Annotated in this window: 42 protein-coding genes, 1 tRNA gene and 3 pseudogenes (2 of these 46 only partly in view); 26 read left to right on the forward strand and 20 right to left on the reverse strand. The window is 41.4% G+C overall.

The window, feature by feature from the left end:
- Positions 1 to 254: the 3' portion of a PAS domain S-box protein gene (locus WA1_RS09610; RefSeq protein WP_017743782.1), read on the forward strand. The gene continues 2,644 nt to the left of window position 1, outside the view; the window shows 254 of its 2,898 coding nt (coding positions 2,645–2,898); its start codon lies off the left edge, out of view; its stop codon occupies positions 252 to 254.
- Positions 255 to 342: 88 nt separating this feature from the next.
- A complete protein-coding gene (locus WA1_RS09615) occupies positions 343 to 1,473 on the forward strand; it encodes a hybrid sensor histidine kinase/response regulator (protein ID WP_017743783.1) in 1,131 nt (376 codons plus the stop codon).
- 267 nt (positions 1,474 to 1,740) lie between these two features.
- Here the strand turns inward: WA1_RS09615 and WA1_RS09620 are convergent, their stop codons facing one another.
- A complete protein-coding gene (locus WA1_RS09620) occupies positions 1,741 to 2,187 on the reverse strand; it encodes a hypothetical protein (protein ID WP_017743784.1) in 447 nt (148 codons plus the stop codon).
- Between the two features lie 132 nt (positions 2,188 to 2,319).
- On the opposite strand from WA1_RS09620, the gene WA1_RS09625 reads away from it, so the two are divergent.
- From WA1_RS09625 to WA1_RS09645, 4 genes and pseudogenes are all read left to right on the forward strand, one after another.
- A complete protein-coding gene (locus tag WA1_RS09625) occupies positions 2,320 to 3,270 on the forward strand; it encodes a cyclase family protein (protein WP_017743785.1) in 951 nt (316 codons plus the stop codon).
- Positions 3,271 to 3,535: 265 nt separating this feature from the next.
- On the forward strand, positions 3,536 to 3,670 hold the full coding sequence (locus WA1_RS59570; RefSeq protein ID WP_272819108.1) for a hypothetical protein: 135 nt from the start codon (positions 3,536 to 3,538) through the stop codon (positions 3,668 to 3,670).
- A gap of 262 nt (positions 3,671 to 3,932) precedes the next feature.
- Positions 3,933 to 5,033 (forward strand): annotated as a pseudogene (locus WA1_RS52530) (IS4 family transposase); the annotation flags it as partial.
- A 378-nt stretch (positions 5,034 to 5,411) separates the two neighbouring features.
- Complete coding sequence (locus WA1_RS09645) at positions 5,412 to 5,930, forward strand: hypothetical protein (RefSeq protein ID WP_017743788.1); 519 nt, start codon at positions 5,412 to 5,414, stop codon at positions 5,928 to 5,930.
- A gap of 192 nt (positions 5,931 to 6,122) precedes the next feature.
- On the opposite strand, the gene WA1_RS09650 is transcribed toward WA1_RS09645, so the two are convergent.
- From WA1_RS09650 to yidD, 5 genes and pseudogenes are all read right to left on the reverse strand, one after another.
- Positions 6,123 to 6,194, reverse strand: a tRNA-Cys gene (locus WA1_RS09650).
- Positions 6,195 to 6,520: 326 nt separating this feature from the next.
- A complete protein-coding gene (locus WA1_RS09655; RefSeq protein WP_017743789.1) occupies positions 6,521 to 6,934 on the reverse strand; it encodes a hypothetical protein in 414 nt (137 codons plus the stop codon).
- Positions 6,935 to 6,985: 51 nt separating this feature from the next.
- Positions 6,986 to 8,002, reverse strand: a complete 1,017-nt coding sequence (locus WA1_RS09660) for a sulfate/molybdate ABC transporter ATP-binding protein (protein WP_017743790.1) — start codon at positions 8,000 to 8,002, stop codon at positions 6,986 to 6,988.
- A gap of 219 nt (positions 8,003 to 8,221) precedes the next feature.
- Positions 8,222 to 8,506 (reverse strand): annotated as a pseudogene (locus tag WA1_RS61630) (hypothetical protein); the annotation flags it as partial.
- Positions 8,421 to 8,594 (reverse strand): annotated as a pseudogene (yidD, locus tag WA1_RS61635) (membrane protein insertion efficiency factor YidD); the annotation flags it as partial. The pseudogenes WA1_RS61630 and yidD, both read right to left, overlap by 86 nt.
- Positions 8,595 to 8,800: 206 nt before the next feature.
- On the opposite strand from yidD, the gene chlP reads away from it, so the two are divergent.
- Together chlP and WA1_RS09675 are read left to right on the forward strand one after the other, a co-directional pair.
- Positions 8,801 to 10,021 carry a geranylgeranyl reductase gene (chlP, locus tag WA1_RS09670; RefSeq protein ID WP_026134693.1) on the forward strand — a complete coding sequence of 407 codons (1,221 nt, stop codon included), beginning with the start codon at positions 8,801 to 8,803 and terminating at the stop codon, positions 10,019 to 10,021.
- Positions 10,022 to 10,481: 460 nt separating this feature from the next.
- Positions 10,482 to 11,237 (forward strand): choice-of-anchor K domain-containing protein, encoded by a 756-nt coding sequence (locus WA1_RS09675; protein ID WP_017743793.1) that lies wholly within the window; start codon positions 10,482 to 10,484, stop codon positions 11,235 to 11,237.
- Positions 11,238 to 11,627: 390 nt separating this feature from the next.
- Here WA1_RS09675 and WA1_RS09680 read toward each other — a convergent pair whose 3' ends face one another.
- Positions 11,628 to 12,374 (reverse strand): response regulator transcription factor, encoded by a 747-nt coding sequence (locus WA1_RS09680; RefSeq protein ID WP_017743794.1) that lies wholly within the window; start codon positions 12,372 to 12,374, stop codon positions 11,628 to 11,630.
- Between the two features lie 157 nt (positions 12,375 to 12,531).
- Here WA1_RS09680 and WA1_RS09685 point away from each other — a divergent pair, with 157 nt between their 5' ends.
- The gene (locus WA1_RS09685; RefSeq protein WP_017743795.1) at positions 12,532 to 13,587 is read left to right on the forward strand and encodes a YheT family hydrolase; all 1,056 of its coding nucleotides are present in this window, start codon (positions 12,532 to 12,534) and stop codon (positions 13,585 to 13,587) included.
- Between the two features lie 438 nt (positions 13,588 to 14,025).
- On the opposite strand, the gene WA1_RS09690 is transcribed toward WA1_RS09685, so the two are convergent.
- Both WA1_RS09690 and WA1_RS09695 read right to left on the reverse strand, forming a co-directional pair.
- Entirely contained in the window at positions 14,026 to 17,235 is a 3,210-nt protein-coding gene (locus WA1_RS09690; RefSeq protein ID WP_066612808.1) for a DUF4347 domain-containing protein, read from the reverse strand.
- 219 nt (positions 17,236 to 17,454) lie between these two features.
- A complete protein-coding gene (locus WA1_RS09695; RefSeq protein WP_017743797.1) occupies positions 17,455 to 18,945 on the reverse strand; it encodes a multicopper oxidase family protein in 1,491 nt (496 codons plus the stop codon).
- Positions 18,946 to 20,103: 1,158 nt separating this feature from the next.
- On the opposite strand from WA1_RS09695, the gene WA1_RS09700 reads away from it, so the two are divergent.
- The 11 genes from WA1_RS09700 to WA1_RS61640 all read left to right on the forward strand — a co-directional run bounded on the left by WA1_RS09700 (position 20,104) and on the right by WA1_RS61640 (position 35,240).
- Positions 20,104 to 22,401, forward strand: coding sequence for an iron-containing redox enzyme family protein (locus tag WA1_RS09700; RefSeq protein WP_017743798.1), 2,298 nt, complete (start codon positions 20,104 to 20,106; stop codon positions 22,399 to 22,401).
- Between the two features lie 11 nt (positions 22,402 to 22,412).
- Positions 22,413 to 24,254, forward strand: coding sequence for a carbamoyltransferase family protein (locus tag WA1_RS09705; RefSeq protein ID WP_017743799.1), 1,842 nt, complete (start codon positions 22,413 to 22,415; stop codon positions 24,252 to 24,254).
- Positions 24,255 to 24,865: 611 nt separating this feature from the next.
- Complete coding sequence (locus tag WA1_RS09710; RefSeq protein WP_017743801.1) at positions 24,866 to 25,993, forward strand: SGNH/GDSL hydrolase family protein; 1,128 nt, start codon at positions 24,866 to 24,868, stop codon at positions 25,991 to 25,993.
- Between the two features lie 9 nt (positions 25,994 to 26,002).
- Positions 26,003 to 26,140 (forward strand): hypothetical protein, encoded by a 138-nt coding sequence (locus WA1_RS56800; RefSeq protein WP_017743802.1) that lies wholly within the window; start codon positions 26,003 to 26,005, stop codon positions 26,138 to 26,140.
- A gap of 170 nt (positions 26,141 to 26,310) precedes the next feature.
- The gene (locus tag WA1_RS09715; protein WP_017743803.1) at positions 26,311 to 27,879 is read left to right on the forward strand and encodes a carbamoyltransferase C-terminal domain-containing protein; all 1,569 of its coding nucleotides are present in this window, start codon (positions 26,311 to 26,313) and stop codon (positions 27,877 to 27,879) included.
- A gap of 140 nt (positions 27,880 to 28,019) precedes the next feature.
- Entirely contained in the window at positions 28,020 to 29,396 is a 1,377-nt protein-coding gene (locus WA1_RS09720) for an ATP-grasp domain-containing protein (RefSeq protein ID WP_017743804.1), read from the forward strand.
- A 9-nt stretch (positions 29,397 to 29,405) separates the two neighbouring features.
- Positions 29,406 to 30,131 carry a CTP synthase C-terminal region-related (seleno)protein gene (locus tag WA1_RS09725; RefSeq protein WP_017743805.1) on the forward strand — a complete coding sequence of 242 codons (726 nt, stop codon included), beginning with the start codon at positions 29,406 to 29,408 and terminating at the stop codon, positions 30,129 to 30,131.
- A gap of 234 nt (positions 30,132 to 30,365) precedes the next feature.
- The gene (locus WA1_RS09730) at positions 30,366 to 31,553 is read left to right on the forward strand and encodes an MFS transporter (RefSeq protein ID WP_017743806.1); all 1,188 of its coding nucleotides are present in this window, start codon (positions 30,366 to 30,368) and stop codon (positions 31,551 to 31,553) included.
- 185 nt (positions 31,554 to 31,738) lie between these two features.
- On the forward strand, positions 31,739 to 32,956 hold the full coding sequence (locus WA1_RS09735; RefSeq protein ID WP_081402871.1) for an ATP-grasp domain-containing protein: 1,218 nt from the start codon (positions 31,739 to 31,741) through the stop codon (positions 32,954 to 32,956).
- A 380-nt stretch (positions 32,957 to 33,336) separates the two neighbouring features.
- On the forward strand, positions 33,337 to 34,977 hold the full coding sequence (locus tag WA1_RS09740; RefSeq protein ID WP_026134695.1) for a GUN4 domain-containing protein: 1,641 nt from the start codon (positions 33,337 to 33,339) through the stop codon (positions 34,975 to 34,977).
- Positions 34,978 to 35,138: 161 nt separating this feature from the next.
- The gene (locus WA1_RS61640) at positions 35,139 to 35,240 is read left to right on the forward strand and encodes an element excision factor XisI family protein (protein ID WP_419183613.1); all 102 of its coding nucleotides are present in this window, start codon (positions 35,139 to 35,141) and stop codon (positions 35,238 to 35,240) included.
- Positions 35,241 to 35,529: 289 nt separating this feature from the next.
- Here WA1_RS61640 and WA1_RS09750 read toward each other — a convergent pair whose 3' ends face one another.
- The gene (locus WA1_RS09750) at positions 35,530 to 36,477 is read right to left on the reverse strand and encodes an NAD-dependent epimerase/dehydratase family protein (RefSeq protein WP_017743811.1); all 948 of its coding nucleotides are present in this window, start codon (positions 36,475 to 36,477) and stop codon (positions 35,530 to 35,532) included.
- A 589-nt stretch (positions 36,478 to 37,066) separates the two neighbouring features.
- On the opposite strand from WA1_RS09750, the gene purD reads away from it, so the two are divergent.
- Positions 37,067 to 38,341, forward strand: coding sequence for a phosphoribosylamine--glycine ligase (purD, locus tag WA1_RS09755; protein ID WP_017743812.1), 1,275 nt, complete (start codon positions 37,067 to 37,069; stop codon positions 38,339 to 38,341).
- Between the two features lie 324 nt (positions 38,342 to 38,665).
- Entirely contained in the window at positions 38,666 to 40,594 is a 1,929-nt protein-coding gene (nblS, locus tag WA1_RS09760; RefSeq protein ID WP_017743813.1) for a two-component system sensor histidine kinase NblS, read from the forward strand.
- 64 nt (positions 40,595 to 40,658) lie between these two features.
- Here nblS and WA1_RS09765 read toward each other — a convergent pair whose 3' ends face one another.
- Positions 40,659 to 42,809 carry a peptidase domain-containing ABC transporter gene (locus WA1_RS09765; RefSeq protein WP_017743814.1) on the reverse strand — a complete coding sequence of 717 codons (2,151 nt, stop codon included), beginning with the start codon at positions 42,807 to 42,809 and terminating at the stop codon, positions 40,659 to 40,661.
- A gap of 267 nt (positions 42,810 to 43,076) precedes the next feature.
- Here WA1_RS09765 and WA1_RS09770 point away from each other — a divergent pair, with 267 nt between their 5' ends.
- The gene (locus WA1_RS09770) at positions 43,077 to 44,447 is read left to right on the forward strand and encodes a beta-barrel domain-containing protein (protein ID WP_017743815.1); all 1,371 of its coding nucleotides are present in this window, start codon (positions 43,077 to 43,079) and stop codon (positions 44,445 to 44,447) included.
- Positions 44,448 to 44,459: 12 nt separating this feature from the next.
- Positions 44,460 to 46,352: a GMC oxidoreductase gene (locus WA1_RS09775; protein WP_158516623.1), complete on the forward strand. Its 1,893-nt coding sequence runs from the start codon at positions 44,460 to 44,462 to the stop codon at positions 46,350 to 46,352.
- Between the two features lie 318 nt (positions 46,353 to 46,670).
- Here the strand turns inward: WA1_RS09775 and WA1_RS09780 are convergent, their stop codons facing one another.
- From WA1_RS09780 to modA, 4 genes are all read right to left on the reverse strand, one after another.
- The gene (locus WA1_RS09780; protein ID WP_419183614.1) at positions 46,671 to 46,946 is read right to left on the reverse strand and encodes a XisI protein; all 276 of its coding nucleotides are present in this window, start codon (positions 46,944 to 46,946) and stop codon (positions 46,671 to 46,673) included.
- A gap of 56 nt (positions 46,947 to 47,002) precedes the next feature.
- Complete coding sequence (locus WA1_RS09785; RefSeq protein ID WP_017743818.1) at positions 47,003 to 47,413, reverse strand: XisH family protein; 411 nt, start codon at positions 47,411 to 47,413, stop codon at positions 47,003 to 47,005.
- A 59-nt stretch (positions 47,414 to 47,472) separates the two neighbouring features.
- Positions 47,473 to 49,284, reverse strand: coding sequence for a molybdate ABC transporter permease subunit (gene modB / locus WA1_RS09790; protein WP_017743819.1), 1,812 nt, complete (start codon positions 49,282 to 49,284; stop codon positions 47,473 to 47,475).
- A gap of 77 nt (positions 49,285 to 49,361) precedes the next feature.
- Positions 49,362 to 50,156, reverse strand: a complete 795-nt coding sequence (gene modA, locus WA1_RS09795) for a molybdate ABC transporter substrate-binding protein (protein WP_017743820.1) — start codon at positions 50,154 to 50,156, stop codon at positions 49,362 to 49,364.
- A gap of 1,067 nt (positions 50,157 to 51,223) precedes the next feature.
- On the opposite strand from modA, the gene ltrA reads away from it, so the two are divergent.
- A complete protein-coding gene (gene ltrA, locus WA1_RS09805) occupies positions 51,224 to 52,981 on the forward strand; it encodes a group II intron reverse transcriptase/maturase (RefSeq protein WP_026134697.1) in 1,758 nt (585 codons plus the stop codon).
- A gap of 345 nt (positions 52,982 to 53,326) precedes the next feature.
- On the opposite strand, the gene WA1_RS09810 is transcribed toward ltrA, so the two are convergent.
- Positions 53,327 to 53,575: a hypothetical protein gene (locus tag WA1_RS09810; protein WP_017743823.1), complete on the reverse strand. Its 249-nt coding sequence runs from the start codon at positions 53,573 to 53,575 to the stop codon at positions 53,327 to 53,329.
- Between the two features lie 17 nt (positions 53,576 to 53,592).
- A complete protein-coding gene (locus tag WA1_RS09815) occupies positions 53,593 to 54,093 on the reverse strand; it encodes a NifB/NifX family molybdenum-iron cluster-binding protein (RefSeq protein ID WP_017743824.1) in 501 nt (166 codons plus the stop codon).
- 484 nt (positions 54,094 to 54,577) lie between these two features.
- Here WA1_RS09815 and WA1_RS09820 point away from each other — a divergent pair, with 484 nt between their 5' ends.
- On the forward strand, positions 54,578 to 54,757 hold the full coding sequence (locus WA1_RS09820) for a hypothetical protein (protein ID WP_017743825.1): 180 nt from the start codon (positions 54,578 to 54,580) through the stop codon (positions 54,755 to 54,757).
- A gap of 69 nt (positions 54,758 to 54,826) precedes the next feature.
- On the opposite strand, the gene WA1_RS09825 is transcribed toward WA1_RS09820, so the two are convergent.
- The 3 genes from WA1_RS09825 to WA1_RS58600 form a co-directional block, all read right to left on the reverse strand.
- Positions 54,827 to 56,614, reverse strand: a complete 1,788-nt coding sequence (locus WA1_RS09825; RefSeq protein ID WP_017743826.1) for a PAS domain-containing sensor histidine kinase — start codon at positions 56,612 to 56,614, stop codon at positions 54,827 to 54,829.
- A gap of 387 nt (positions 56,615 to 57,001) precedes the next feature.
- Positions 57,002 to 57,331: a hypothetical protein gene (locus WA1_RS09830; RefSeq protein WP_017743827.1), complete on the reverse strand. Its 330-nt coding sequence runs from the start codon at positions 57,329 to 57,331 to the stop codon at positions 57,002 to 57,004.
- A 112-nt stretch (positions 57,332 to 57,443) separates the two neighbouring features.
- On the reverse strand, positions 57,444 to 57,671 hold the 3' end of the coding sequence (locus WA1_RS58600) for a hypothetical protein (RefSeq protein WP_201789081.1). The gene runs 738 nt beyond the window's last position; 228 of the gene's 966 nt are visible here — the last part of the coding sequence; the start codon falls outside the window, past its right edge — the gene reads right to left on this strand; the stop codon is at positions 57,444 to 57,446.

Raw genomic sequence — 57,671 nt, forward strand, 5'->3', positions numbered from 1 at the left:
TTTCCAACTCTCTCAAATATGCTTTCCCCAAAGGAAGACGTGGTGAGATTGCGATTTGTCTGGTATCAAGCACAGACAATACCATTACATTAACAGTCAGTGATACTGGTATTGGTATTCCAGAGTCCTTAGATTGGAGCAATACTAATTCTTTAGGCTTAAGGATTGTGCATAACTTAACCAGGCAACTCAAGGGTACTCTAACTCTAGATCGCAATCATGGTACTGCTTTTTCTATCACTTTTTCTCGTTAGTGGTTAGTGATTAGTGGCTGCTAATAACAACCAACAACCAACAACTAACAACTAACAACTAACAACTAACAACCAACAATTAACAACTATGAACCCAATCAAAATCCTAATTGTTGAAGATGAACAACTTGTTGCTGACGATCTTAGAGAAACACTAGAATATCTAGGATATATTGTGCCGACTATGGTTGCAACAGGAGAAGAAGCTATTGTAATGGTCGAATCGCTGCAACCCGATTTAGTATTAATGGATATTCGACTTGCAGGGGAAATGGACGGAGTTGAAGCTTCCGAACAAATTCAATCTCGTTTTAACATACCTGTTGTCTATCTAACTGCCAATGCAGATCGAGCCACTTTAGAAAGAGTAAAAGCCACGCAACCTTTTGGATATATTTTAAAACCATTTGACGAAAAAATCTTATCTACTACTATTGAGATTGCTGTCTCCCGCCATCAAGCAGAATTTGAGGTACAAAAAGCATTGTTCAACGCTCAAGCAGATAAACAGGTTGCCCAATCCCAATCCCAACAGAAATCTCAATATCTTTATATGGCAGCCCATGAGTTTCGCAATCCCTTAACAACAATTAGGCTTGGTGCGGAAATACTCAAACACTATGGCGACCAAATGCCGGAAGAAAAAAAACAAAGCCAACTCAGTCGCATTCAATCTGCTACAGAGGACTTAATGTATTTGTTAGAGGATATATTAACATTGGGGCAAGCTGAAACTGGAAAAATTCACTACGAACCAGTTTCTATGGATGTAGTTTCCTTTTGTAGGGAACAGGTTGAAGCTTTGCAAATGACAGTAGGAGAGGAGTACACCATAAACTTTTTGGTTAAAGGCGATCAACGGACTGCTTATCTTGATGAAAAACTCCTCTGGCACTTACTGAACAATCTGCTTTCCAATGCTATTAAATACTCCATACAAGGTGGTGAAGTATTACTCACCTTGTACTGGGAAGACAACAACATTTGTTTTGAGGTACGAGATCGAGGAATTGGAATTCCACCAGAAGCCCAAGCAAACCTATTTGAACCATTTCAACGAGCAGAGAACGTAGGTAAGATTCCCGGTACGGGATTAGGATTGGCAATTGTGAAGCAGTGTGTTGATATGCACGAGGGTTCAATTAATTTTGAAAGTTTTGTCGGTCAGGGTACGACTTTTGTTATTAAGCTACCAGTTAAGGGGAAAGATCGGGAATAAGCTGAACTATGTCAACCCATATTTAAAAATTTTTATATTTCTTCACATAATTGCTTTTATTTGCATAACGTGGGCGGGCAGGATGCCCACCCCACAAGAGCTACATCTTAAAGAAATATTTACAGCAGTTTCCAAAGTCTAGAACCACACTATGTTCTTGTGGTACGGGCGTCCCCGCCCGTACATAGATGAGAGGGTTAGGGAGAACCAAGGTAAAACGCGAGGGAGCATCCCAATTTGGAACAAACACCCAAGCGGCTATACAAACTAAGCGATTGAAATCGCGGCTATACAAACGCTCGTCCGCCTCAATTTATTGATGGAAAAGTAAGATTTTGTTCTTGCCATTTCAAATCCCCTCAATTTATTGATGGGGATACTTCTTCCCTCTTCCCTCTTCCTTCTTCCTTCGTTAATGTTAAAAATGCTAATTTCAACTGCTTCAGTAGTAGGCTGAAAAGATATAGTTTGCGATGGTGTTGGCGGTTTCCATTGAGATTGAGTTTCACGTGGTAAATCAACTTCACCATTTCCCAATTCTTCAAAAGTGGCAACATCAATTTCAATACCAAACTGTACATTTGGTTCTGCAAAATAGCCTTGTGGAAGGCGCTGGTTTAAATCTGAGGAGATATAGGTTGCCCAAGCATTGTGAAAGGCGTGCCAATGGCGACGCATACTCAGAGGAGGATGAAAGTGATCCAATAGAACCATGTCGTCACGCACTCCTCTTATCGCTATGTTTCCCCTTTAGTATAGAGAATTTTTGCGAACAATTCTCGTCTTATTCCATTTCATCAAATGAATGTTACATAATGTTTGTTATGTGAAAACAATAAAAAGACAATGAAAAAAACATTTTTAACCATTTTCGCTATCGTTGCTGTACTTATGTTTTTAATATCTGTTCCAATTCATCAAGCTACATCTCAAACACCAACGCTTTGGAACATCTATAAAAATACCCTAAAGACTGCGAAATACGTCGATCTCACTCATGCATTTAATCCAACTATCCCTGTATGGTCTGGCTTTCAAAAAGCTCAGTTCAAACCAACTGTAGCTGGAACAGACATACCAAACTACATCCAAACAGGACAGGAGTATACTTACAAAAGGCATGGTTTTATTGCTACTGCATACGAATTTCCTACTGACCAATATGGAACGCAACTCGACCCCCCTGCTCACTGGAATGAGTACGGTGCAACTATCAGCGATCTCCCTCCTACCTATGCTGTTAGACCGTTGGTTGTCGTTGATATTCATAAAAAAGTGGAAGTAGAACCGGGCTATCATGCAACTGTTGAGGATATTCTTACTTGGGAAAAAAAACACGGCATCATCCCGGAGGGTTCAGTGGTGATGATTCGTTCCGACTGGTATAAAAAATGGTCTGATGTTGCACGATTTAATCAAAAGCCGTTTCCTGGAATCACTCTGGATGCTCTCAAGTTTTTGCACTTAAAGCGCAACATTTTATTTCACGGTCACGAACCTCTAGACACGGACACAACACCAACTTTGGAAGGGGAAGCGTGGCTGCTACGCAATCACTATACTCAAGCAGAAGGGGTTGCCAATCTTGATCGAGTTCCGGAAACTGGCGCTCTGGTTGCTATCGGTTTTGCCAAACCAGAGGGAGGTACAGGGGGATTTGCTCGTTATATTGCTATTTGTCCATCTAATTGGTCTTATGGTTTATCGATCGCAGAAGCTCCTGGTGCTCCTTTGCCAAAACAACCCTATCGACTTCAGCGCGATGCTAATGGAGTTCTTAAACCAACTCGGTCATAAGTAAGTCTCAGTAATTGTCGTGATGCCGTATCAGTTTTTCCTGCTTCGACAATTTCGTCCCAAACACCTGATGGAATGATAATTTCAGTATTGATTATATAAGTTATTTCAGAAAGGATAACCACATTGAAAACTAGTGTAGATAATTACTTTACCGTCTTTTTCGTGAAGCGATCGCCCTAACGCCACCCATACAACTGAGAGACGTTGTTTGCTGGAATTCAGCCTGAACTACGAACGATTCACTATTAAGTAGAAAGTTGTTGTGCGTCTACTACTTTTAGCCCTTTACCTTGAAAAACCTCTGATTCATAAAGTAGTGCGATCGCTTGAACGTAATGGAGTGCGTCTGCTACCTCTAGCCTTTTATCTTGTCTACGTTACTTTCCCCCCTATATAGCAATACGGTTCAGTTAAGGCTGAAAATCATGTAAATTAGGTATTGTTCCCAAGAATGGAAATTAAGTGTGGTGCATCTCAAGGATTTCTCGTTGATGTCTCCTGATATACAAAGTGGTGACCTGCTTAAAGCAATCGAGACGGCGATTCCAGCATCAGCAATAGAACAGGCGATAGCGTAAGCGCTAACGGCTAAAGCCGTATCGCGAAAACCCAAACCAAAGAGGAACGCAAGCGAGCCTCCTGACGGAGGAGCTTCGCTAACGCTACCCGCGCAATTAGTGATAAGCCTAGTAATAGCAATGAGTTTTTGGTCTAGAGACTCAATGCGGGATGTACTCAAAAATTTAATAGATGGGATGTCAGAGGCATGGGTAAAAGTTGGTAAATACTGGCGAGTTCCCTGTAAATCAGCTATCACACAAGCTCGGCAACGATTAGGAGCAAGAGTGATGAGCAATTTATTTCATCAGTTGGTTCGACCAATGTCTACAACCGAAACTTTAGGGGCGTTTTTAAATGGGCTACGAATTGTAGTGATTGATGGTAGTTGTTTTGATGTCCGGTGACAGTGATGAAAATGCCAGGGTTTTTGGTCGTCCGAGCAGTCGTCCAGGGACAGTTGCCGCGTTTCCCAAAGTGAGATTAGTTATACTCGTGGAAGCTGGGACGCATATAATATTTGATGCATTGTTGTGTCCATATCGAATCGGAGAGCGAGTACGAGCATTAAGATTATTACGTTCGGTAACATCAGGAATGTTGTTAATGTGGGATCGAGGATTACATTCTTATGCAATGGTACAAGCAACAGTATCCAAAGGATGCGATTATTTAGGCAGAATACCAGCTAATGTCAAATTCCTTGCTGAAAACCCCTTAGGAGACGGCTCTTATCTGTCATGGATTTATCCATCAGGAAAGCTGCGAAAAAAAGGTTGTCAACCAATACTTGTACGAATTATTGAGTAGACAATTGAGCATCCTGACAATCCAGAAGAACAACTGACATATCGTTTAATTACTAGCTTATTAGACATTGAGAGATTTCCTGCCGAGTTGTTAGCCAGAGAATACCATAACTCGTTGGGAAGTTGAAAATACGATTGATGAGTTGAAAGTACATCTTCTGGGGCGCAAAACCCATGTCCGTTCCCAAAAACCACGCTCTTGTTGTGCAGGAGGTATATGCTTGGTTATTAGGACATTGGGCAGTACGAGTATTAATGTTTCAAGCTGCAACCAGTGCTAGAGTTGCTCCGTTACGCTTGAGTTTTACCGGAACTTTACGAGTTATCCGTCGTGCTGTGCCTAAGTTTCAACGTCTTAGCGAGCAAGATTTGCCCCTTTTTTCCATTGGTTGACTGTAGAGATTCTGGATACATTGTTACCTGAACGAGTTCATCGGTGTAATCCGAGAGTTATAAAAAAACCTGTATCTAAGTTTCGTTCCAAAAAACCAAAACACCGAGGTTGCGGTAAACAAGCCCAACCTCCTTCTTTTCGTATCATCAATAATGCTTCCAGCCTTAACTGAACCGTATTGAGGTATAAGGCGGGAATTACCTTCATTCTCAGGCATACAAACATACTATGAAAAATGGCAACAAGCTATCAATGAATCATTAAATACATCTTCACGATTAGAAGCAGAGGAACCAAGCAATAACTTCCCCCTCGATCTCCAAAAGTGTGCAAAAGATTTAAAAGACGAAATTAATCGTTGTCTAAATCATGAGAATTTGAAAAAGGTTAGAGAAAACCTCATTGATTTTTTAGAATCATCGCCGAGACATACTAGTCGCTTAATTATCAGAACCGATGATTCATTTTTACAAAGAATTCCTTGGTATTGTTGGGAGTTATTATCAGGTTACCCCAACACAGAAATTACTTTAAGTTCTCAAACAGGCAGAATTAGAAATGATAATTACCTTCCTCCCGATAAATCTCAATTAAAATTACTAATAATTTTAGGCGATCGCACAAATCTTTTGCTAGAACGCGATCGAAAGATTCTTGAAGACTTAAAAAGAAAAACTAACATAAACATTGATGTTTTCCCTACTGTCAACCATAACATCAATGAATTATGCAATATAGAGCAATTAACAAAATCTTTATCAAATATCCTCTGCAATGGATACGATATTCTCTTTTTTGCAGGACATGGAGTAGGAGAAAGTGGAAATCAAACTGATAGAATTAGATTTAATATTAATAACACTCTCTTAGATATTTCTTTTTACATCATCAGGTGAACGACTGCAACAGCAAGCTTTTATTATCAAAGTTGTTGAGGATAGCCATTCTAATACTGGTACTGGTTATGACTTTACCTTAGTAGAGCCAATAGCAAAAAACAATACTGGATAAAGTTGCAACAACCAATAGATATGTCAGGAATATTATCGGATGGCTTGCTATTGATTAAAAACATGGTTTTTTTGAAAAGGCGGCACCCAGATTTGAACTGGGGAATGGAGGTTTTGCAGACCTCTGCCTTACCACTTGGCTATGCCGCCATAATCTACTTCTACTCTTGTAGCTCTGGCTTACCTGTCATATTTAAATTAAGCTTAGATACTAACTTTGGTAAACTAGAGTTAACTACTTTTCTAGTCTAGCACATACTTTTCCGGTAGCCAACCTCAAAAAATTCCAAACTTGACAGCTTAATACCCGCTCTAAATACGGTAGAAACTACCCTGGTTTTTATTGCTACTTATCTATGCTTCTAAATAAGTAGTACAGGATGACGTAAATAAACTAACCATGAAAAATCATGTCAAAGCTGGTTTATTGGCTTTTGCATCCTTAATCTTCTACCTTCTGCCATCTGCCTTCTTTCCTAACTTAACCTCTTGTTTGCCTGCTTATTTACCCATTCTGTCACTCTTTTATAAAACGTATCCTCCAGAAACAGTGCTTCCTTGAGGTTAGCCACAGACCTTTCTTGGCTAAATAGAAGTGCGGGTGGGTGTGGCAATGGATGTGGGTGATAACCGTTATGTTCTTCTTTTCCAAAATATGCGTCAAAGCAAAGTACTGCTTTTTCCTCGCTTAAGGTTAGAGTAGCGCAGGTGTGTAAGGTTTCCCCCAGCCACTCTGTCATACCCCACTCTCTTTCCCATTGATATGAGATTCCTGGTTCTGTTGACTCAACGACCGCGATCGTGGCTTCTCGACTTCTAGCATACTCAATTAGCAAAATAAGTGACTGTGCTGATATCATTTTTAACTTTGTCTTAAGTGCAATCAGCATAGTATCATTAGCTAGTCAAGAGTCAAGAGTCAACTCTTAGCAGCGAAAAATTTAAATTGAATAATAAAGTGGGAAGGATTTTGCATCCTTTGGCTTGACATAAACTTTTTGTTGTGGTTCTAACTTTAACTCGTCATAGCGTTCTCGTGTCAAATGGGCTGTTACTACCTGCCCGTCATCCAAAGTCAACTCTGCTTGCACTTCCCAACCCAAATGTATCAAGCGAGTAACCCTAGCTGGTACTGTAGTGCCATTGGGGCTTGTTTCCACAATGACGTCTTGCGGACGTAAAAATACTTCTGGATGGGCAGACTCAAATCCGTTACTCTGGAAAATCTTAGCTGTGCTGGGTAACACGTTAACAGGTCCGATAAAACTCATCACAAATGCTGTGGCTGGATGGTCATATATTTCTGCTGGTGTCCCTATCTGTTCTACTCGCCCCTGATTCATCACCACGACTTCATCCGAGACTTCCATCGCTTCTTCTTGGTCGTGGGTTACAAAAACAGTAGTTACATGCACTTCATCGTGCAAGCGGCGTAACCAAGCTCGCAAGTCTTTCCGAACTTTGGCATCAAGTGCGCCAAAGGGTTCATCTAAAAGTAAAACTTCTGGTTCTACTGCTAGCGCCCGTGCTAGAGCTACCCTTTGGCGTTGACCCCCAGAAAGCTGCGAGGGGTAACGGTTACCTAGCCCACTCAGTTGCACTAAATCTAGTAATTCTTCAACCCGTTCTTTGATTTTTACTTTTGTTGCTTTACGAATTTCTAAACCAAAAGCAATGTTTTGCCTTACAGTCATGTGCTTAAATAAAGCGTAGTGCTGAAATACAAACCCTATCTTCCGTTGCTGTACGCTTTGGTATGTAGCATCACTACCTGTCAGCAAAATTTTCCCGCTATCTGGCAATTCCAAACCCGCAATTAAACGCAGCAGTGTAGACTTCCCTGAACCAGATGGTCCGAGCAGTGCTACCAATGAGCCACTCTTAACTTCCAGACTGACTCGATCTACTGCTTTAAAATTGCCAAACTCTTTAGATACGTTCTCAACAACTATGCCCACTGTGACTGCACCTCAGAAACTAATCTACGGATTTTTGATTAAGATTAGTGTATATCACAGTGTACCACAATTAAGCAGTGACCAGTGAACAGTGACCAGTGACCAATATTTAACTTCCACAGTTACCACAACTGCCACAATCTAAGGAGCTACAGTCAGCAGCACCGCAATCCAACGTACTGCAATCCAACATACTGCAATCACACGTCGCTAAATCGGCTAATCCTTCGATACAGTCACAGCCTCCATCGCAATTGCTTCTGTTACAGTCCGATTGACGAACTTTGTCTTCGATACAATTGTGTCCCCGACGCTTTTTATCTGGTGTTTCTTCTGTTGAGTCCTCAATCTGCGATCGCAAAATTTCATTGGCTTGCGAACAGGCTTGAAATCGGATTCGAGATTTGACGATCGCACCCCGCAAACCTTCTTGGGCAATGACTCTCTTGATGTACTGCGAACAAGATTCTCCACCATAAAGAATTCGATGAGCACAACTAAATCCTTTGTGAGGAGAAATATGTTTTTGATACTGAGTAATCGCTGCAACACTAATTTGTCTGCCAACTGAGCCAAACACTGAGAGATGCATAAATTGGGTTATGAACCATAGATGTTTCCTAATTAACTATTCCCAATCCCCACTCCCCACTCCCTACTCCCCACTCCCCAATGAGTGATTTGGAGAAACATTAAGGAATGTTGCATTTGTTTCAGAGATTTAGAGGAAAGCGCAAAATTAGCCAAGAGACCGTGATACCATGCTTTCGGCAAATGATAAAGATTGGGAGAAGACCTTTGACACTACGGGTTGCTGTTGTTGGGTCAGGTCCAGCAGGTTCATCAGCTGCAGAAACATTAGCTCTAGCTGGAATTGAAACCTACTTATTTGAACGCAAGCTGGATAATGCCAAGCCTTGTGGCGGTGCAATTCCCTTATGCATGGTCAGTGAATTTGACTTGCCCCAAAATATTATTGACCGTCGCGTGCGGAAAATGAAGATGATATCGCCTTCCAATCGTGAGGTGGATATCAATCTGGAAAAAGAAGAAGAATATATTGGAATGTGCCGTCGCGAAGTGCTAGATGGTTATCTACGCGATCGCGCAGCAAAACTGGGCACAAATTTAATTAATGCCACTGTTCATAAACTCGATATTCCCACAAACAATACTGACCCCTATACCATCCATTACATAGAACATACAGAAGGTAGTGCTCAAGGAGTTGCCAAAACCCTGAAAGTTGATTTAATTATTGGGGCTGATGGCGCTAACTCCCGCATTGCTAAAGAAATGGATGCAGGCGATTACAATTACGCGATCGCTTTCCAAGAGCGAATTCGTCTCCCTCAAGATCGCATGATCTACTACGAGGATCTCGCCGAGATGTACGTTGGCGATGATGTGTCTCCAGACTTCTACGCTTGGGTATTCCCCAAATACGACCACGTTGCTGTAGGCACTGGTACAATGCACGTTAATAAAGCGAGCATCAAGCAACTGCAAGCTGGTATTCGCGCCCGTGCTGCCAGAAAACTCGCAGGCGGTAAAATTATCAAGGTAGAAGCACACCCCATTCCCGAACATCCTCGCCCTCGCCGGGTTGTAGGAAGGATTGCGTTGGTAGGGGATGCTGCAGGCTATGTGACCAAATCTTCTGGAGAAGGCATTTACTTTGCTGCCAAATCCGGACGGATGTGTGCTGAAACAATTGTCGAAATGTCCAACAGCGGTAGCCGCATTCCTACAGAAGCCGATCTTAAGATCTATCTGAGACGTTGGGATAGGAAGTACGGGCTAACTTACAAGGTCTTAGATCTCCTCCAGACCGTATTTTACCGTTCTGACGCCACACGTGAAGCTTTTGTGGAAATGTGTGATGATATCAATGTCCAAAGGCTAACTTTTGACAGCTATCTGTACAAGACAGTTGTACCAGCTAATCCTTTTACTCAGCTAAAAATTACTGCTAAGACCATTGGTAGTTTGCTTCGCGGTAATGCTCTAGCTCCCTAAAGCACCGATACGTTCATCTCACGCAACCCGGTTTCTTGAAAAAGAAACCGGGTTTTTTGCCTCCTTTTTGAATGCTGTACTGGCGCATTAGGGATACCTACTGCCTTCCTAAAAAGCAAAAGGTAATAGGGAGAGCTTTGTCTCTTGCTTTATTAAGGTTATATAAAGCACATTTTACTACTCACAGAATATATCGTTTTATTTTTTCTAAGAGCAAAAAATATACTAATTCCACATAGTGAGCTAAGAATAGATAAAACAGCTTAAAAGTCTCTTAAAAAGCTTATAAAACAAGCATTATCAACCTGAGGAGAGAAAATAGTTTTGCTAAGAATTGGCGAAGTCAATATGAAGATTTTGTGAAAAATAGATAAATTTATTGTCATTTTCTCCGTAAATTTACTAACGTAGACGGGATGCTTACTTAAAACCAGCTCCTGGGTAGGAGTAAGGCTTAACCATGAAACTCAGTTCAGTACTTACTACTGCTGTGTCTACTTTGACTGTGAGTGTTGTCACAGTCCTTGGTTTCTCCAGCCAAGCGCTAGGTCTCACTTTTTCCGGTGACTCAATAGGTACTTGGGGAGAACCCAGTAATTATCCAGGGAGCGCAAATACCGACCCATACTACACAGGTGTGGGAACCAGCACTTTTAAATGGGGGGATGCTCATCCAGAACAACCAATCTATGGGACAAGTGCAAATGAAATTGCCTTCAAAGGTATTTCATTTACTACAGAGGAAAGCTCAGTGTTTAAGATAGGTTATTTAAAGTACTTTAATGGAACAGTGCCTCAAGGAACCAACGTAGACACTGTACCGTTAAGTCTTGACCTATCATTCTCGGAGCCATTTAACTTCTCTGAGGATTTCAAATATGATTTGGAGTTAGAAAACACAACTAATGTGGGCATTCCAGAGCTAGACGCGGATTCTGTCATTGTTAAAAACACTTTTAGCGATCGCAGTTTCAGTTTTGGAGGAGATGACTACCTTCTGAAACTTATTGGCTTCAGCCAAGATAACGGTAAAACTACCGTTACAAAGTTCCGTGTCCGCGAAAATCAAGAAATTACAGCAGGTATTTACGCTCAAATTACTCGGATTACACCACCGAAAAAAATCCCCGAACCTGCGAGCCTTGCTGGTTTATCAGCGCTAAGCATCTACCTCTTATCCCGTAAGAATAAAATCTTAAAGGATAAAAATAAATAATTTCAGGGAATTCTTAGTAATGTGGTAGCAAGACTACTACATTACTAGATCGCAGGAACATTAATCTCAAAAACCAGGCTTCTTTGTAAAGACTAGCCATGCTTAGTCTCTACACCATATAATATCGAGCTTTGCACTCCTAGAGCGTTGGTACAGAAATCACAAAAACCCGGTTTATTCGAGTTGAGCATACGAGATATCAAGCTTGACCACAGAGAGAAAGCGGGTTTTTTACCTCCTTTTTGACTACTGTAACGACGTTCTAGAGAGACTGAGTTTTTTAAGCAGCTTTGGAATGGATCTCTCATACAGAAAACGCGCCCTCGCTTGTTACGTTGAAACGCAATAGGTGAAGACGCTGGTCACTGGTCACTGGTCACTGGTCACTGGTCACTGGTCACTGGTCACAGTGGAAGCACCTTCAGTGGATTGGGGGGCGCTGGGTAGTTCTAAGCAATAACCCGCACCATACACGGTTTTGATATAACGGGGATGACGGGGATCTGGTTCTAACTTGGTTCTGAGGTGACGGATGTGTACGCGAATAGTTTCAATATCGTCATCCGGATCGTAACCCCAAACTTCTCTAAGAATTTCGCTAGGGGAAACCGTTTGACCGTGGCGTTGAAGGAGACAGTGCAGTAGCTCAAATTCTAGATGAGTTAATTTCACCGTTTGACCAAACCATATCGCCTCAAAACGTTCTGGAACTAAGGTCAGAGGTCCATAATTCAAAATTTCACTGTGCTTGGCGGCTTGAGGAATCCGGTCAGTACGCCGCAATAACGCTCGCACCCGTGCTAGCATTTCTTCGACTTCAAAGGGCTTGGTAAGGTAATCATCTGCGCCAGCATTAAAGCCTTCTACCTTATCCTGCGTTTGGCTAAGAGCCGTCAGCATCAGCACGGGGATTTCAGCAGTGCGCTCATCCCGACGGAGGCGCTGGCAAACAGTGAATCCATCAACTCTAGGCAACATGAGATCCAGCATGATCAAGTCTGGTTGTAGCTGGAGAGCTAGTGCTTGACCTTTGATACCGTCCTCGGCTTGGCTAACGTCGTAACCAGCCATCTCTAGGTTGACGGCTACGAGTTCTGAAATTGCAGGGTCGTCGTCTATGACAAGAATCCTCGGCATTATTAAAAAATTATTACTACTTATTAAGGATAAATAAGAACCTTTGGTAGATACAAAGATTGCTTTCCTGATTATAAAAAATAATTTAAATCTAACATAAAGATTAAAATTAAAGATTGTAAAACAAAAACTCAACTATACTAGATCTACCATTATTATGTATTATCCCTCTTACAGTCCCTCATGGTTTTTGCAAAACGATGTGGTGATGACTGTTTATACTGCTTTGCGGGGCAAGAGTTATTCGGAACGTACAATCCAAGACCCAGAGCCGTTTTATCAGGAAATGATTTTTACGGGGGCGCAAGGAGTACCAATTTTTGGCAAGGTTGCCATTCCCAAAAATCCTCGTGGCACGATTGTTGGTACTTATGGCATTACAGGAGATTTGGAGAATCAATGGTATCTCAAGCTTTTAGGTCGTAAAGCATATGCCCAAGGGTACTCTGTGGTATTGTTTGATTGGCGTGCTCATGGCAAAACAGCAGAGTTGTCTCCAACACTAACAAGTGATGGATTGTACGAGGGAGAAGATTTTGCCCGCATTGCCGCCACTGCTAAACAGATGGGATGCCCAGGAAAATTTTGGTTTACCGGGTACTCTTTAGGCGGACAGTTGGCACTGTGGGCGGTGAAAGCTGCTGTTGAACTCACCAAAGAAAATCGGGATTTAGGGCTAGAAGAGAGCGATATCGGTGGTGCAGCAGTCATTTGTCCAAGTTTAGACTCTCGGCGATCACTCGCTTATCTAGTCAAGCATCCTTTGGGGAGATACATGGAGCAAGCGATCGCGAGGGGGTTAGAAAAACTTGCATGGAAAATTCATGAAGCTCATCCTGGAACTCTTGACCCTGAGGCGATTAAGCGGGCTAACAGCATATGGGGCTTTGATGAGGAACTAGTCATTCAGCGACTGGGCTTTCCCACTGTGGAAGCTTACTATGATGCTAGCAGCGCTTTACCAATACTACCACATCTTACCAAACCCACGCTAATCATCTACGCCGAAAACGATCCCTTTTTTGATCCTAAAATCATACCTGAACTGCAAGCAATTTGCAAGAGAAACGCGGCACTAGATTTGTTACTAACCCGTCATGGAGGTCATGTTGGTTACATCAGTAGCAAAAATTGCCAACGTCAGGCACAAGATCCAGATCCTTGGTGGGCATGGAATCGAACTTTACAGTGGATAAGAGGGGATAGGGGGTAGGGAAGAGTGATTGTCATTCCCCAATTCTCTTAGAGGATGTTTGTAAAGTCCTAATTTATACTAGTAGAGCATAATCATTAAAACCGTATGTTATTTAGGCACGTCATTGCGAGAAGCGAAGCAACGCGGCAATCCAAAATTATCCGGTAATTATCGATTATGCTCTACTGGTCTAGCGATTCGAAATCGCGACTATACAAGCGAAACCCACCTACGTGGGTTTCAAATCCTTAATTTCTCGTTAGGGATTTCCAAGAAATAAATTATCCATCTTGTGGAACGGGCGTCCTCGCCCGTTCTATACTAGTGGCGGGCGGGACGCCCGCACCACAAGAGAAAGTTGTATATTTTTTTATTTAGAAGTCCCTTAGTCCGCGCAGGCGGACTTTGTTTGTATAGTTGCGATTTCTAATCGCCCAAAACTTTTAAAACATCCTCTTAGACATTTAGATTGATTCGGACCGTAATATCGTTATAATCCTTGTCACCACCATTAACGAGATCCTCAAAACCAAAAATGTTATCTCCCAATAAACGAACATGATCTGCTTTGTCAGAGTTAGCACCTAAGAATGGAAAGTAAACTTGCGGGTCATTACTGGAATTACTCTCTAAGAGTGCATCAGGGTTACTATTGACAATCATAAATGGAGCAAACAGCGAACCGCCGTTGAAAGTTCCAGTGAAATTTGCTGTTGCTTGGTTGTTTACCGTCAAGTCAATACCAGCAACACGTCCGGCGACAGCCGCTTGCACATAACCAGCATCTCCCGGACGGTAGTCAATAATATCATCACCATTAGTATCAATACCACCCTTATCATCTGCTATTTCATAAAAACCAATGAAGTTATTGAAAGCAGCTTCTCTGTTAAGAGTAAAGTCAGCTTTGACAGATGTGTTAACTTGTCGCAAATCAATGAGTTCGTTTTGCCGCTTACCTTGCAAACTGGTACCTAAGGGAATTTCTTCATCTGTTGCTTTCACTTTGACTTTCAAATCATTGAAGTCACCATTTTGAGCAGATGGATCTTTCCAAGCCAGAGAAAACTCTCCATCGTCCACGCTTTCGACTTTGAAATTTGTAGTAGATGGAAACACTACATTTGATAAAGAGGTTTTATCAGATAAAACAGTATCGGTAGTGCTGTTGCTGACCAAGTAGAATCGCAAGTTAGCATTTGACTCGAATGCTAACTTGCGTGACAAGTCGGTATCAAATCCATTCGGGACTTTCGCAAGAGCAGAGAAAATTACCTGAGATCGATTCAATGCGGCTTCGCTATAACCCACAGAGTCAGGAGCAATACCATTGATTCGACCTTGTGCATCGTCAACAGTAAAGACTCCTAGTTCATTAACGAGTTGAGAACGGTGCTCTGTCAATTCAACTGAAATTTTGGCTTGACTGCTGCTATTTTGACCTTTGAGAGCGAAGACATCAAAAGCAATTTTGTTTAACTCAGAAGTTGTTACCGAGTTTGTCAGAGCTTTATTACTGTTGTTGCTAATAGTAACCGTGGCGTTGATGTTCGATAAACCCAGATTGTAATTGGGTGCATCTACCAGAGTCAGGGTCAGACTTTCATCGCCCTCGTCAAAGAGATTATCGTCAACTGGAGTGATAGCAATGTCTACAAAGGATTGATTGGTGTCAAGAGTTGCTGTACCCGTAAGGTTGGGGCTGTAATCAATTCCGTTGGTAGCAGTACCAGAAATGCCGTAAGTTACTTGGAGTGGTAAACTAATGTCACCAGCACGGCTGATACGAAAGATACCGACATCCCCAGATTCGGCAGCAGAAGCATCGATGGCAGCAATGCTTACAGTAGGGATAGTGTCGTCTCTGTAGACGAAGATGTCACGACTGTTGTTAGTGTCTCCTGCTACCAAATTATTTGCGTATGTCTCAAATGCTATGTATTGACCATCTGTGGATACGACAGGGTTGTAGGAGAAGTCATTCCCCTGATTTTGCTGTGAATCTACAGAAACGCGTTTGATGGTGCCTGTCTGAATATTGTAGACGAAAATATCACCAGTATTATTGGTGCCCCCCGCCACTAGGTTGCTGGCAGATGAACCAAACGTCACATAGCGTCCATCTGCTGAGAGGGCGGGGGAAAAGGAATCGTTATTTCCTTGATTGCTTTGCGAATCTACGGAAATGCGACGGGTGGTACCTGTTTGAGTATCGTAGATGAAGATGTCACTGAAGTTATTCGTGTCATCCGCCACTAAGTTGCTGGCATATGACTCAAACGCCACATAGCGTCCATCTGCTGAGATGACAGGGTTGTAGGAGAAGTCATTCCCCTGATTGGCTTGCGAACTGACAGAAATGCGACGGGTAGTATCTGTTTGAGTATCGTAGACAAAGACATCACGGGTGTTATTAGTATCATCTGCTACCAGATTGCTGGCAAATGAATCAAACACCACATAGCGTCCATCTGCTGAGAGGGCGGGAGAGAAGGAAGCGCCATTCCCCTGATTGGCTTGCGAACTGACAGAAACGCGACGGGTGGTATCTGTTTGAGTATCGTAGACAAAGATGTCATTGAAGTTGTTTGTATCATCCGCCACTAAGTTGTTGGCATATGACTCAAATGCTACATAGCGTCCATCTGTAGAAATGATGGGAGATGAAGATCCCCTATTCCCCTGATTAGCTTGCGAACTGACAGAAACGCGTTCGGTGCTTCCTGTTAAAGTATCGTAGACGAAAATGTCGCTGAAGTTGTTTGTGTCATTTTGTACCAGGTTGCTGGCATATGACTCAAATGCCACATAGCGTCCTGAAGCTGAGATACTGGGACTCCCATTGGCAGGGTTATTCCCCTCAATGCCATTTAGACCTACGGAAACGCCTCTAGTGGTGCCTGTCTGAGTATCGTAGACAAAAATGTCACTGAAGTTGTTCGTGTCACTTGCTACTAAATTGCTAGCATCAGACCGAAAAGCTATATAACGCCCGTCTGCTGAGATATCTGGGCTGAAGGAGTTGTTATTCCCCTGGTTACCTCCCAGACCTACGGAGACGCGGTTGGCATTTAATAATCCAGTATATGCCTCTTGAGTTGCAACTGAAAATACCAAGGATGTTGTCATCCTCCCCGTTGTAACTTCCAGTTTCCAATGACCGCCTAAAGCCGGGTTACCTGTGGGGGTTTTGGAAGCCGCTATCTGTGCTCCTGTTTTCTGGCGCAATTTGGTGATGAATTCGGCTCCGATGTCTGTTGCTGCAACATTGCAGCCGTAAAGCAACAACGAGGGAGTAGAATCATGCGACTGCTCTTCCTTTGGAAACCATCGTGCTAGTAGGCTGGCATAGAATTCTAGGGTTTCCAAGTTCAAGCAGCTGTTGCCCAAATACAGACATCCTGGTGAACCGTGGGAAACTATGTGTACAGTGGTAAGGTCTGCTCGTTCTAGTACAGTGGTAATTTGCTCGACACCATCCCATTCTGGGTGTAGGAGTATCACTTGCGCGTCACTTTCTACTCCAGACATGAGTGTTTGATAGTCTGCGACTGATGTATCAATGAATACTAAAGTTTTAGAAGTGACACTGCTGGGCTGATTCTGCTGTGTTGTGATGCCAAAACGATTGTGTACATCAAGCTTTTGTATTTCAGTTGGCTGCATGCGTGTTTGTTACAAATGGAGTGTAGAGCAAAGTCAATCCTCGGTCAATCGAATGCACCCCTGAATAACTGTCAAATGGTCTTGGAATAAAAGAAACAGGTCAGAAGCCCCTAAATTTATTTATAGAAAAGACAAAAAAGATTTTTGCTCAATATTGTAAATATCAAGTTAAAAATCAAAAGTAAAAACAGAATCTTGTTTCTTTTGCCTTTTAACTTGTTAAAGCGGTGGTGCTGGAAGAGGTCTTGCTGGAGCTGACACTGGATCTATCCCACCTAGTCCCACTTCAAACTGACCCATCATGTCGAAGTCTTCGTGAACCATGTTGTGGCAATGGTACATATACTTACCCGCATCGGCTCTAAATCTCCCAATGACCCGTACTGTCTCGTTTTCACCAACGTAGAAGACATCTTTCCAGCCACGCTCATAAGGCAAAGGTGGTTGACCATTGCGATCGAGTATTTGAGCCTTAACGGCGTGAAGGTGCATGGGATGAACTCCCGCACCTACAGGGTGGAGAAACCTCCAAATTTCTATTTCTTCTAATTGTGGATTGGCGTCAATTCGATTTGAGTCCCACCCGTTACCGTTGATCACCCACATTCCATTAATCTGATCCAGAAGGAAGTCGCGGGTTCGCACAGCAGCAGATTCAGGAAGCAATTCAATAGTGCGTAGTGTGCTAGGAACAACGCTATTATCTACTTCAGATCGCACTACATCAAAACGCATGATTCTTTCTATATTGGGAAAATAATCATTATCTGGTAGTGGAAGATTTTGTAGTTCTACCTGAGTCCCTATAGGATATCTGGAAAAATCGATAATAAAGTCATACCGTTCTCCTGCTGCAAGACGGAGGTCTAGAGTATTGACTGGTGCAGATATTAATCCACCATCAGTACCAATCACAATCAAGTTATCACCCGTACTGAGAGCAAGTCTATAAGAGCGGGAAACTGATGCGTTTAAGACTCGGAAACGGTACTTGCGATTAGCCACTTCCATGCGAGGCCAAGGTACGCCATTAACGAGTATTAAGTCGCCCATCACATGAGTCCGATTTTGATCGTCCAAAATGAGTGAACCATCAGGCGCGAGTTGCCTATCCTGAATAATGAGAGGTACATCATAATCCCCATTAGGAAGTGACAGCGCTCGTTCGTCATCATTTTCGACTATATACATTCCAGCTAAGCCCATATACACATTTCGAGTAGTCTGAGCAAGCGTGTGATCGTGGTACCACAAAACAGCAGCAGAGGGGTTGGCATAGATGTAATCCTTGTAATGTCTTGGAGGAATGGGATCTGTAGCGTAGCCGTCGTGTTGAGGTGAAGATTGCATTCCATGCAGATGCACAGATGTATTTACATCAAGATTATTGATAAACCGTACAACTGATATCCGATTTTGCTGCTGTTTAATGGTGGGTCCGGGAAATTGACCGTTATAGCCCCAAATCTCCGTAGTTGGCCCTGGTAAAATCTGTACTGGAGCCGTCCGCATTGTGATTTGGTAGTAATCAGTTGTTGCATCGCTACGCACTGGATTCAATACTGGTGGTGTACGAAAGGGAAGTGTAAATGGCACGCGTCCATTGACTACTTGAGTGTATCCTCGATATTGAAATCCTATGGGAAGCAAAACAGTACCCACTGCAAGCGATGCAATTCTCAGTGCTTCACGTCTGCTGATTCTTGTCATGTTCAAGTTTTCCAGTTAATAACTTGTATAAAATCAAACTTCTTGAGAATGTAAATACCCTGGTTTTTCATGGGGATTCTCTGTTCCCCATTCCCTGTTAAAATGTGTTTTTCCAGAATAAATATAGCAGTAGTTTTTAAATAAATTTTAAGTAATAATAAGAACTTAGTGAAATTTTCACAAAAAAAAAGTTTTAATAAACATTATCTTTTCATCTTTTTTATAATTTGTAGATATGCTTCTTAGTGACTAAATACTTCCAGTTCACTCATTATTTTAAGATGAAGAAGACAGAAGTTTGATCGTCCGCTATACTGAAAGTTTACCCTAGCTTAACAGCGGGGAATTTATTGAACGAAGGAAGAAGAAAAAAGAAAGAAGGAAGAAGTTTTGTTTTTATATGTGGATTCTGACCCCAACTCAAAACGAGCAACCCAATGTGTATGGGGTTTTAAACCGAATGGCACTAAGTTAAGGGTTCAGACTGACGCGGAGAGGGGAGAAACGGGGACGCGGAGATGGAATTTTCCCCGCGTCACCGCGTCACCGCGTCACCGTGTCAGCCCCTTTTTAGGTTTTCTTCGCGCCATTCGGTTTAACGAAACTCCTCCTGCGTCAAGATGGAACACCTGTTTTTGTCCCGCCTTGCGGACATATGATGGGGATTTGGTGTCAAAGGGATGAAACACGCGTAATAAATCTTCTCAATTTCCTCACTTACCTGCAGAATGTAGAACTCTAACATAATCTTAAAAATTTGATATTACCCCTACGTGTACTACTAAGCTTTGATTGAGTTTAATATAATCAACACAGAAGCATTTAAATAGCCACCATGAAGTGCGTATACCAAAACACGTGAAAAATTCTTCCCTAACTTCCCTAATCCCCAACTTTTTCAAGTCAGATAAGGTGGGCGTAAAAATTTATTTTTGGAGTAAAGCAGAGGGAAGGGGTTATAGTCTCATTCACCTTACGTTACATACTTGGATTTATTTGTGTCTATCTAAGTTCAGCAGGAAAAAAATTGATCTTTTCTTAATCTTATCTACTATTAAGCAATATAATTCATAATATGTTATTGATTGCTATTTTTAAAATTTTATTTTAGATAAATCTCAGCTTTGAATATAGTTTTTACGGAGTCTTCAAGAATCTATGAATAAAGAGATTTGCTATAACCTTAATCAACAGCATGATTTGCGTCTTGCCTCTTTAAATTCTGACTCACCTGTAATAGAAACCGAAGCAAGTCAGCTTTGCAATCAAATACTAAATATAGATAATATAGAGCATAATTTTTACAGTGTAGCTGAAAAAGCTGGAAGATTTTGCAACAGATATTTGAGCGTTTCCAGCGACGTTCCAACTTCTATAGTAGATACTACTGAATACGATCTTGATACATTAAGTGCTAGAGAGGTTTCTCTTTTATTTGTAGAGAAGACTTCTGCATTAAAAGAGGATGCATTGATTATTGACGTGAATTTAAGTGTAATTGATTTCATTTTAACACAATTTGCCCCTCAAGGTCTTTTGAGCGGATGCCAGCTTCAGAATTCGTCAAATGCATCTAACTGCCATGAAGTGGTAGCGAGTGCTCTACACTTCATTCATGGAGTACAAGTTGGCAATGGGAATATCAACAGAAATCAAAATGTCTTATTTAGACAAATGCTTGAAAGTATTGGTGTGCGGCTGCCAACAATCTTATCAACGAGTTTCTCAGCGTTCACAGATATTCTTCCTGAGTCGTGGAAGTTGCCAGCCTATCGTCTGAGTCTTTCCCTATTTACCGAGGAGATGTGCCCAGAAATTCTTGGTGCTACACTCTTTGACGCTATATTTCCCATACCAGGGCTTGTTCAGAAACTGGAGCCCTATATCGCACATCATGGTGGATTGACTACATATTACAAGGTAAGAGCATCCCAATGTAGCAGCAATAACCTTGTCGAAAAAGCACGTCAGGCAATTGAAATCTATCTTTCAACATTTGATAGCCTTGAGCAATCAAAGAGAAAGCAAACTCTGGAACAAATCTGTTGTCGAATTTATGACGGTATTTACACATCTTATCGACTTTTAACTGAATGGTCTTCAAGTTTAATACACCACCTTCAAGAAGGCTACCTTAGTCCCCGCGAAAAAATGATTCGCCTGGTAAAACAGAAGGCAAAATATGCTGTTGGTTATCATAGCCGAATCAAGCTAAATGGAGTTAACTTCGACGCCGCGATCGCTGATAATGCCGAAATATTCGTTGACACGCTAGGTAAATCACAATGGGTATCCCCTGGAAACCCTGAAAAGAGCGCCCTGTTAACCAGCTTGGTTAAATTTGGTGGGCCGATGTTTCGTGTGTTTTCGCCTATAGAAATTGAAATTATTAATGAATGGGTAAAGTCATTGCCACAAGAAGCCCCGGCTAAATGTAGTAATAAACAAGAAATAAAGAAAGATGAAATTATCGTAAATTCCAAACGGACTTACTCAGGTTTCACAGCACTAAAGGCTTTGGGGAGAAGACTAGTGCATAATACCAAACCCTTGTCTGATAGAGATATGTACTATCAATTAATTAACATAGAACATTATCCAGACATTCGTTTCCGTGCGCTGGAATTGGTTACTAATTGGCTCACACAAAGCTCAGTTAATATGTTTCGAGGAACAAGAGCTATTCCGTTCCAAAACTATACTCATCAAAAGCTGCGCGACTGGTTTAATGCAAAGGCACAGTCACAAGTTGAATCTTATTCTCAGTCGTTCAAGGAAATTGAAAAGCCACGGGAGCAAGTTATCAAAGAGGCAGTGCAGTTATGCCCTATGATTCTGATTGATGGAGCATGGTTGCAAAACTGGTGTAGCCCAGGACTTGTAGATACAAAAATCGGTACTATTCTATACACTATCTATTCAGATGAAGTAGGTAATGGAGATCCTCTTCTAAATCATCCGAATATTTATCGAGCATTAATCCAACAGATGGGTATTAACTTACCGGATTTTAAAAGCCTGGATTTTGCTTACTGGCATGGCTTTGATGATAATGCATTTAAGGTGCCCGTTTTTTGGCTTGCTATCTCACTATTCCCACGGCGCTTTTTAGCGGAAACGTTAGGGCTGAATCTTGCTATGGAATTGTCGGGTGTGGGTGGAGCGTATCGTACAGCGAGAGATGAACTTCGTTACTACGGCTATAACACGCTTTTTGTCGATCTCCATAACACTATAGACAACGTATCTACTGGTCACTCTGCAATGGCGTTAAATGCGATTGAGTATTACATGGACGATATTCTTCAGTCAAATGACGAGGTAGTAATCCGCGAACATTGGGAACGCATCTGGATCGGATATCGCGCCTTAAATCCACCACCTCAAACATGGAATATATTCGCTCGTCGGAAAAATTACTCGTATCAACTTACTAAATTGCCTATTTTAAGTTAAGGGAGTTTCAGATGGCTTGTTACACATTAGGTTTATCTGCCTACTATCATGATAGTGCAGCAGCATTATTGTTAGATGGTGAGTTAATTGCTGCTGCCCAAGAAGAGCGCTTCAGCAGAGTAAAACAGGACAGTCGATTTCCAGTTAACGCCATAAAGTTTTGCCTACGTGAAGCAGGTATAGACTTAGACAGCATCGATACCATTTTTTACTACGAAAATCCATACAAGAAGTTAAGCCGAATTACTTCAACTTATTTCAATTTTGGCTTAAAGGGTTATAGATCGTTCGTATCAGAAATGCCTGCATGGTTAATGAAGAAGGCTCACGTAAAGCGCACTCTCAACCTTGAATTGGCATCTCATTTCCCAGGAATACAGAAGTTACCGAAGATTGAATATATAGATCATCACAAATCTCACGCATCCTCAGCGTTTTTCGCCAGCCCTTACGAAGAAGCAGCTGTACTTTGTCTTGACGGAGTAGGCGAATGGGCAACTACATCAGCATGGTTTGGTAACGGAAATAAACTTTCTTTAGTATGGGAAATTCATTTTCCACACTCTCTCGGTTTGCTTTATTCGGCGTTTACCTATTTTTGTGGCTTTAAAGTTGACTCTGGAGAGTACAAGCTTATGGGGCTAGCACCCTATGGCAAACCTTCTTACTACCAGCAAATCGTGGATAATCTCATAGACGTAAAACCCGATGGTAGCTTCTGGTTGAATATGGATTACTTTGACTATGCAACAGGAAACTGCATGATCGGCGATCAATTTGACGAGTTATTCGGTGGGCCTAGGCGCGAGCCGGAAAGCACGATTACCCAGAGGGAGTTCGATCTTGCAGCTTCTGTTCAGTGTGTTCTTGAGGATGTGGTTATTCTATTAGCAAAATCCTTACGGCGGCAGATTGGCGTTAATAATCTCTGCCTTGCAGGTGGCGTGGCGTTAAACTGCGTTGCTAATGGGAAGCTATTAAAAGCTAACATCTTCGATTCAATATGGGTTCAACCAGCGTCTGGGGATAGTGGTGGCGCATTGGGCGCAGCCTTTGCGGGCTGGCAAAGCAGAACGAAGACAAACAGAGTTCAGCTTGGTGAAGATCGCATGAAAGGCTCTTTATTAGGTTCTTCATATGATGATGCCGAAATTGAAACGCAACTTCGTCAACATGGCGCTGTATATACCAAGTTGAAAGATGAAGAACTGTGCGGTATTGTAGCAGATCTCCTGGTTCAAGGGAGCGTAATAGGATGGTTTCAGGGCAGGATGGAATTTGGACCTCGCGCACTAGGCGCACGCTCAATCATTGGTGATTCAAGGAGCCCAAGGATGCAGAGTGTGATGAACCTTAAGATAAAAAATCGAGAATCTTTTCGTCCATTTGCGCCAGCTGTATTAGAAGAATATGCCCATGAGTGGTTTGATTTGGATCGACCAAGCCCATATATGTTATTTGTTGTTAACGTTCACGACAATCATAGAATTGTGCCACCCGAGAACGAAAAACAACTCTCAGGTATAGACAAACTCAAATGCGTGAGGTCTACAATACCAGCTGTCACACATGTTGATTATTCTGCACGCGTGCAGACTGTAAACCGGACTTCTAATCCACGTTTCTACAATCTGATACACGAATTCTATTTACGCACAAACTGTCCTGTCCTCGTAAATACTTCGTTCAACGTAAGGGGTGAGCCTATTGTTGAAAGCCCCAGCAATGCATATGCTTGCTTCATGCGAACTCAAATGGACTATTTGGTGATTGGCAGATATTTGTTGTGTAAGAGCAATCAACCTGCTTGGAGTGAAACAAAAGATTGGCGAACAGAATTCGTATTGGATTAGTTCAACGAATTTATGTTTAGTTAAGTGTAATACTTGTACTGTTCTGTTAGTTAATAAATTAGAAAGGTTCATTTTCTTATGATTGGTATTTTCTACAAAACTCTGTCTACTTTAATCTTCTCCATCATCTTTTTATTAGTGTTTTGGCCTTTGGGCTTGCTAAACAGTATTATTTTCGATCCACTTTATCTCAAAAAAAAGGATAAATTGAATAGCTATTTTAGATATCATGACCTTCCCACTTTTAATAAAGACATAACCATAAGCAAGATAACTAAGCATCATGCTCGCACAGAACTCAAAATCTGAACATATACGTATTTATTCCAGCAAAGAGGTACCAATAAAAATAAGCCACTGACAACATCCAGTAATTCAATATTAATAGAGGAGTATTTTCACAAATGTCATTAGAATACAAGAATAAATTTGTAGAATTAAACTTAATATATGATAAACTTTTGTTTATAGAGAATTTGTTGATGACAGATATGGTATTTTAAGATTTAATCAATAAATTAAACGACAATTATTGAAATAATAAGAATATGATGTAGCATTAGTCAAATTGAAGCAGATGATAGTCTTTATTCTTTAGAAAAGAAAAACATATGGAACGAAAAAAATTATCCCACGAAGAAGCCGTTCGAGAAGTGTATCGCCTCACGCCACAAATTAGAGAATATGACGAGTTCATGTACCTTGGGGTAAGGTGGCTTCCTTATACAATGTTCTTTCACCACAAAAATTATCAATCTGAAGTCATTAGTACCGATTCCTTTGGCTTCCGGAACAGTACATTTGGGGGTGCAAAAATTAGTGTTGCTAACATGCCAACAGATCGTCCTGTCAACCTTTTGGTAGGAGGCTCTACAACCTTAGGCACGGGAGCAACGTCTGATGCTAATACTATATCCTCACGTTTAGCGGAGTACACTCAAGAGCCTTGGCTAAATTTTAGCGGACGGGGATATAATGCGACTCAAGAAATAATTTTGTTTCTTATGCATCAACACAGATTTCAACACATAAATAATGTAGTTGTATTCAGTGGTATAAACACCCTTACCCTTGAAGGCTTACCTGATAACCTCACCAGCGATCATGGGCGTTATTATTATTCCTTTGAGTATAATCACTACATGGATAAGTACAATGATGACTTGAAGCAACGCATAAAAACCTATGCCTCCGACCTTGATAATAGGAACAAAAACCCGTTGAGGCAATTGAAAAGTTATATCAGCAGCCTTGTGAACCAAGAAAATATCGCTGATAAAATCATTACGGATGATAGTACTAATACTCAGGAACGAGTTCAACGTGCAGCATTTGCAGTGTCAAATGCTCTGTATCAATGGCAACAAGTTATCGCACCATTTAATGCAAGGCTTATCTTCATTTTACAGCCGATGTCTTATTGGACAAGGGATTATCTTACTCCAAATGAAGAGGAGATATTCCATGCTATTGATAGTTGCCCAAATAACTTCTGGCGATTGTTTAAAAACATCCTGAGTAAGGAAATTCATGAAATATTTGTAGATGCAATACGCACTAGTTGCGTGTCTCGCGAAATTCAATTTGAAGACATGAATTTGCTTTTGAGGGATTCCCAGAAAATTAGTGATTACTTGTTTGTTGATAGAGTACATTTTAATGACGAAGGATACGATGAAGTCGCAAACATAATCCACAAAAAAGTGTTGCAGCAACCAGATTACGTAATAGAAAATTAAGAGGTTCCAATGAAAACTGAGCAAGACCAAAACCAGCCAATCAATAATAATGGCTCAAAAGGCGGGTTTAACAAAATTCGTCGTCTCTTTCAAAAGATTTTTGGAAAGAAAAAAAAGGAACAGAGCTCAATCTATCCTCTCAGGTAATGGGTTAGGTATCTCGACAGTTCTTTCTTTAAATATTAATTGCAAGAGTTGGGGGTAAGGTCTACATCCATAACCACCCCTGACAAACTACACGGGTCAACTTTTTCTAGTTGTTCCAAAGGGTCTTCACTTGTAAGCACTTGATACACATTGGGTAAAAAAGGAAATTCATGAAGATATTTTCAATGAAACCCGGACACGACGGGGCGATCGCTTTTCTTGACACCGATTCTAAGAGGTTGGAGTGGTCTTACGAACCAGAGAAAGACAGTTTCCCTCGTTACGACTCCTTAAATCCAAATCTATTAATGGAAACCGCAGCAATTGCACCGGATATTCCCGATGTTCTAGCAATAAGTGGTTGGAGCAAGAACGGCTTTGATGAAAGTGCCCCGATTGGTGCCGGATACTATGGGATCGACAGCAATACCGTTCAAACAGGAGCGCTCAAATTCTTCGGGACGGAAGTTCAGTACTTTAGTAACAGCCATGAGCGCTCGCATATCTGGTGTGCCTATGGACTATCACCTTTTGAGCAAGGTCAGCCCTGTTATATCTTGATATGGGAAGGTGCCCTTGGTGATTTTTATGAAATTGACGAAAAATTGAATATATCTCATGTCGGTACGGTAATGAAAACGCCAGGAAACAAGTATGCTTTCTTATATGCGCTGGCCGATCCAACCTTCAATTTACCGAAGGGAAAGCTTAGATTTGAAGATCCAGGAAAGCTTATGGCCTTGTGTGCCTATGGTGAATCTGGCATTCTGACCCCTGACGAGAAAGAAATTACCGAGTTCTTACTAAATCGAGATAGCATTCTTTTGAGTCTGAGCAAAGAGGATGTAAAGTGGTCTCCCTATTACAATATTGGTCTTGAAACTCCGGAGTTTACCCAACTTGCTAAGCGGTTCTCTAACAGCTTGTTTGATCGCTTCTACTCATATGCAAAGGAACATCTAACAAAAGGTTATCCTTTGTTGGTTGTTGGAGGTTGTGGTCTCAACTGCGACTGGAACACCATGTGGAAAAATACAGGCTTATTCTCGGATGTATTTGTCCCGCCTTGTACCAATGATACAGGGTCGGCTATAGGGACAGCTATTGATGCAATGAGAGAGTTTACCGGTAATGCCAAAGTCGAATGGTCTGTATACTGTGGTCAGGAGTTTGTTGAAGACACTGTTGCCATGCCTGATGTTAAAGTTCAGACACTAGATCTGACTGAGGTTGCCAAATTCATAAACGCTGGAAATATCGTTGCTTGGACGCAGGGTAAGTGTGAAATTGGCCCCAGGGCACTGGGTAACCGTTCGATTCTTGCTTCTCCATTCTCTATAGATACAAAGAATCGTCTTAACCGAATTAAGCGACGCGAAGGATTTAGACCTATTGCGCCAATTTGTTTGGAAGAAGATGTATCTGTACATTTTGACTGGCAGGGTTCTTCGCCTTACATGCTATATTTCCAAAAAGTTATTAATACCGATCTGCAAGCAATTACTCACGTTGATAATACCGCGAGAGTGCAGACCGTTAATCAGCAACAGAATCCAATAATGCATAAGCTTCTTCAGAACGTAAAAGAGATATCTGGCGTTGGTGTCTTATGTAATACATCTTTAAACTTCAATGGCACCGGATTTATCAATCGGACAAGCGACCTCTATAACTACTGTAAGCTAACCGGAATTGATGGATTTGTTTATGGAAACACATTCTGCATTTTCTGGTGTTAGCAGGTGGTAGCAAAACTATTTTGCCTCTTAACAAAAGCCAGACTTACTAAAAAGTTAGTTACATTTTGTCTAATTCTTTAAAAGAATTGCTAAGTTTGAGAGGCATACCTCAATGAGTAAAATTCAAAACTTAGGAAACAATGAAGAAAAAGATAGTTTATGTTTATTCAATAGGTGGTCCTCCAGTTGACTATTTTTATCCAAAATTAGCGCAAAGGGGCGATATTTACACTTTCATTGTTAGCGCTGCTTCTCCATACAATAGAAAGATTATTGAAAGATATAGCCAACTAGTTGAAGATTTTAGCAATCTTACACCAAGTGAAGCTTTACAATGTGTTTACCAAAGAGCGGTTGCACTATCGCCAGAGGCTTTATTCACATTTGCTGAATTCATTTTAAAAGATGTGTCGGAAATAGCTGAAAAGATCGGAGTTAGAGGGGTTGGTAAAAACGTAGATTTGGCTCGTAATAAGGTATTAATGCGTGAGCGATGGGCTGAATTCGGCATACCTCAGCCTAAATTCTGTGCTATCAAAAACCTTTCAGATATTACAAAGACAAAGGAACTTACTACTCCCTTCATTATTAAAGTCGCTTATGGTGCGGGGTCGATCGCTATGCAAAAAGTGGAGCGACATGAAGAAACCGAATTTTACATACAGAAAATAATCGAAGTCATCGAGATGGCGCGAAAAACTGGCGACCATGAATTTTCAGAAGATTCAAAATTCCCAATGTTGATTGCAGAAGAAATCATTAAATCAACAACAGATTCGTGGTATAATGAGCCAGACTACGGAGATTTTGTAAGTGTTGAAGGCTTGGTAAGGGATGGAATTTATTATCCTTTGGCCATGACAGGTAGATTAAAAACTGTACCTCCCTTTACCGAACTTGGAAATTTGGCTCCATGCATATTAACAGATGATAAAAAAGCCAAGATTGTGGCTTTGGTGACACAGGCAATAAATGCACTCGAATTGGAGAATTGTGCCACTCACACAGAGTTGAAGCTAATGGCCAACAATGAAGTTTCGTTCTTGGAAACAGCTGCTAGAATGGGCGGAGTTGGGATTGCCAAGGAACTGTACGATGTCTATGGGTTTAATTTTGTTGATTTGTTCTTTAGCATTCTCCTGAATGAAGCATGCGAAATTCCACAATTTGAATCTGCCAAACCTAAATGCGGTGCTGCGTCGGTTGCATTAATTGGTTGTAACACTAGCGGGCAACCTTGGAACAGTAACCGGGTGTTCAAAATCGATTCCGTGGATTGGAATACATTGACTCATGGTCAGGGAACGGTAGAGATATTAATGTCCCAGTCAATTTCTCAAGATTCAGCATTTCCAATTTATGACTTTGAAACTGGGGTACTTAATTATGCAGGGCAAGCTTACTTGGTTTGTGAAGAGCAAAATAAACTTAAGGATACTGCCTACCTAATAATTAATAACTTGGAAAATAGTTTACCCCTTGCACAAAAATCATTACTCAGCTCAGATAAACATTGACATAAATTTATGGGAATTAAGATTCGTATTGCGCTTATAGGTAATTACGATGCAACCGTGCCAGCACATCGTGCAATACCTATTGCATTAGAACTTGCCGCAGCCTCCGTGGCAGCGGAGATTAACCCCGTATGGGTGCCAACAGAAGAGATCGTCAATACTTCACGGGTTGCAGACTTTGATGGGCTTTGGTGCGTCCCAGCCAGCCCATATCGAAGCATGAAAGGAGCATTGCTAGCTATCAAATATGCGCGTGAGCAAAAACTTCCATTTCTAGGCACATGCGGCGGGTTTCAGCACGCCATCATAGAGTACGCTAGGAATGTTTTAGGTTGGGACGATGCGGATCATGCCGAAACTGCACCTGACGGGTTACGACTGGTAATTTCGCCGTTAGCATGCGAGCTCGTTGAAACATCCTCTTTAGTACGTTTTCGATCGGGGTCTCGGATTGCTGTTGCTTATGAACGGGAAGAAGCCGTAGAGAGCTACAGGTGCCGTTTTGGACTGAACCCTGCATTTCAAGAGAGACTGCTTTCGGGAGCACTTCGCGTCAGTGCATACGATAGCTCTAGCGAAGTTCGTGCTGTGGAACTAGATAATCACCCGTTCTTTGTAGCAACATTGTTTCAACCAGAGCGTATCGCCCTTGTTCATCTGCTTCCACCACTCGTTGCCGCATTTGTTCAGGCAATTTATCAGATCCAAACTGACCATAAAGTAATTGGAAGATAGCTATAGTCATTCTAAATCAATTGTGAGAAAAAACGCTGAAAAGCTTATAAATATATACTTTTAATCTACGTCTTTCTCACATTTCCATTCGGATTGCTATATCTGCGGTTAAGTTAGCTTATGCATAGTACGCGAGCGCAGCTCAATTTTCGTTGTTTCTTACACAAGAAATAACTACTGTCAATAAAGCACTTTAATTGAAGCCAAAAAAAGAGAAATTAGGTAATTAGCTGAATGAAATTACAACAAATATTACAATTTCCTAAAAATGTAAAACTTTATTTACTGAGTTGTATATTTTTTGGAGTAGGTACTGGTATTTATGAACTGGTTTATAACTTGCATTTACTGGATATAGGAATAAACTCAGATGATATAGGAACTTTATACTTAATAAATTTTATCGTAATGAGTATAACTTCTGTTCCTTCAGGGCTGCTTGCGGATCGTTATGGTCGTCGTTGGTTTTTAGTTGGAGGTTCTTTTCTTTTTGGTATAACAATGCTTTTAATTCCATGGTTTACTAATTTGTACATCTTAGGATTCCTACAAGCATTAAATGCCTTGGGAGGGATAATAATGTTCACAACAGAATCATCAACCATTGCAGGTGAGGTTTCAGACGAAAAAAGAACACAATTATTCAGTTTTATATACGTCACCTATTTATTTTGGGATGGAGTGGGAACTTTACTGGGAGGTCAACTACCTTATTGGTTAACAAGTAAATACTTTTCTCAATATCAATTAACACTTTTTATTTCAGGCATATTCTGCACACTTATCGGTGTAATACGATATTTCATTAAATTTAAATATGAATCAACTGGAGGAAAGGATAAATTAACCAACGTATTTCCTAAAGCTCCAATGATCAAAATAGCAACTTTAGCATTTCTTGTTGGAGGTTCAGCAACTCTGGCAATGCGTTTTATCAATATAATTCTTCAATCGCATTGGGGATTTGATACGTCTATGATGAGTTATTTAATTTTTATAGAAAAAATTGTTAGCTTTATAGGAGCGGCATTAGCTCCTATAATTGCAAATTATTTCAGTAATGAAAGAGCAGGTTCATATGCGATGTTGTTATCAGTACCATTACTAGTTTGTGCAGGCATAACTAACGAACCAATGTTATTTATGTTCTTATACTTATTCAGGCAAGGATTACATTACTGTCAAATGCCATATCTTGATATTCTTTCTGTATCAACTGTTAGTTATCAAGACAGGTCTGTAATGTCAAGCTACAGAGAAATTGGGTTCTATTTAGGAAGTGCAGTATTAGCTAAAGTATATGGAGGTTTATTAGAAAGCTCGAATTTTGTTGCAGCTTTTATATTGTCAGGAGTTTTAGCACTACTTTCAGGTCTTGTCTATTTAAGATTTAGCCCAAGCAAAAGTTCAGTTGAATTTTAAGGAAAGTAGATTATAATATTATAAATCCGTGCAAATGGCAGTTTGAACCTACTTCTAGAAAACATAAAATCTAAAGTTTTTATAATAAAAATATTTTTTCATTTTATGTTTTCAAAATTAATTATAATGGTCTTATTCAATATCAAAATTAAAGACGAAAAGTTAAATAATTAAGGAGAAAAATTATGATGAAGTTATTGATGATAGGAAGTGGTTCACAAGTTTATCGAGAATATTCAATTTCCTCAATAGCCAAAAAATATTCAATTTTATTAATACAACAAGATGAGCCAACATGGCAAAAATCTTATGTGCATGACTTTGCTTTAGCAAACATGATGGATGAGAAAGAAGTGATTGAAGCAGCCAAATATCTTCAAACGAAACATAAGATAGATGGAATCTTAACTTATGAAGAACCTTCAATTGAACTTACTGCCTTAGTGGCAAGAGAATTAAACCTAAAATATATAAGTGTAAATTCGGCTAAATCTTGTCGTGATAAATATTTAATGCGGGAAGCCTTCAATAAATTAAATATTTCTTCATGTAGTAGCTATATAGTTAACTCAGAAGAAGAAGCTATTTTTTATGCAAATAAAATTAGTTTTCCAATTGTTTTAAAACCTGCAAAAATGGCTAGCAGTATAGGTGTTGTCAAAGTAGAGACTGAAAAAGATTTGCATGAATCATATAGAATTGCCACTTCTGCAACCAATCCTAGATTTTCAAAGAAGCAAGTAATTTTATTAGAAGAATATTTAGATGGTCCAGAGTATAGTGTGGAAAGTGTAGTTACTGAAGGTCATGTATCTATTGTTGCAATTACGCGAAAAGAAATCGGATTTTATCCATATTTTGAGGAAATTGGACACCAAGTTTCTCAAAGTGAATTTCTTGAACAGAAACAGCTTATTGAAGAACTAGTTATTAACGCACACCATGCATTAGAAGTAGATATGGGTGTTACCCATACTGAAGTACGACTAACTAAGAAAGGACCACGATTAATAGAGTTAGGTGCAAGGCTTGGAGGTGATTTAATACCTTATTTAGTTTATCTTTCTACTGGGATTGATCTCTCATTAGCTGCCGCAGATATAGCAGTTGGAGTGGAACCAAATCTAATCCCGACAAGGAATAAAGCATCTTTAATAAGATTTATTTATCCCAACAATGATGTACGTGTTAAAAAAGTATCAGTTGACCCCATTGTATTTACATGGGACGGCGTACAGCAAGTAAGTTGGGAAGTTAAAACTGGAGATTTACTTTTACTCCCACCCAAAGAGTTTTCAATGCGTTTAGGCTTTATAATAACTACTGCAGAAAATATTAAAAGTTGTATAGAAATAAATGAAAGAGTTTATAATGATTTAATGATCGAGGTTGAAAACTTATAAACTTATATCGGAATCCTATTTGACTTGTAAAAGGGAACGCTTAACGCTTAACAGGAACTGCATTTGGTGGGAGCTTTAAACCTCCAGATGGTGCGTACCACTGGTTTATATGTGCCATATAAATGAGCGTGGGGGGCGAGAAACCCTTTGATTTTGTCAGAGATGTAGTCAAACAACCAGAATCTGCAAGTTCTTATGATAAAATCAATCTCCTTTTTGACAAGGCATTGATGTAAATAGCTACCCCCAAGGGCTTTGTCCTACTCAAAAAACCTTGGATTGTGGAGCAAACTTTCGGTTAATTGATGGTCTGTTGGCGATTTGTCAGAGACTATGAGTTATTGCCATTTAAATACAAAGAGAAGCACAAAAAAACTGAAATGATAAAAAACTGGGCATTGGTGATTGGTATCAATCAGTACGATTTTCTACAACCGCTCAAATACGCCGAGCGAGATGCACAATTAATGCGGGATTTCCTCCTTCATGAGGCTGGTTTTGAGCAGGTCTTTTTATTCTCCGATAATTCATTTACACACGGTAGAACTGTAAATCGTCCTTACCGTGCTAACTTGCTACAATTTTTGCAACAATTATCTGAAACCCCCTTTTTAGAACTAGGAGATAATTTTTGGTTTTTTTTCAGTGGTCATGGAATATTACACGCCAATCTTGATTATCTCATGCCCTCTGATGGTAATCCAGAAGATATTGAAAACACAGCAATTTCTATTAATTATATTATCGAATGCTTGCGCCGTAGCGGAACTAATAATATTGTCCTTATTTTAGATGCTTGCCACCAGCAAAACAAGCAAAATGAAGAAGAAATTGGCCGACAAACACAAAAAATAGCAAATCAAACCGGAATAGTCAGCATTTTTTCCTGTAGCCCTGATGAATACTCTTATGAAATTGAAAAATTACAAACAGGTGCCTTTACCTATGCTCTATTAGAAGGTTTAGGTACTCAAGGTCAATGCGCTACAGTTGGGCGGTTGAACCAGTATCTCAGTTTTCGGGTCCCACAACTTGTTAGCCAATATCACAATTCTAAGCAAACACCTTATACTAATGCTGAAAATATAAATAAATCGAGTTTAATTATTAGATCAAAATACGCAAATTTACATGAGATTAATACTCTGAAAATCGATGCTTTCCAAGCTGAAGTTAGCGGTAATCTTGAACTGGCAGAGCAACTTTGGATGCAGTTGAATGCAGCAGCTTCTGCTCCAAATACAGATAAAATCCAGGCAATCCAAAGAATTGCTCATCTTAAAGCAGCAAATTTGGATTCTAAATCAAACTTCATCCCCCAATTTGTTTATTTGCAAAAAAATGGGGAAGTTAGTTCTCCTTATTTGATACAACAAGGGCTAAGTAAAAAAGGTTTGCTGGGTAAAGGGCTATGTTCTCAGTCTGAAATCCAACAAAACTCTAGTATTCCCATACTCAATAAAGATTTAGAAAATTTTAAGAATCAACTGATACACAGTGATTATATTGATCGATCTACTAAGTTTTATTCAGAAGGGGGAATAAGTTACAAGCGGTTGCGCGATTTCTTAGTAGCTGGCAATTGGAAAGAAGCAGATTGGGAAACTCTTGCCATAATGTTAAAAGTTGCAAGACGAGAAAAAGAAGGCTGGCTAAATATTGAATCTATCAATAAATTTCCCTGTATTGAGCTTTGCACCATCGACCTGCTTTGGCTGAAGTACAGCAATGGGCGTTTCGGCTTTAGTGTGCAACAGCACATTTGGGAAAGCGTAGCCGATCAACCTGATGGTGATTATGAAACATGGTGCAAGTTTTGCGATCGCATCAGTTGGCGTGTGAATGACGATTGGTTATTCTACTCGGATCTGAACTTTAACATAAATGCCCCAGAAGGGCATTTACCAGCTGCTAGTATAGTTTATACGTTGACATCACGCAGGGGTTGGGTAGTAGGTTTGTTTTCTTGTGTTGTGGGGTTCTCTGCTTTGGTGTCCAAACTGGTTAAATGTAGCCTTTAAATACCTTCAGTAGACCGAAGAGTTTTGCGATCATTCTGGGAAACAGACTTAATGGTTTTTGACTCCGCTTGGAATTGCTGTTTTGCTTTGTCTGGGAACCGCTTACTCCAGGAGTATCTTCCGGAAGCCAATCGAAACAAGTTTGCAGGTAATACCTGTGGCTGCGTTGTGGTTGGGATGGTAAAAAACGAGTACAACACATTATCTTATACCTCCAGATTCAAAACGGTAAAATCTGGGTGGAAGAAGACGCAGAAGATTAGCGCTTGCAGAACTGTTGAAAGAGCATACACCAGAAAAATTCGATCGCTTTCAGCCCCGTCAAATTTTCCGAATTAAAAGAATTTATCCCTGTGATGGCTTCCATATTTTAACAGCGACCAGTGACTAGTAAATCAAGATTTGCAAATAAACAATATCCAATTTTTTCTTGTGATGTAGGTATTTTCCGTATGAGCCGATGGCGCAGAGGACTTAGGTATATATCAAATTTGACAATTATTTCTTCCGCCCTCTGCGCTCTGCCTTTCTCCAGTAATTTTTTGGAAATCCCTAGTACAACGATTTCACCCAATGCCATTCCTGAGCCAAGCCTTCAGCTAGAGAAACTTGAGGCTCATAACCCAGTATTCTCTGTGCTTTAGATACATCGGCGGCTGTGTGACGGGCATCTCCCATTGCTTTTTCTACGTGGTTTCTTTTAATCGGTTTTCCAATAATTTCTTCCATCGTATCCAAAACCTGAGTTAGCACAACTCGACTACCACCGCCAATGTTAAATATTTCTCCCACGGCTTCAAATACAGTCGCTGCAGCTAAATTGGCTGCTACGGCATCACTCACAAAGGTAAAGTCTCGTGTTTGGTAACCATCGCCATAGATAGGAATAGCCTCATCTAATAACACCGATTTAAAAAACTTATGAAATGCCATATCCGGACGCTGCCTCGGACCGTAAACTGTGAAATAACGCAGTGCCACATAAGGTACGCCAAAGTTTTTGTGATACAGTCTGCATAATTGCTCGGCAGCTAGTTTAGTAATACCGTAAGGAGAAACTGGTTTAGGGCATATCTCTTCATGAGTTGGCAGAGTCTCAGCATCACCGTAGATGCTGGAGGTTGAAGCAAATACCAGTCTTTTCAACTGTTTTGCATCCTTCGCCGCTTCCAACAGAATTTGTGTAGCACTAATATTCCGTTCTGTGTACAGACGAAACCCTTGACCCCAACTTGCCCGAACTCCCGCTTGTGCTGCCTGATGGTAAACTACGTCAACATCTTTTAAGAGTGTTGACCAGTCTAAAGTGCGAATATCTCCCTCAATTAATTTAAAACCAGGATGATTGTGCAAGTGTGCGATATTTTTGCGTTTTAATGCTGGATCGTAGTAATCATTAAATTCGTCTATTCCAATGACTTCTTCACCTTGTTTCAACAAAGCCTCTACAAGGTTGGAACCTATAAATCCTGCTACTCCAGTAACTATACTTTTAACCATGATTCGTGCTTGTTTCGATACCTTAATCTATTTCAACTTCCAAGTTAATCTCTCAAGTCGTTTAACCGCCATCTATTTACCATTATTTTTTACTATTTTCATTTATAAAACAAAGAATTGATAAAGATTCTATGATAGCTTTTACTTTCTACTGTCTTCAGAAGAATTATTGAAATTTAATATCTTAATATCATCAGTAAATCTACTATAGAAATCCTATTTGATTTAGGACTTACGCACGCTCTACGAATTCTTGGCGCTCTTGGCGTCTTGGCGGTTCGATAAATCAAGGTTTCTAGCAATTTTTGCGTAAGTCCTGTGATTTTTGAAAAATTTTAAGTACCGTTGGGTGAGCATTGCTAGCCCTTTCAATACGTTCATTTGTACTAATAATTTCTCCTTAGGAAAAATAAGGGGCTTGCACAAGTATCAAAATTGGTGAAGAATTGTACGGCGAGTCGTCATTACAGTGACCAGTAACCAGTGACCAGTGACCAGTATTAGAGATAACTGGTAATTCATGATTCACTGACAATCGGTAACTGATAAATGATAACTGGTAACCGATTCTAAGCTTAAGAGGACATCAGTGAAAGTTTTAGTTGTAGGTAATGGAGGGCGGGAACATGCTCTTGCCTGGAAACTGTTGCAATCAAAACAAATTGGGCAGGTTGTGTGCGTGCCGGGAAATGGCGGTACGGCAAGCATGGAACGCTGCCAAAACTTGTCTTTGCGTGTAGATGATTTCGAGGGAATCAGCCAATTTGCCCAAAGTGAGAGCATTTCTTTAATTGTAGTCGGACCTGAAGTACCCTTGGCACAAGGAATCACAGATAACCTCCAAGCCAAAGGTTTCCTGGTTTTTGGTCCAAGCAAAGCAGGAGCACAAATTGAAGCCAGCAAGGCTTGGGCAAAAGCACTGATGCAAGAAGCAAAAATTCCTACAGCACGCTCTGCAGTATTTACAGAGGTAGAAGCAGCAAAATCTTATGTTAAAGCGCAGGGAGTTCCAATTGTTGTCAAAGCCGATGGGTTGGCAGCTGGCAAAGGTGTCATTGTTGCCGAAACATTGGAACAGGCACATAAGGCAATTGATGCCATGTTTGGCGGACACTTCGGCAGTGCGGGGAAATTTGTCGTCATTGAAGAGTATTTGACTGGGCAAGAAGTTTCTGTTTTAGCGTTGACCGATGGGATTTCAATCCGCCCATTGCTACCAGCTCAAGACCACAAGCGCATTGGAGAAGGCGATACGGGAGAAAATACAGGTGGGATGGGTGTTTATGCACCAGCCCCCATTGTGACACCTGAGTTGATGACAAGCATTCAAACAGAAGTTTTAGAGAAAGCGATCGCGACTTTAAAAGCCAAGGGCATTGACTACCGTGGAGTATTATATGCCGGGTTGATGATTACCCCGCAAGGTGAATTTAAGGTGTTGGAATTTAACTGTCGTTTTGGCGATCCAGAAACACAAGTGATACTACCACTTTTAGAAACGCCTCTAGAAGAATTAATTCTTGCCTGCGTGCAACAGCGCTTGAGTGAAATGCCACCCATTACCTGGAAACAAGGAGCTTGTGCCACAGTCGTTGCTGCTTCTGGGGGTTATCCGGGAACCTATGAAACAGGAAAAGTCATCACTGGCATCGATCGCGCAGAAGCATCTGGAACGATTGTATTTCACGCTGGCACTCAGTTCAACCAAGGACAGTTAGTAACAGATGGCGGTAGAGTGTTAAATGTTACTGGAGTTGGGAAAGATTTTGATGCAGCACTTGACCAAGCCTACCTTGGGATGCAGCAGATTCACTTTGAGGGAATGTATTACCGACGAGATATTGGGTATCGGGTGAGGAAGTAGGGAGTAGGAAGTAGGGAGTAGGGAGTAGGGAGTAGGGAGTGGGGAGTTGGGACTTACCATTCCCCACTCACCATTCCCCACTCCCCTCCTTACTTATTTGTCAAAGAAACTGTTAATTTTGAGTTGTTAGAGTTATTTTCATTTGTAAATAATGATGAAAACAAGAACTATCCCTTCTTGAACAAGTTGAACCCAGATAACTAGGCAGTCCCGATGAAAAAAATTTCACAATCAAGCAAGAAGATCTTACTCGCCTAACCCTACCCCCTAACCCCCACTCCCCACTCCCTACTCCCTAATCCCTTTTATTACGCTGAATTTAAGATGCTGGCTATTTTAAAAACAATCAAAGAAGCAATTGTCAATTGGTGGTCGGAGTTTACCCTCCAGACAAAGCTTTTAGCGGCTGCCACATTAGTCGTGTCTTTAGTAATGAGTGGTTTGACCTTTTGGGCAATAAATACGATTCAGCTAGATGCACGTCTAAACGACACGCGCTTTGGTCGGGATCTGGGGCTGTTACTAGCTGCCAACGTTGCCCCACTCATTGCCGATCGCAATCTTACAGAAGTCTCACAATTTTCTCAACGCTTTTACAGCAGTACTTCGAGTGTACGTTATATGCTCTACGCCAATGAGGAGGGGAAAATTTATTTTGGCATTCCCTTTTGGGAACCAGAAGTGGAAACCTCTCTTGCTATCAAACGGCGAATACAGCTACCCGATGATTATGCGGCTGATGCTGATAAGCCAATGGTACGGCAACACCGATCCCCTGACGGGGAAGTTACCGATGTGTTTGTTCCTTTGACAGTAGATGGCAAATACTTAGGCGTGTTGGCGATTGGCATTAACCCCAACCCGGCGGCGGTGATCTCCACAAACTTCACTCGCGATGTCACTATTGCTGTATTTATCTCAATTTGGGTGATGGTGATTTTAGGAGGAGTAATTAATGCTTTAACCATTACCAAGCCCATCAAAGAATTACTTGTAGGAGTAAAACAAATTGCTGCAGGAAATTTTAAGCAGCAAATAGACTTACCGCTAGGAGGCGAACTAGGGGAGTTAATTCTCAATTTTAATGAGATGGCAGAACGCTTGGAGCGTTACGAAGAACAAAACATTGAAGAACTGACAGCAGAGAAAGCCAAACTCGAAACATTGGTTTCTACAATTGCCGATGGTGCCGTCCTCATTGATAACAATATGCAAGTCATTTTAGTCAACCCCACAGCCAGGAGGATTTTTAACTGGGAAGGCATTGAGGTTGTAGGAGAAAATGTTTTGCGTTACTTACCGCCCTTAGTAGAAATGGAAGTGAGGCGTCCTTTGTATGAAATGGCACTTGGAGAATGTGAAAGTGCAGAATTTCGCATTTCACTGAACCAACCCACGCAAAGAACAATCCGTATTCTTTTAACAACGGTTGTCAACCAACAACGGGAAAGTATTAAAGGTATTGCGATCACTGTACAAGATATCACTCGTGAAGTAGAACTGAACGAGGCAAAAAGTCAATTTATCAGCAACGTTTCTCACGAACTGAGAACTCCATTATTTAATATTAAATCCTTTATTGAAACATTACACGAATACGGCGAAGACTTAAGCACGGTAGAACGTCAGGAGTTTCTAGAAACTGTCAATCATGAAACAGACCGGTTGACTCGCTTAGTCAATGATGTTTTGGATTTATCAAAACTTGAATCAGGTCGCAGGTATAATTTGGATGGATTAGATTTGTCACAAGCTATCGAACAAACGCTGCGGACTTACCAATTAAATGCCAAAGATAAAGGTATTGAACTGATTCAGGAAGTTGCTCCTAAGTTACCGTTAGTTGTTGGCAATTACGATCTGTTGTTGCAAGTGTTAGCTAATCTGGTAGGTAACGCCCTCAAGTTCACCCAAGCAGGTGGAAAAGTCGCAATCCGCGCATACCAACTCGAATCAAAAACGAATTCAAGCGATCGCCAGATATCTCAAGTTAGAGTAGAAATCTCTGATACTGGCATTGGCATTGCTCCAGAAGATCAAGAAGCTATTTTTGACCGCTTCTTTCGAGTAGAAAATCGAGTGCATACCCTAGAGGGAACTGGTTTGGGTTTATCAATTGTCAGAAATATTATGGAAAAGCATCACAGTAAAGTTCATTTGGTGAGCGAAGTGGGTGTTGGTACCACTTTTTGGTTTGACTTAACAGTCTATGAAGAAGTGTCTCAATTTGGCAAATTGTCAACCGTAGTTTAAACTTCTTTATAAGGATTAATGAACCGCAGAGGCGCTGAGGGCGCTGAGGGAAGAAGAGGGATTTTTACATGGGATTTGTGAGGAAAAATAAGGGGTTTTCAGGTTGTGTTTTTAGATCTTCAAAAAGTCCTTGACTGCTAACGCGACCTTCGTTGAGTACAATAACCCAATCTGCGTGCTGAATTACGTGGAGACGATGACTGATGAGAATTGTTGTTTTTCCGTAGCGATCGCTTAATAATTGATGCAGTAATTGAGATTCTCCTGATGGATCTAGAGCGCCAGTAGATTCATCCATAATGAGGATAGGTGGGTCACAAACAATGGCTCTAGCTATTGATAAACGCTGACGCTGACCACCTGAGAGATTCGCGCCAAACTCACCTAAGACAGTTTGATATTTATCGGGTAATCGGCTAATAAATTCATCAGCACCTGTTACCTTACAAGCACGGACTATTTCTTCAAAGGAGACTTGAGGAGCACCTAAACGGAAATTTTCAATGATGGAACGGCTCCAAAAGTGTGGTTCTTGAGGAATAAGTACAACTTGCTGACGGAGCATATCAAGTCTTATATCTTGCAGGTTATAATCTTCTATCCGGATATTACCAGATTGAAGGAGGTACAGCCCTGCAATGAGTTTTGCTAGGGTGCTTTTACCGCAACCCGATTGACCAACTAAAGCAACAACTTTACCCCCAGGAATTGTGAGAGAAAAATCTTTGAGTAGGTCAACTCGTCCTGCATAGTGGAAATTGACATTCGTACAAATGATATCAGCACTAGGGGAAATTTTGACCCAGGGCTTTTTATCATCTCCTTGATTTTCTGGAGTTGTATCGATGACTTCTGTTAAACGTTGAATTGAAGTTTTCGCTTGTACTAGCGCATTGGCAAAACTAATGACTGTGTTAATAAAACCGAGAAAATTTCCATTCATGCTGTTGAAAGCAAGCAATTGTCCGATTGTCAGTTCTTTAGCGATCGCCAGAGAACTACCGAACCACAATAGGATAATGCTACCAATTGCAAAAACTAGCCCAGAAAAGATATTGTTAATTGTAGAAATTTGAGTCGTTTTAAATGTTAAATTTGCTAACCTGCCAAATTGACTCTGAAATTCCTCCCATAACTGAAGCTCTGCTGACGTACTCTTAAGTGTTATTGCTCCCTTGAAAGTTTCAACTAAAATTCCTTGATTCTCGGCTTCTAAAGCTAGTATATTTCGTGTTTTTTGTTGAAGAATTGGTAGAAAAATCAAGGTGGAAGATGTCATTAAACCTGAAAAAAGTAAAGTAATTAAAGTCAGTTTACTACTATAAGAAAGCATAAAAGTCAAGGAAATTAAAGCAATAAAGAATTGGCTGGGTAGCCCAATGACTGATTGAGAAACCAATTGGTTAATTTCTTGAATATCGCGCAGCCGACTCATAATTTCACCACTACGATGAGATTCGTAGTATAAAAGCGGTAAGCGCAGAATTTGCCGACTAAATTCCAAGACTAAACCTAACTGAAGTCGTTGAGCAAAATGGGTAATTAAATTAGATTGGACGAGTCTGAGGCTGCTGCTCACAAAATTCATGACTATTGCTGCGATTGTGACAATTTCAAGCAGCCGGGTATCTCCACGAACTAGCACATCATCGGTTAGCAATTGTAGTAAAAAAGGAGAAATCAGAGATAGCAAACCTAAAAAAATGTTGAGTAAAAATATTTCTCCTAAAATGGCGCGGTAGTTCCATATTGGTTGGAGGAATCGTCTAAAATTGCCAATGTTATCATTTGGTTGAGCAAAAAAGCGAACGCTATCTGGTTCTAGTAAAAGCATCAGCCAATTTCCCCAGCCCTTTAAGAGTTCAGACTCAGAGAGATAACGAACGCCTATAGCCGGATCGGCAATTATATACTTTTTACCACGTCGTCCATACAAAACGACCCAATGATAACCTTGCCAATGAATAATTGTAGGTAGGGATAACTCATTGAGTTTATTGAGAATTTCTGGTGCAACCCTGACTCCTCTAGCATTGAATCCTAAGGCTTCAGCTCCCCTTTTGAGTCCCAACAAAGAAGTTCCTAGTTGTCCAGTTCCTACAGCTTCGCGAACGCGGTTAAGACTAAATAAACGACCATAGTGTTTGGCAATTGTAGCAAGACAAGCAGCTCCACAATCTTCTTCACTATGCTGGCGAATGAGGTAATAAGACATAAAGTTTATACCAAATTTAAATAAAGAATGTGACAGATACTCCTATCTCGCTCGAAGATTACTGAATTAAATGAACCGCAAAGACGCAAAGAGCGCGAAGAGAAGAAAAGAAGACTCGGTAATCTTATGGCGGTTCGGGAGTAGTTAGCAAAAATCAAGTCTAGACAAGACTTTCTGAATCCAAAATCTAAAATCCAAAATGGTATTAGAAATTATGGGAATACTGCATAGAGATGCTTGTCGTAGATTTTAGAAACGCTAGTGTTTATGCTTAGAGATCCAACGCCAGACTTAATCCGTTCCATCAACTGTGATGAGTTTTTACCACCGATCTCTGCTTGGGCATGGTTAGGTGGTTTAGCGATCGCAGGAGGATGTAGTATTGCTATTGTGCTTGCTGCTATTACAAAATACAACATCACCGTGAAAGCGGTGGCTGTCATTCGCCCATTAGGTGAGGTGCGGGTTGTACAAGCTGCTGTAGAAGGAACAATCCAGACTCTTAAAGCCATAGAAAACCAGGTTGTAAAACAGGGAGATATCATTGCTTATATTGATGATTCCCATCTGCAAACCCAAAAGAGTCAGTTCCAGGACAAAATTCAGCACGAACAGCAACAGTTAAATGAAATCGATGACCAAATTCGGGCAATAAAAGCTCAAATTACAGCAGAATCGAACTATTTGAAGCGAACAATTGCCTCCACACGAGCCGAACTCACTCGCAATCAACGAGAGTACCAAAACCAACAGGTGATTAAACAAACTGAATTGCAGGAAGCTGAAGCCAACTTAAAATTAGCAAAAGATGAGCGCGATCGCTATAGATATGCTGCTGAATCTGGCGTTGTATCCCGGTTGCAATATACCGCAAAAGAGCAAGGTTTTCGAGTCGCTGAAGCTCGACTAGCACGCGCAAAAGCTGCTCTTTATCCTAGTAATGCAAACGTAACTGTTGCAGTAGAGCGAATTGCACAAGAACAAGCCAGGGGAGAATCAACTCTCGCGAGTTTAAACCGAGAGCAAAAAGCACTCCTTCAAAGTCGAGTTGAACTTGCAAGCCAAATAAATAAAGACCAAAAAGACTTACACCAACTTTCTTTGGATCGAAAGAAGAACGTTCTACGCTCTCCGGTTAATGGCGTCATCCTCAAGCTCAATCTCAGAAATAAAGACCAAGTTGTGCGAGCGGGAGATACGATCGCTCAAATTGCTCCAAGCAACACCGCTCTAGTTGTGAAAGCATTGGTAACAGCGCAAGATATTGGCAAAGTGGCTGTAGGACAAAAGGCACAATTACGAGTATCGACCTATCCCTATCCCGATTATGGAGTCATCCAGGGAAAAGTGATTGCAGTTGCTCCTGATGCAATTTCTGCTCAAATTAATGCTACAACTCTCAATCAATTCCCTGCAAGCAGTTTGCAAGGAAGTCTTAGCAATGGCGCAAATGGATACTATGAAGTCACGATTCAACCTGCGACTCCTTACTTTATCAAAGTAGGGGATAATATGCCAGAAGAACAGCATCAATATTCTATTCAACCAGGAATGGAGGGAACTGTAGATATTATTTCAAGAGAAGAAACTGTATTAAAATTTATCCTGCGTAAAATAAGACTGTCATCTGATTTTTGAGAGGTTATGGAGATGGACTTCGTTCCCTACCATAGTGGGTCAGTGGGTTCTTTGCAGGAATCGGAAACAGCATTTGCAAACCAAATGATAGGAGCTAGATCGTTTATTGCTGCTCCTGTCAAGAAGTTTTACGTGAAATTTCGTACCCAAAGCTACCGTCCCAACCATCTTGTAACAATTCGCAACAATGTTGATGGTTGGTGGCAAGACATATATGGAGCATACTACAATAGTGAATGGGTCTTCTTTTTGGAGGAATCCAAGTATCGAAACGGTCTAAAGATAAAGTTTGTACTTGATCGCCAGGTGTGGATGGAAGGAGAGGACATTCAACTGCAACCATTTGGCGAACATATTTTTACTGAGAAAAGTGTCTTTTTTGGGTCAGTTCCACCTCGGTACTTACACGGTTATGATAATCTGCGAACTGACGATAGCAAGCTTCAACAAGATGCAATTCCCAGGAACAATGACGAGACGATTGAATATGATGTTGTCATCATTGGATCGGGTATGGGAGGAGGTATTCTAGCTGACGCGATCTCCGATAAAGGTCGGCGCGTGCTTGTCTTAGAAGCAGGAAGTTTGCTCTATCCCACACACATGACAAACCTTCCCGGAGACTGGTCTCGACTTCCATCACACCACCAAGTGGGACATTTCACAAACGAGCCAGGGTCAGAGTTCTTGTCCGGCGTACAGATGAATTTTGGAGGTCGCTCTATCTTTTGGTCGGGTCTGATTCCACGCATGCATGATTGGGAAATTCTTGCGTGGCCTGAAAGTATCGGCCAGTACTTAAAGAGTTCTCAGGGATATGACCGTGCGGAAAAACTTATGCGGAAGCAAAAAACGCTTGGTCGTTTCCAAAATCGTGTAGTCAGCGAGTTGCAAGGTGCATTTTCCAACTATAAAGTCGAAGACTTACCGCGATCGCGTCACCAGCCAAATCTTGACAATCAAGGGAGTTTGGAAAACGTTCTCGAAGCGTCTACAGGAACTTTTTCTACCGCATCATTGCTACTGGATTCTCTTTCATTTAACGGTCCGGTAGGACGAGATAATCTGACGATTAACTTAAATCACCTGGTGACTCATATAGAAACTGATGGTAGCAAAGCTGTTGCTGTGGTATGCCAGGATTTAATAGGCAATCAGCAACGTCGTTATCGCGCAAAGCGTATTGTTCTGGCGGCTGGTTCTCTGGAAACGCCACGAATTGCCATGGGTAGCAAGCTTTCTGACCCCAATCAAAAAATCGGCGTAGGTTTGACAGACCATCCGGCTTTTTTCTCAAATACTTATGAGCTGGACTTGAACAGCCCATATAACGGATTTGAAAATCATGCCAAGATATTAATGTACCACAAACAGGCAACGACGACTGAACATCCTTATAACGTTGAGTTGCTGATCAATCCAAAATATTGGGATGTAGCACACGCAGATGATGATGTTTGGAAGCAAGAAGTTGCAAAAGACCAAAAGACAACAACTCGCCTGCAGTTTGTTTTTGCCAGTCCACTTGATGACCGCAACCAGGTTTTTCCACGAGGTGAAGGACAAAAGTTGGGGGTGATGGTAAACCGCAACCCATCAGGCTCAAATCTGTTTAATGAAGTACGGGAACTACGCAATAGTATCCTCGAATTTCTGCAAGCACCTCACAACCCCAACGATGGAATGCATTTTGGGAATGAAGGAACGGTGCATCATGCTGGTGGTTCAATGCGGATGAGTCGCGATCGCACGGGAGTGGTTGATGAAAATCTTAGAATGGAGGCATATGATAATCTGTATGTTTGTGATGTGTCTGTCTTTCCAATTATTCCGGCGGCAAATCCATGCTTGACACTGGCGGCGTTGACTCTTCGTCTTGCTGACCACTTGGTTCAGTTGTTGTAAACTGTGTATCGTTATTGTTTTGTGGGATGGGCTTCTAGCCTGTCCCATAGAACAGGCGGGCGAGGACGCCCACCCCACAAGAAAAAGTTGGATATTTTTTAATTTATTGAACCGCAGAGGCGCTGAGGGCGCAGAGGGAAGAAGAGGAGGATTTTACAGAGGATTTGTTAGGAAAAATAAAGGGCTTCCGGGTTCTGTTTTTAGATCTTCAAAAAGTCCTTGACCGCTAACGCGACCTTCGTTGAGTACAATAACCCAATCTGCGTGTTGAATTACGTGGCAATGCCCACCCTACGTGTAGTTCAATGGACTGATGCTCTAGCTCATACCAAACCCAGTAAATTGGCGTATATAAGGCTCATGAAACGCCAGAATAATATCTTGCTTCGGAACTCCCATTTCAACTAACCGATTGGCAATTCCCTCTTCCGTACCATCATGCTGAATCCAGATTTTTCCATCCTTGATATCAAGATGCAAAATACAGCCAAAATGACGTTTATTTCCACGCCAGCCCACATAAAGTAGTTGGTAGTGATCCTGCTGATCGTCGAAAATCGTCTGCACCTCATACTCTTCGGCATTTCGCTGCATCGAAGCCCGCTCTCGCCGTTCGGAAAGAAGATGTCGAATGTATTGCCGATATTGCTCTACAGCCATTGATCGATAACCTCCCGTTGCACATCGTAAATCACCAATCGCAATTGATACCGCTCAACAGCCGAAGCAATGAACCGTCGTTGAAAGAAACTCTCATAAGTCGGTACGCGAACTGCCAGATAAAGCTGGCGATCGCTTTCAATTTTTTCTAGCGCATCCCGATAGTTGAGAAACTGTCCCAAAGCGGTATGAAATTCTGAAACATTGGATGTGCTAATAAAACTTTTAATCTCTACTGCGATTTTCCGCCCCTCTCGTTCTGCTGCTAAAAGTTGCTCTGCTGCTAAATCAATTTCAAAATCTACATCATCCACATTAATTTCATAAGGGTCGTCTGTAATCTTCCAGCCCTCTTTTTCTAAGGCAGTTCTGACAACATCATGAAATCGATCTTTTGCCATAGGAGTTAAACAAGATTCCTTGTACGTGAATTCTTAACACATACATATATAAAGATAACTCACTCCATTAAGATAATTCGCAAGGGATCTAAACGGACGTACCAAGGCATTGGTCGATCTTTCAAAACTGCCCATTTCTCCTTAAACACCTCTGCTTGCAAGTGGTAATCAGACTGACTCTTGGGTTCACCGTTCAGCTTGAGAAACAATGTCATTCGGTGTGGAGTTTCACTCGTTCTTGCTAGCCAGCAAGGAAAGGTATTTTCTTGAGTTGGATCGTTACTGAGACTGAGATGATGGGCGCGAATTCCAATATCAGATAAAAATTCTGGAACGGGTTCAACAACGTTAAGGGTACAACCCCACTCTACGGCTTCGACTTGATGCGATGTTAAAGCAACTGCACGAGAAAAGTTTTTACATCCTGTCAACTGAGCAACGCTAGTCGTGGCGGGGTGCTCAAAAATATCGTGTCTCGTTCCGGAATGAGCGACTTGTCCTTTATCTAAAACTAGCAAATTGGGACAAACTCGATAAGCCTCTTCCATATTATGAGTGACAAACAGAGTTGTTCCTTCGTAAGATGCTAATGTCTCCACCATTTGCTGTTCTAGTTGACTTCGCAGGTGAGTGTCTAGTGCAGAAAATGGCTCATCAAGTAACAGTGCTTCTGGGTGACTTGCTAAAGCCCTCGCCAAGGCTACTCTTTGCTGCTGTCCACCTGAGAGTTGATGGGGATAGCGATCGCCCAATCCTTCTAAATGAACGGTTATCAATTGGGCTTCCACTTGTTGTCGAATAGCTGTTGCAGACAATCCTTTTGGTAAGCCAAAGGCAATATTTTGCGCTACTGTCATGTGGGGGAAGAGAGCGTAATTTTGCACGACAAAACCAACTTTGCGATCGCGTGGTGGCAGATCGATCCCCTGTTGAGAGTCAAATAACACCCGCCCATTAAGAACAATGCGACCCGATGTTGGAGTTTCTATCCCAGCGATACAACGTAGAATCATGCTTTTGCCAGCCCCAGATCCTCCCAACAATCCCAATGGTTGGTCATCAGCACTCAAAAAGACGTTTAAATTGAAGCCAGGGAGACGCTTCTCAATGTCAACAAATAAGCCAGAGTTTGGGGAGAAGTTTTTCTCTTTGTCCCCCTGCTCCCTGCTCCCTGCTCCCTGCTCTCTCCTTCCTGCTCCCTGTCCTTTTCTCTTCCCCTGGTTTTCCTGCCAAAAGTTAGTTGCAATAATTCCAGATAGAGAGATCGTTATGATGGCAATTGACCAAAACCAAGCTTCGCCGATAGCTCCACCCTCAACGGCAAAATAAATTGCCATTGGGATAGTCTGAGTTTGCCCTGGAATATTCCCTGCTAACATCAAGGTTGCACCGAATTCACCCAAAGCACGAGCGAAAGCCAAAGTTGTTGCAGCCAAAACCCCCGGTAGCGCTAGAGGTAAACTGATGCGCCAAAATATTGTGGAGTCTTTTACACCAAGAGTTCGAGCAACCCGCAAAAGATTACTATCTATTTGCTCAAAAGCTCCTAATGCTGTTCTATACATCAATGGAAAAGACACCACTGTTGCTGCGATCGCCGCACCATACCAAGTGAAGACAACACTGAAGTTCAAAGGCTCCATGAGTTTTCCCAACGGGCCATTTTTACCAAACAATAGGAGTAGCAAAAAGCCAACAACTGTGGGAGGTAAAATCAGAGGAGAAACAAAAATGCCCTCAATTAAAGACTTCCCTTTCCCTCGATATCCCAGCATCCAATAGGCAGCAGCAATACCAAGAAAAAAGGTAATCAATGTTGCAAGTAAGGAGGTTTTGAGGGATATCCACAAAGGAGAGAGATCGTAGGGCATCATGGGTGTTTGTAGTTAAAAAACTCTTATACCATTTTGGATTTTAGATGCGTGGATTTTGGATTGAGTAAGCCTTATTACGGTATGATAAATCCATACTTTTGCAAGACTTCCTTAGCAGGTTGGCTGGATAAGAACTTAACAAACTCTCCAGCAGCCTGAGGATTTTTACTGCTCTTAAGGACTGCCATGGGGTAAACGATAGGAGAGTGGCTATTCTCAGCAGCTGTGGCAACAACTTTCACATTTTTAGAGATTTTGGCGTCAGTAGCGTAAACCAAACCCGCATCAGCATTACCACTTTCTACAGACGCCAATACTTGACGCACATTGTTTGCGTAAACTAACTTGGGTTTGACTTTATCAAAAACGCCCAATTTTTGCAGAACTTGCTCGCCATACTGCCCAGCAGGAACACTTCTGGGTTCGCCGATCGCAATTTTTTTAACCTTTGCGTCAGTCAAAGCATTGAAGTTAGTAACCCCAGTAGACTTGTCAGGGACAACCAAAACTAGACTGTTGTTTGCCAAGTTAGCGCGAGTCCCAGAAAGTAATAACCCCTTTTGCTCCAGAGCATCCATCTGTTTTTGTGCAGCAGAGATAAAGATATCCGCAGGTGCGCCTTGCTCAATCTGTTGTTGCAAAGCACCAGAAGCACCAAAGTTATAACTAATCTTGACGTTCGGTTTATCTTTTTGGTGCAGGGTGTTAATTTCCCCCATAACATCTTTAAGGCTAGCAGCCGCAGAAACGAGGAGTTGGGAGTTAGACTGTGCTCTGACAGGAGATGCATCGAACAATCGCAAGCCAAGCGCCAAGAGTAGGCTAGCAATAGCTATGCTGAGGAAGGCAAAAAGTTGTCTTCTTTTCATAAAGAACTGGTATGACAGAGATTCACTGCTAAGAGATTGCGGTTGGTAGTATCCTACCAAGATAATCTCCCAGATTGCCAATAATATTGGTATAATTTTGGTAATTATGTAGCTTATAATACAAATTTACTAATTTTAGACAAGATTTTCCGTATTTCTTGATATACAGCAATTTTCAAGTTAATAAACTACCAAGACTACTCCGATAAGGGACTTCCAAGAAATAAATTATCCATCTTGTGGGATGGGCGTCCTCGCCCGTCCTATGCTAGTGGCGGGCGGGGACGCCCGCACCACAAGAAATTTGGTAGTAGCTCGTCGCAGTCAGGGTAGAACTGAAAGATTACCTAAACACCTTGATTCTTACTTCAATTCGCCGGAGGACAAATTGAAGTCGGGAGCTTGGAAGAAGGTAGCTAGGAAAATCGCGCGACGTGAAAAGTCGCTGGAGGAGGTGATAAACCAATTGGACTGGGAAGCCGTCTTCCCTCTGATATCCAATCATCAGGTTCTCACGTAAAAGGGTCACGCACCCCGGTCACGATGGCAGTAAGCAATGAACCCATTGGAATGCAGACCACGAAAGCCCCAAGATGGTAAACTCCATCAGCCGAGGTCACGGTTAAAGAAGTAAGGGCAAGGGAAAGATGTAATCGGGTTAGCAATAGCAAACCGTAACCGCTTCGTAATTAGCTGACGGGTGAAAACAGCATAAGCTGTACTAGACCTGACACACCCGAACCAAAAGGTAAGGAGGGCGGATCATCAAATGTATTTTGTTGATGATCGATTGGACACAGACCCTCTCGGAGTATTAACGGAACCCGAAACATCGCAAGTCCAACCAGCGAAACACGGTAAGCCCCACTTGGTCTTACGGCGAACAATTGCCTAAGTAGCCCAACCGTAAGGAAGGAAGAATCCCAAAGGGGGTAAAGGAGGATGTGAACAAGCAAATGCATTGTTGTAATGACAGTGATAGGGGTTTTTACCCTATACCGAAAGGTAGCTGACTTCCATCTGGTCTTGAACGGAAATGAATGAATCAAAGAAACCGTAAAGAAACTATGAAAGATAGGGTCAGTTGCAAGACTGAAATCGGAGTAGAATCGCTCGTTTGGGGTGACATCAAATGGAAACCCCACATGAAACGAGTTAAGAATCTGAGAAGAAGGATTTTCCGTGCCACCCAGTCAGGCGAATGGCGTAAAGTCAGGAGTCTAATGAAGCTAATGTTAAGGAGCTTTTCCAATCTACTTGTTGCGATCCGAAGGGTAACACAACTAAATCAGGGAAAGAAAACAGCGGGTGTTGACGGTTTTGTTGCCCTAAAACCAAGCCAAAGAATAGAAATAATTCAAATGGTGAGGGACTTTAAGCCAAAGGATATCCTACCCACCAAACGGGTGTATATCCCCAAAGCAAGCGGCAAGTTAAGACCGCTCGGCATCCCCTCCATAGTGGACCGGGTGAAACAGGCAATAATCCTCAATGCATGGGAACCATACTTTGAAACTTTCTTTGAGGAGCATAGTTATGGCTTCCGACCTGGAAGAAGCACACACGATGCAATAGAACAAGTATTCAACAGAGTTGCTACTGGCAACGGCACATGGATACTTGATGCTGACATACGAGGTGCTTTCGACAACATAAGCCACGATTTCATCACAGAAAGAGTGAAAATGTTACCAGGAAACGAGTACGCCCAAGGGTGGTTAAAGGCAGGATATGTAGAGCAGGAAATCACCAAAGTAACCGATAAGGGAACACCCCAAGGCGGCATAATCTCACCTCTCCTAGCAAACATCGCGCTTGATGGGATAGGTGTATACCTGAAAAACTTAACAATCAGGAAGAAATACCGCAATGGATACAACAGAAGCGGAACACCTTCTTACAGGTACGACGCAATCAGCCCTTTTGGATTCATAAGGTACGCAGACGATTTCCTGATTACCGCCCCTAGCTTTGAAATGATAGAGGCAGTCCTACCTCACATTGAATTACTGCTTCAAATTAGAGGGTTAGAACTTAATCCTGATAAAACAAAGCTCGTCCACATAGACGCTGGCTTTAACTATTTAGGATTCAACGTCAGGCACTATAATGGCACTACCATTATTAAACCTGAAAAAGAAAAAGTTCTTACCAAAATCAGGGAAATCAAAAAATGGTTGAGAAAAAACCAAAATGCATCTCCTGAAGCAGTAATTAACTACCTAAACCCAATTATTAGAGGATTTGCCAACTACTACAGAACGGTCTGCTCCAAAGAAGCTTTATACTACTTTGACAGCGAATTATGGAGAGCCTTGTATAAATGGGGGAAAAGGCGACATCCCAATAAAGGCAAAAAGTGGATTGCCAAGAAATATTTTAATGTTCAAGGTAAAAACGCCCAAGCAAATAAATGGGACTTCATCTCCACAATCAAAAACCGCAAAGGAAAGTCGGAAATTATCACCCTTGTCAAAGCAGGTTCAACACCCATAATCCGCCACATTAAAGTAGCAGGCACTAACTCCCCAGATGACCCCAATCTACGCAAATACTGGACAGATAGAGCCAAGAAAATGGGTAAAACCCGATTCGCAAAAGGAAGTTTGTACCACCTAGTAGCGGAAAAACAAAAGCATACATGCCCAGAATGCGGAGAATCTATACACAACGGGGAACCATTGCATCTACACCACACCATACCAATACGCCTTGGTGGAGAGGATAAGCCAAACAACCTAGTATGGTTACACTCAGCCTGCCATAGGAACACCCATAGCAAGAAGTCAGGAAAGGAAGAACCCTCAGACCACGCACACAACTAGGTGGCTATCGAGGCTTGAGCCGTATGATTGGTAACAGTCAAGTCCGGTTCTTAGGGGAGTGCGGGGTGGCAACACCCCAATCTTACCCGACAACATCTGTGGCGGTTTTAATCGTCACAAATGGTATTTTCTTGGTATCAAACAGGCAAGAACTAACGGTTCTTTGTACAGCAAGCTAAGGAGCCAGCGCCGTGCGGGGGTTCCCCCCGTTGAGGCGACTGGCGTGCAAACAAAAGCTCCTTGTGGGCGTGATACTGTACAGGTCTTAGTGACCCCTCATATCCGCGAAAAAACCCCGCGCTATGGGTTCTCTTAAGCCTTAAGGGCGTAAATCCTTAAGTTTGCCTAAGTTTTGAGTAGCGCGATTAAAACTTCACTTGGAACAATTGAAAAAAACAAGCTTGAACACAACCAAAAGATAGCGATTAAGAGAGCGAGCAACTGCAAGATTTGATGTAAAACTTTGGCACTTACAAACAGAAAAATCATTGCAAGTCCAAGAGAAACTAATGAAGAAATAAGCATAATTGAAGAAAGCATAAAGGATAAATTTTTTTTATCCTTTAAATTGAATACAAGCTGGTCACTGGTCACTGGTCACTGGTCACTGGTCACTGGTCACTGGTCACTTTTCCCTGTAAAGCTTTACGCAACCAAGGAGGAGGATTTCCTTTGAGAGCCTCCACCAACCTATTCAAAATATAAACAATATTTTCTTCATCCGATCGCGGTTTAACTGGCATCATACCGTTTTTGATTAACTTAGCAGCAGCTGTACCACCAATTGAGGCGACATAAACAATGATACAATCAGCTAACACTTCTAGTTTGCGTGCCACTTTATCATCACTTTCACCATCTTTATCTTTTTTCGAGCTACCTTCAGCTTCTTTGGAACCATCTTGACCTTTTTTGCAGTCACTTTTACCATGTTTGCAACCACCTTCACTGGTTTCAGAAACTTTTTCAGCTTTTTTAGATGGCGTTTCAAAGAGAAGCGTTTCGACAAACTTGTATCCAGTTTCTGAGACTTCATAAACATCAACCTCTTGCGCCGAACCAAAATGAGCGTTGACATTAACTCTGTCAGTTGTCATGAAGGCAATCTTCATTTTCTTTTCCTTGATAAGTAATGGTTAGTGGTTAGTGGTTAGTGGCTAGTGGTTAGTGGCAACACAACTTACTATTCACTACTAACTGTTTCCGCCATTATTTACAGTGATATGATATACGCTTGCCACTAAGATAAAAGTGAGCATCTAACATTGCAGTGACCAGTGACCAGTGACCAGTGACCGATGCTTTGGCGCTAGATTTTTACGTTTCATTACACAGATTTATTTTTTCTTCCCCACTCCCTACTCCCTACTCCCCACTCCCCATTGTCTTGTTCAGAGAGAGTACATTTGGCAATAGTTGATTTAACGGATTTTTTTAACTATCTGCAGAGGTAATCTCTAAAATTTTCCGCGTTTGCCCGCAGGACAATCGTATGTATATTTTGTAAGGTTTAACTAAGGAACGGTAATAAGCATATTTTATACCAGATGTTCAATACTGAGCCTGCTATTGTGTTGTATTATTTTCTTTGTATATATGACTTCAGACAATAACAATCTTCAATTTCCCTTGTGGCAGTATCTCAATCAACCCGTGATGAACCCCAAAGTTAAACTGGTGTTAGATCCCCGACGCTTTGTACGTCATTACAGAGTTGAGCTTTTGGAACGGTGTTTCGCTAAAGAATGTGACGCCAAAGGTCCGCAACAGACCTAGATAAGTAGTTATATAAACTGCGTATATGAGAACGGATGAAAATGGGCATTGGTCATGACGGACATGATATTACTTCTGTTTTAAAGGAATCTGAAGGATAAACTCTGTTCCTAAATCGGGTTTTGAAACACAGTAAAGTGAGCCATCATGTTTTTCTGTCACAATTTGGTAACTAATGGACAAGCCCATTCCAGTTCCTTTACCCACAGGCTTTGTTGTGAAAAAAGGATCGAAAATTCGCTGACGAATATTTTCAGTCATGCCCAGTCCATTGTCAGCAATGTGAATAAAAACTTGGTTATGTATTACTTCAGTACGAATGTAAATTTGAGGACTGTTATTTTGTTTTTCGTCTCCTTCAAATGACCAAAAACCAATGGAGAAAGCCTCTTCCAAAGCATCAATGGCATTACTCAAAATATTCATAAATACTTGATTCAACTGTCCGGGGTAGCATTCCACCAATGGTAAGTCGCCATATTCTTTAATAACTTGAATTTGGGGATAAGAACTTTTCCCTTTGAGCTTGTGTTGTAAAATCATTAACGTACTATCAATACCATCATGGATATTAACCTTTTTCATTTCGGATTCATCCATGCGGGAAAATGTGCGAAGAGATGCTACAATTGACTGGATGCGTTCTGTGCCAACGCGCATTGAGGATAGAAGTTTAAGTAAATCTTGTTGTATAAATTCCAGGTCGATCGCTTCTGCTTGTTTCTGAATCTCTAAATGTGGAATTGGGTAATGTTTCTGGTAAAGAGCTAGCAATTCTAGAATTTCGTGGCTGTATTGATTGGCGTGAGAGAGGTTGCCATGAATAAAGTTCACAGGATTATTAATTTCGTGAGCGACTCCAGCTACTAGTTGTCCCAAACTAGACATTTTTTCACTGTGGATCATCTGCATTTGCGTTTGCTGAAGTTCCTGTAAAGTGCGCGTCAATTCTTCGGCTTTCTCCTTAAGTTGTGCTTCGGAACGACGCATGGCTTCTTCTGCATGATAGCGCTCGGTTAAGTCACGGCTTAATCCAAGTACTCCAAACACTTTTCCATCTAAGTCGTATAAAGGATTTTTACGGATATCGAAGATACGTAGCGAACCATCTGCGATTGTCGCAGGATCGAAGGAGTTACATACAGGTTTACCAGCTAACGCCGTGCGATCGTCAGCGCGGAATCCTCGAATGCCTTTTGCTGAATTTCCAAAGACAAGTTCTTCAGAAAAACCTAACTCCAGATCGTCTTTGCCAAGAATCTCTTCCACAGTTTTCCCAATTGCGGCTGCATAACTCCGACTGGCTAGGATGTAACGAAAGTTTGTGTCTTTGGCAAAAATCCAGTCCGGGGTAGAATTCAGCACTGCTTGCAGCAAGCAGGATTGATAGTCAGTTTGTTGTAAAACTTGCTGTAATGCGATTTCGGCTTGCTTGCGTTCGCTAATATCCATGACAGTACCCACAAGTTTGATGACTTGTCCGGATTCATCTGCTTGGGATTCTCCGATGATGTTAAGATAACGCAGGGAACCATCAGGACGGTAAATGCGTAAGTCAAAATTAAAAGTAGTGGGTTGAGCGATCGCTTGTTCTAGTTTTTTTTGCCAAACAAGTAAGTCGTCTGGGTGAATTTGCTGTTTGTGTTCGTGGGGCGGTGGTGCTTCTGGTCTAGGTTCCAAACCAAAAATACGGAAGACTTCTTCTGACCAAATAGTGATTTGGGTGGCAACATCTATTTCCCAATTACCAATGTGAGCAATTCTTTGAGCTTCTTGCAATCGCTGTTGGCTCTGACGCAACGCAATTTCTGTCTCGGTTTCCTGGGTTGTATGCACGAAGTTATTGCTAATATCCATAACCTAGTTATTCCAATTGAATTGCAGTTATAGTCAAGAATGCGGTCTTCATGATGTTTGCCCCCGGCTAAAAATAAGGTTTCCTCCTGACTCACTTTTTAGTATGCCCACCTCAATATATGCAATCTTATTTGAATTCTGAAAATTTTAACGAACCCCACCAAGTCCAGAGGAAAAAGATTCGTCGGCTCAGTATTGGTGCGTTTGTGTGCTAAAACTCCAACAAAAAAAGCGCCTGCAAACGTAGTACAAGCGCTATAAGCGGCACAATGCACTGGGGTTTTGTTAAACGAGCGCCTGCCTGAGTCTAAACTCGCAACTAGATCCCGATAAATTTTGGGTCTAGTTACAGCAAGCATTTTGTTGGCATCAGTAAAGTATTGTTGATTATTGCTCGAGCATTCCGAAACTACTGATGTCACAACGCCCAGAGCTCACAACGTAAACGACGAACATCGGTTTATCTGTTGCTTTAGACAAGGAAACCGTAGCAAAAAGGCGATCGCGATCTGCTTTGGTAGCACTGGCGGGTAGTTGGAGTAAACCATTTACACAGGCACTACCTGAAAACCAAATCGTCACACTATCGGGAACATAGTTTTCCAATCGCCATGTCTTAGCGACTCCAGATAAAAATAAGGATTGTTGTGCTAATGCCGCTTGCTGCAAAGGTATAAAGCAGAGTATTGGTAAAAGAAAACGAGCGATATTTTTCATATATTTTTATCCCAAACAGAAGAGAAACATCTTATTTCACAAAACTTTCTTCAATCCAGAGATGGAGACAAATCATTGATTAAAACTTTTAATACTGATGATTTGTTTATTCTCAATCAGAAAGTAACAATTGAATTATTGGAGCGATCGCTCTGGGTATTGGTGTTGGAGTCGGGCTGGGAGATGGTGTTGGAGTCGGGCTGGGAGATGGTGTTGGTGTTGGTGATGGAGTCGGGCTAGGAGATGGTGTTGCTGAAAGAGAGATGATGGTGGCTCTATTTAAACCCAAACTTGTGTCACAATCAATGCTTTGGCTCCTGTTTTCAATAATGTAGCTATA

The sequence above is a fragment of the Scytonema hofmannii PCC 7110 genome (assembly GCF_000346485.2).
Lineage (GTDB): Bacteria > Cyanobacteriota > Cyanobacteriia > Cyanobacteriales > Nostocaceae > Scytonema > Scytonema hofmannii.

Bases quoted from the DNA above. Each gene is read 5' to 3' on its own strand.
- WA1_RS09750 (WP_017743811.1), bottom strand. From the start codon at position 36,477: ATGGTTAAAAGTATAGTTACTGGAGTAGCAGGATTTATAGGTTCCAAC.
- WA1_RS09685 (WP_017743795.1), top strand. From the start codon at position 12,532: ATGTATTATCCCTCTTACAGTCCCTCATGGTTTTTGCAAAACGATGTG.
- WA1_RS09775 (WP_158516623.1), top strand. From the start codon at position 44,460: ATGGACTTCGTTCCCTACCATAGTGGGTCAGTGGGTTCTTTGCAGGAA.
- WA1_RS09735 (WP_081402871.1), top strand. From the start codon at position 31,739: ATGATGAAGTTATTGATGATAGGAAGTGGTTCACAAGTTTATCGAGAA.
- ltrA (WP_026134697.1), top strand. From the start codon at position 51,224: ATGAAAGATAGGGTCAGTTGCAAGACTGAAATCGGAGTAGAATCGCTC.
- WA1_RS09625 (WP_017743785.1), top strand. From the start codon at position 2,320: ATGAAAAAAACATTTTTAACCATTTTCGCTATCGTTGCTGTACTTATG.
- WA1_RS09675 (WP_017743793.1), top strand. From the start codon at position 10,482: ATGAAACTCAGTTCAGTACTTACTACTGCTGTGTCTACTTTGACTGTG.
- WA1_RS09695 (WP_017743797.1), bottom strand. From the start codon at position 18,945: ATGACAAGAATCAGCAGACGTGAAGCACTGAGAATTGCATCGCTTGCA.
- WA1_RS09815 (WP_017743824.1), bottom strand. From the start codon at position 54,093: ATGAAGATTGCCTTCATGACAACTGACAGAGTTAATGTCAACGCTCAT.
- modB (WP_017743819.1), bottom strand. From the start codon at position 49,284: ATGCCCTACGATCTCTCTCCTTTGTGGATATCCCTCAAAACCTCCTTA.
- WA1_RS09785 (WP_017743818.1), bottom strand. From the start codon at position 47,413: ATGGCAAAAGATCGATTTCATGATGTTGTCAGAACTGCCTTAGAAAAA.
- WA1_RS09705 (WP_017743799.1), top strand. From the start codon at position 22,413: ATGGCTTGTTACACATTAGGTTTATCTGCCTACTATCATGATAGTGCA.
- WA1_RS09680 (WP_017743794.1), bottom strand. From the start codon at position 12,374: ATGCCGAGGATTCTTGTCATAGACGACGACCCTGCAATTTCAGAACTC.
- nblS (WP_017743813.1), top strand. From the start codon at position 38,666: ATGCTGGCTATTTTAAAAACAATCAAAGAAGCAATTGTCAATTGGTGG.
- WA1_RS09700 (WP_017743798.1), top strand. From the start codon at position 20,104: ATGAATAAAGAGATTTGCTATAACCTTAATCAACAGCATGATTTGCGT.
- WA1_RS09720 (WP_017743804.1), top strand. From the start codon at position 28,020: ATGAAGAAAAAGATAGTTTATGTTTATTCAATAGGTGGTCCTCCAGTT.
- modA (WP_017743820.1), bottom strand. From the start codon at position 50,156: ATGAAAAGAAGACAACTTTTTGCCTTCCTCAGCATAGCTATTGCTAGC.
- WA1_RS09715 (WP_017743803.1), top strand. From the start codon at position 26,311: ATGAAGATATTTTCAATGAAACCCGGACACGACGGGGCGATCGCTTTT.
- WA1_RS09615 (WP_017743783.1), top strand. From the start codon at position 343: ATGAACCCAATCAAAATCCTAATTGTTGAAGATGAACAACTTGTTGCT.
- WA1_RS09655 (WP_017743789.1), bottom strand. From the start codon at position 6,934: ATGCTGATTGCACTTAAGACAAAGTTAAAAATGATATCAGCACAGTCA.
- WA1_RS09710 (WP_017743801.1), top strand. From the start codon at position 24,866: ATGGAACGAAAAAAATTATCCCACGAAGAAGCCGTTCGAGAAGTGTAT.
- WA1_RS09690 (WP_066612808.1), bottom strand. From the start codon at position 17,235: ATGCAGCCAACTGAAATACAAAAGCTTGATGTACACAATCGTTTTGGC.
- WA1_RS09825 (WP_017743826.1), bottom strand. From the start codon at position 56,614: ATGGATATTAGCAATAACTTCGTGCATACAACCCAGGAAACCGAGACA.
- WA1_RS09770 (WP_017743815.1), top strand. From the start codon at position 43,077: ATGCTTAGAGATCCAACGCCAGACTTAATCCGTTCCATCAACTGTGAT.
- WA1_RS09765 (WP_017743814.1), bottom strand. From the start codon at position 42,809: ATGTCTTATTACCTCATTCGCCAGCATAGTGAAGAAGATTGTGGAGCT.
- WA1_RS09830 (WP_017743827.1), bottom strand. From the start codon at position 57,331: ATGAAAAATATCGCTCGTTTTCTTTTACCAATACTCTGCTTTATACCT.
- WA1_RS56800 (WP_017743802.1), top strand. From the start codon at position 26,003: ATGAAAACTGAGCAAGACCAAAACCAGCCAATCAATAATAATGGCTCA.
- WA1_RS09820 (WP_017743825.1), top strand. From the start codon at position 54,578: ATGACTTCAGACAATAACAATCTTCAATTTCCCTTGTGGCAGTATCTC.
- WA1_RS09725 (WP_017743805.1), top strand. From the start codon at position 29,406: ATGGGAATTAAGATTCGTATTGCGCTTATAGGTAATTACGATGCAACC.
- WA1_RS09780 (WP_419183614.1), bottom strand. From the start codon at position 46,946: ATGCAGCGAAATGCCGAAGAGTATGAGGTGCAGACGATTTTCGACGAT.
- WA1_RS09730 (WP_017743806.1), top strand. From the start codon at position 30,366: ATGAAATTACAACAAATATTACAATTTCCTAAAAATGTAAAACTTTAT.
- WA1_RS09740 (WP_026134695.1), top strand. From the start codon at position 33,337: ATGATAAAAAACTGGGCATTGGTGATTGGTATCAATCAGTACGATTTT.
- WA1_RS09620 (WP_017743784.1), bottom strand. From the start codon at position 2,187: ATGGTTCTATTGGATCACTTTCATCCTCCTCTGAGTATGCGTCGCCAT.